The following is a 55,433-nucleotide window of genomic DNA, read 5'->3' as shown; positions in this document are numbered from 1 at the left end:
TTCACCGAATAGCGCGGCCGAGCGGCCGATCAGTGACAGTAGCTTTTTGCGACCGCCGTGTTGATTGTCCGACATGCAGCTCCCCTCCATCGCCCTCCCGAGGTGGAAGCTCGTCGCGACCATCGTGATTCTGTCGACGGGCATCGCCATGCTCGGAGGCGCGGCCGGCCTCGGCAACGTGCTCACACCGGTTTCGATAATCCTCGGTTGGTTCATCCTGGCCCCGCTGGTCGCCCTGCTGGGTTCGGAACTGCCGATGGTTGAGTCCCCGGAAGACGAATCGGAGACGGATGGAACTGATGCAACCGTCCCATCAGAACAGGGGGTTGACCCCGTCGACCAGCTCAGGGAACGCTACGCCCGCGGCGAACTGACCGACAGCGAGTTCGAGCGGCGGCTGGACCGACTGCTGGAGACCGAATCGCTCTCGGCAAACGACGGGAGCGAGGACCGGACCCGCGAAACCGACAGAGAAGTCAGCCTCGAAACAGAGTGAATCGTCTGTCCTCGCCGGCTAGCAGGACTACTCTTTCGCACTGACGACCTCGATATCGTCGTCAGTTACGCGGACGTACAGCAGTGTATCGTCCGGTCCGGCGTCGACCACGTCGCTGAGGTCGGGCGCACAGCCGGTCATCCCGATGTCGTTGAAGCCACAGGTATCACAGACCGCCGCGTCGACCAGCGGGTGGTACGTCCCCTCCCGTTCGGTCGCCGGTAGATAGCCCGCGTCCTCGATCTCTGTGCCACACTCCGCACAGGTCAGCGTACCGGGGTGTGAAGCGAGGTCCATACGCCGATTTCGCGTGGGCGCTACTTAGCCCTGTTCGGGGTAGCAGTTGTTCGTCGCTGCGCCCCTCAGAGCGCCCGTTCCATCTCCATCTCCACGCGCTCCTTGGCAACCGTCTCGAAGCCGACCGACTCGTACAGCGCTCGCGCGACGTGATTGGTGTTCGAGACTGAGAGCCAGACCTGTTCGAGCCCGTTTTCCTGTCCGTAGCCGAGTAGCACGCGGATGAGCCGTGAGCCGATGCCGGCGTACTGGTAGTCCGGGTGAACAAAAATCGCCAGTTCGGAGGTATCCTGATACGGGACGAGGACAGCGTGGCCGACGGCGTCCCCTTCGTGCCAGACGACGACGTTCAGGCCGTCTTCAACGAGATTCGGCAGCCAGTCGCGGATGTCCGCTTCGGTTCGGGGCGGCACGCCCTGTGACCGGGAGTCGTTCCCGAAGTCGGCGTACATATCCACAAGCGGGTCGATATCGCCGTCGTAGGCCTCGAGTGTCACCGTCCGCCCGTCGTGGTCGGTGAACGTTTCGGGCGGGCGGGGGAATACGTGATCCGCCGCGGCGGCGTTGGACATGTTCCCTACTTTGCACTCAGGCTCCCTAAGTTCGTCTATCCTTCTCGGAAACTGGGATTCGGATGAGACAAGTGACTCGCCGGCGAGGAACCGGCATGCGCGCCTATCGCGTGGCCTACGACGGGCGGCCGTATCACGGGTTCCAGCGCCAGCCCGATGTCGACACTGTCGAGGGGCGACTGCGTTCGGCGCTGGTCCGACTGGGCGTCTGTGAGCGCGGCGACGGCCTGCCCGAGGGCTATGCAGCCGCCGGCCGGACCGACGCTGGCGTGTCCGCGCGGGCACAGACCATCGCCTTCGACGCGCCAGCGTGGCTCTCACCGACGGCGTTCAACGGTGAACTCCCGGACGACATCCGCGTGTGGGCCAGCGCCGACGTTCCCGCCGAGTTTCACGCGACCCACGACGCCACCGAACGGGCCTACACGTACTATCTGTACGCACCGGTGGGAGACGACGCCCGCGCCGACCGCTCCGGACACAGCCCCGTCGACGACGAGCGGTGGGCCGATGCCGTCGATGCACTCGCCGGTCACCACGACTTCCACAACCTCACGTCCGACGAGACAGGCACCGAGCGGACCGTCGACATCGACTGGGAGCGTGACGGCCAGTTCCTTGTCGCTCGGTTCAGTGCCGGCGGGTTCTGCCGCCAGCTCGTCCGCCGGCTCGTCGCCCTTGCAGTGGCCGTTGCGGATGGGTCGGACTCCCTGTCGAAGATCGACCGTATCCTCTCGCCGGAGCCCATCACCGGCCCTGACGGTGTCCGACCGGCCCCGCCTGAACCGCTAGTACTGACCGACGTATCCTACCCGGACGTGACCTTCACCAGGGACGAGGACGCCGCTGCGGACGCGCGGACGGTTTTCGACCATCGACGCGCGAAGGCCCGCACGACCGCGCGGGTCGCTGGGCACATCACTGACGGACTGTAGTCTGCCACAGTCGTTTTCCCAGGCCCGGTGTATCGGTCCCGTATGCGAGTTGTCCGCGTCACGGAGCACGGCGACCGGTCCGTCCTCACCACCACGACACAGCCCCGCCCCGAGCCGAAATCCGGAGAGGTCCGACTTCGTGTGACTGCGGCCGGCGTCAACTTCGCCGACATCGCCAAGCGCCGCGGCACGTATCCCGGCGGCCCGTCACCGCCGTACACGCCCGGTATCGAGGTCGCCGGCCGCGTCGACGCCACCGGCGACGGGGTCGCTTTCGAACGGGGAGAGCGAGTGATGGCGTACGTCCCGCAGGGCAGCTATGCGGAGTCAGTCGTCGCCAGCGGGGAACATGTTTGGCGCGTCCCCGACGCACTCTCGCTTCGGGACGCTGCCGGCGTCCCGATACAGTGGCTGACCGCCCACAACACGCTGTTCGAGTGGGGCGGCCTCGCCGACGGCGAAACGGTCCTGGTGCTCGCGGCGGCCGGCGGCGTCGGCTCCGCGGCGATCCAGTTGGCCGTGGCACGAACGGACGCGACAGTTCTCGGCGCGGCGAGCACCGCCGAGAAGCGGTCGTTCGTCCACGAACTGGGCGCTGATGAGACGATTGACTACGCTGGCCGGGACCTGACGGCCGCCGTGGACGCCGCCACGGACGGTGCGGGCATCGACCTCGTTCTGGACGGCGTCGGCGGCGACGTGTTCGAGGCGAGCCTCGATGCGCTCGCACCGGGCGGCCGCGTCGTCACCTACGGCCTCGCAAGCGGTGAAGTCCCGCAGGTCTCGACGCCGCGGCTCATCTTCGGGAACCACAGCGTCGTCGGCTACCACCTCGGGGAGGCCGCCGACCGCGATCCGGACCGGGTGTTCGGCGCGTTCGAACCGGTTCTGGAAGCGCTGTCGGCCGGCGAAGCGTCCGTGCAGGTCGACCGAGTTTTCGACCTGAGGGATGCAGCCGCCGCACACGAACACGTCGAGGACCGCCGGACACAGGGGAAGGTCCTGCTGGAACCGTAACACAGCGCTACGCGAATCCGGATCTCGTCAACCGATAGAAAGAGATAGGTTGACAGAATGGTACCACCCAGGTATGACTGTCGCCGTCGTGGGCGCGTCGATGACGCAGTTCGGCGTCCGCGAGCCCCGCCTTCGGGAGTTGCTCGCGGCAGCGGGCACGCGCTGCCTCGACGACGCAGGTGTCGAACCGCGGGCCGTCGACCACCTCTACCTCTCGGAGTCCGGCGGGGCCTACGAGTCGAAGGGCGGCCTGGTGAACGCGCTGAAAGACGACCTCGGCCTCGGGAGCGCCTACGCCACCGGCATCGAGCAGACCTCCGCTGCCGGCGGGGCCGGCATCGCCGCGGCGTGGCGCTCGGTCGCGTCGGGCGAGAGCGACCTGTCGCTGCTCGTCGGTGGCGAGAAGATGACCCATCTCTCGACGCCGGTGACCTCGGACGTGGTGTCGGCGATCACCCACCCTGTGGAGTACAAACACGGCGTCACTATCCCCTCGTTCGCAGGCCTGACAGCCAGACACTACATGGAGCGGTTCGGCGCTCCTCGAGAAGCGCTTGCCCGCGTGGCCGTCAAGAACCACCGGAACGGCGTCGATAATCCGAACGCGCACTTCCGAAGCGAGATTACGGTCGAGACGGCGCTGGACTCGCCGGTCGTTGCCGACCCGCTGCGGCTGTACGACTTCTGTCCCATCTCCGATGGGAGCGCGGCCCTGCTGTTTACGACTGAGGAGCGCGCCCGCGACCTGACCGACGACTACGCGCTCGTCGCCGGCGTCGCGGGCGCGACGGGCAGTCAGGTCGTCCACGAGCGGTCGGACCTGACGGCAATGGACGCCGTCTCGACGGCAGCTGAGCGTGCCTATGACTCCGCTGACTTCGGTCCCGCGGACCTCGACGTGGTCGAACTCCACGACATGTTCACCATACTGGAGTTCCTGCAACTGGAGGGTATCGGCGTCGCCGACCGGGGCACGGCCTGGGAACTGGCGATGGACGGCGTCACTGCCCGCGACGGCCGCCTCCCGGTCAACACCTCGGGCGGGTTGAAGTCGAAGGGCCATCCCATCGGGGCTTCGGGTGTCGCGCAGGCCGTCGAACTGTACGAGCAGTTGACGGACGCGACCGGTCCGCGACAGGTCGACGCCGATATCGGCTTGGCCTGCAACGTCGGCGGGTTCGGGAACGCCGCCGTGGCGACGATACTCGAACGACGCTGAAACGAAGGCTTACTTCGCCCCCGCCCCAAGAGCGCGCTATGAGTTCGGTACCCGCACGGAGCGACATCGACGAGGCGTACAAGTGGGACCTCGAATCCCTCTACGCCAGCGACGAGGACTGGGAAGCCGCCTACGAGGAGGCGGAGGAACTGATCGAGGACCTGGCCGCCTACGAGGGGCGGGCCACCGAGGACGCCGCCACCCTGCTAGCGACGCTAGAGACCTACGAAGAGTTGATGCGGACGGTGTCGAACGTCGCCGCTTATGCCCGGATGCGCCGGGACGAGGACACGACCGACGACACCTATCAGGCGCTGACTGCCCGCTCACAGTCGCTGTCCTCGGAGGCCAGTTCGGCCGCGTCGTTCCTCGACCCCGAACTGCAGGAACTCGACTACGACGACATCGAGGCGATGATCGACGAGGAACCGGCGCTGGAGCCGTACGAGCACTACTTCGACGACGTGCTCCGGATGAAAGACCACACCCGCTCGGCCGAAGTCGAGAACCTGCTCGCCGAACTCGGCGAGGTCACCGGTGCACCCGGCGAAGTTTACAACATGCTGGCCAACGCCGACATGGAGTTCCCGGCCGTCGAGGACCCGGACGGCGACCAGCAGCCCATCACGCTCAACAACTTCACGACGCTGCAGAAACACCCGGACCGGGAGTTCCGACAGCGCGTCTACGAGGCGTTCTACGACGAGTGGGGGACTGTCAGGAATGCGGTCGGCACGGCCTACAAGAACGCCGTCAAGACGGACGTAAAGATGGCCAACGCCCGCAACTACGACACCGCCCGCGAGGCCGCCCTTGACGGGCCGAACGTCCCCGTCGAGGTGTACGACACGCTCGTCGACACCGTTCATGACAACCTCGATACGTTGCACCGCCACGCCGACCTCAAGCGCCAGTCCATCGGGGCCGATGAACTGCGGATGTGGGACCTCTACATCCCGCTCGTGCAGGAGGAATCACCCGAAATCGAGTACGAGCAGGCCTGCGAGTACGTCACCGAAGCCGTCGCGCCGCTGGGCGAGGACTACCAGTCTCGACTCGCCGAGGGCCTGGAGTCGCGGTGGGTCGATGTCTACGAGACCGAGCACAAGCAATCGGGTGCGTACTCCGGGGGAACCTACGACTCCCAGCCGTTCATCCTGATGAACTACCAGGACGACGTGGAGTCGATGTACACGCTGGCCCACGAACTCGGCCACTCGATGCACTCGGAGTACACCAGCGAGGAACAGCCCTACGTCTACTCCGGCTACGAGATATTCGTCGCCGAGGTCGCCTCGACGGTCAACGAGACGCTGCTGACCCACCACCTGCTGGACACCGTTGAGGACGAGCGCCTACGCCGGCACATCCTCAACGAATACCTCGAACGGTTCCGGTCGACCCTCTATCGCCAGACGATGTTCGCCGAGTTCGAGCACCGCACCCACGAGATGTCCGAGGCCGGCGAGCCGCTGACCCCTGACCGCCTGGACGACCTCTACCGGGACATCAAGGGCGACTACTACGAGCCGGCGGTGCTAGACGACCGCATCGCCCGCGAGTGGATGCGCATCCCGCATTTCTACCGGGCCTTTTACGTCTACCAGTATGCGACTGGCATCTCGGCGGCCGTCGCGCTCGTCGACGGGATTCTGGAAGAGGGCGAGCCCGCCGCCCAGCGATATATCGACTTCCTCCGGAGCGGGTCCCGGCAGTACCCGCTGGAACTGCTCCGGGACGCCGGCGTCGACATGGCGAGTCCGGACCCGGTCGAATCCGCGCTCTCGACGTACGGCGAGTACCTCGACGAGTTCGCCGGACTGCTGTAGACGAGGTCCGGCCAAGCTGTCAATACGGCCTGCGTTGGCAGTGCGTAGAGAGCCCCGTCCCGACACGGATAACCCTTTCACCCCCGTGTGACCCGAAGGCACTTTGTGTCTCAACCGTATAGTACCGACCATCCAAATGTCGCGCAGTCCCTCGCTTCCGGAACGACCACGGTTGGAACTCGACCCCGATATGACGCCTGACGAGCGTCTGGAGGCACTCCGGGAACACTTCAAAGAGATCGTACAGGTCAACGAACAGCTCACCGAGCAACTCGACGCCGCCCGTGACCGGCAGCACGACCTCACCGACGAGGTCGATCAGCTCGAACGGGAAAACGAGACGCTCAAGACCTCCTCGCTGTATATCGCGACGGCCGAGGAGCTGACCGACGACGGCGTCGTCGTCAAGCAACACGGCAACAACCAGGAGGTGCTGACGGAGGTCTCGCCGTCCATCCGCGACGGACTGGAGGCCGGCGACCGCGTTGCCATTAACGACTCCTTCGGCGTCAAGCAGATTCTGGACCCCGAGACCGACGCCCGCGCACAGGCGATGCAGGTCGATGGCTCGCCGGACGTGAGCTACGAGGACATCGGCGGCCTCGAAGAGCAGATCCGCGAGGTCCGGGAAGCCGTTGAGGAGCCGCTCGTCAACGCCGACCAGTTCCGCGAAGTCGGTATCGAGCCGCCCAGCGGCGTGCTGCTACACGGCCCGCCCGGTACCGGGAAGACGATGCTGGCGAAGGCCGTCGCCAACGAGACCGACGCGACGTTCATCAAGATGGCCGGCTCCGAACTGGTCCGGAAGTTCATCGGCGAGGGGGCGCGACTCGTCCGTGACCTGTTCGAACTCGCGGCCGAGCGCGAACCGGCTATCATCTTCATCGACGAGATCGACGCCATCGCGGCCAAGCGAACGGAGTCGAAGACCTCCGGGGACGCCGAGGTCCAACGGACGATGATGCAGCTACTCTCGGAGATGGACGGCTTCGACGAACGCGGCGAAATTCGCATCATCGCCGCGACGAACCGCTTCGACATGCTCGACCGCGCCATTCTTCGCCCCGGCCGCTTCGACCGCCTCATCGAAGTGCCCAATCCCGACAAGGCGGGCCGCGAGCGCATCCTCGAAATCCACACCACGGAGATGAACCTCGACGACGACGTGGATCTGGGTGCCTTCGCCGCCGAGACCGACGGCCTCTCCGGCGCGGAGCTGGCGTCGCTGGCGACTGAGGCCGGGATGTTCGCCATCCGCGACGGCCGAACCACGGTGAAGCAGTCCGACCTCCACGACGCCTACGAGAAGATCGAGGCCGACGACGACGCCAGCAGCGTGCCGGTCGCGTTTGCCTAACCACCCACCTTTTTCAGCGTCGGGTAGCCTCGCCCACGCTGGTCGTGTCGGCTACCACTCCTTGAAAAACGTGGTCCTGCTGAGCGGAGCGAAGCAAGGCTCGAAAGACGAGCGAAGCGAGTCTTTCGGTGGCGAAAAAGGCCGCACTCTCACGGTGTTCGAGCGCGGTGAACCGCTCGCTTCGCTCACGGATATTACGACTGGTTTCAGTTTTCGGTTTTGAGTACCGCACAGCGTTGTCAGTGTGACATTCGACACATACCGCGAACATCGCTACTGCCCCCACCGCAGCAGGCCTTGACCCCGCCTGATTTAAGCCACCCCGCCCGGTATCGGCGTCCGTGACAGAGCGCGGACGGACGCGGCGGGCGTTTCTGGGAACGCTGGCGGCGACAACAGCCGGATCACTCGCGGGGTGCCAGTCGTCGTTTGACCCACTCGCATCGCCGTCGCTGGACGAACACGCCACCACGCAGTTCCGACAGGGGCTCCTGAACCAGGGGTATCAGGACGCCTCGATTCCCGAGGCCGTCGAGCGGGCGTGGGAACTGCCGGCTAACCGCGGAGATCACACCGCTGCGAAGGGGAGTCCGGCGCTCGCCCCGACTGGTGACCTGATTCTGGCTGACGACACCGGCCGCGTCCGGGCCATCGCACCGGACGGCGAGGTCCAGTGGTCCACGGTGATTACGCAGGCGACACGCGGGAGCCACGGGACGCCGGCCATCGCGAACGACACCGTCTACATCGGAGCCTACGACGGCGCGCTGTCGGCGCTGGACCTCAAAACCGGCCAGTATCGCTGGCGGACGGAACTGGGCGATGCCATCGGCGCGAGTCCGACCTACTACAACGGGTCGCTGTACGTCGCTGTCGAACACGCCGCGCCGAGCGGGAGCGTGGTCGCCGTCGACGCTGCGACCGGCGACGTGCAGTGGCGCGATAGCCGTCCGACCGACCATCCACACTCCACGGTGGCGCTGGACCGCGAACACGGTCGCCTGCTGTTTGGCTCGAACGACGGGTACTGCTACGCCTGGTCGTTCCCTGACCTGGAGCGGGCCTGGCGCTACGACACTGGCGGCGACGTGAAAGCGCCCATCGCCGTCGCTGACGGGACCGCCATCGTGCCGTCGTGGGCCGAGACGGTCACCGCCGTCGACGTAACCGACGGCGCGGAACAGTGGACGTTCGAGGCCGATGCCGATGTAATGTGTGCCCCAGCGGTCCATGACGGGACCGTCTACGTCGGGAGCCACGATGACCGGGTGTACGCAATCGACCTCGACAGCGGCGAGGAACAGTGGCGCTATGACACCGGCGGCTGGATTATCGGGAGCGTCGTTGCCACCCGGGACCACGTGCTCGTCGGGTCTTACGACGCGCAACTGTACGCCCTGAACCGGGCCTCTGGTGAGGTGGCCTGGACCACCGAAAACCGCGGCCACGTGACGAGTGCGCCGCTGGTGGCCGCTGACGGCATCTACTATGCGGAACGCGCGGTCGATGGCGATCCGGACCGCCCGGGGATGCTGTACAAACTTGCTCCGACGTAGCGAAGCGAAACCCCTTACCCCGCGGACCGTCGACTGTCGCCTATGAGTACCATCCGGGTCGTGTGGGGGACCGCGACCGGCCCGACCGCGCTGGCCGCCTACGACGCGGCACTCGCCGAGGCCGGGGTCCACAACTACAACCTCATCACCCTCTCGTCGGTCATCCCCGACGGACCGGCTATCGAGGTGACGGGAACTGCGCCGGACCTGGGGCCGCCCGGCGAAGCGCTAGAGGTCGTCCAGTCCTCGGCGACGGCCGAACCCGGTGAGAGTGTGGCCGCTGGGATCGGCTGGGCACGGAGCGATGACGGCCCGGGCATCTTCTATGAGGTCGACGGCACGAGCGAGGACGCGGTCCGGATGGAGATCCGCGAGGGCCTGGCCGCCGGCCGGGACCTCCGGGACTGGGAGTTCGTCGAGGAGAACGTGTATGTCGAGTCGGCGGCGTCGGACTCCGAGTACGTCAGCGCCGTCGTGCTCGCCACCTACGGCGAGAGCCACCCTGTCGTGTGAGTCCCGGTGTGCTGACGGTTCCGGAGAGAACTGTGCTCGACCCTGGGTTTTTAGTCCTCCACCCCTTAGAGATAGAGAACGTTCATGTACGGTAATACGTCGTTCGGTGGGGAGACAGAGGAAGTGACGCTGACCACGGAACAGCGTGAGAAGCTCCGTCGTGACCTCTCAAGCGTCGCCGCCCGGACCCGCGAACTCCTGCCCGGTGAGTTCGTCGTCGGCTCCGAAATCAGCAACAGTACGACAGGCCCGCGGGCCACAATCGCGGTCCAGCCACCTGTCGGGTCGGTCGTCAGCGCCGACTACACACCCGAGGACCCGGAAAGCGCGAGCATCTCCGACGCCGAGCGCGACGACCTCGCCCAGGGGATCGCCGCCTCCGCTGCGCTGCAGGTCAAGCAAGTGATGGGCGACGACACGTCGCCGACAGCGCAGTAACGGTCGCCGGTTTCCGTCTCAGTTTTCGCTAGCAGAACGGCCGCCAGTTGGCCGTCGGTTCGGAGAGTGAGCGCTACGAGCGGCCACCACTAGCGACTGGCGGATTGTAAAACAGCGCGTAGCCGATGGAGCCACCGGCGGGGAGACTGCCGGCACTCAGCGCAGTAACGAGGCTGATAGAGGTGGCGATTGCGCCGAGCGACGCCAGCAGCATCGAGAGGGCGATGCTGGCGAGCACGAGGTCGGGCATCGACGGGCGGCCGGACATTCGTGTTTCTGCAGAGACACGCCTGCTAATTAAATATTATTACTCGCTCTCTGGCCCGCTTCAGACGGCCCCGGACGAATCAAGGTAATTGGTCACAATCATCGGCATGATGACACCGACAATCAGGAAGATTGCCAGTGGTACCACTGACGGAACGTCGGCCAGCGCTGTGCTGCCGAACCCGAGGACGAGGGCGGCGATGACGAAGCCACCGATGATTCTGTTTTCGCGGGAGACCATACACGCTGTTCCGTCCGGCGGGTAAAAATCCTATTGGAAAAACAACCGTTACTTCCCCCAGAAGGGGTCCCGGTTCCGGTGTTTCTCCAGATACATCGACAGCGCCTCGCGTTCGTCCACGGAGATGTCTTCTTTGAGTTCCTGCTCCAGAATCTTCGCGTGTTTCTCCGGGATCTCGACCCAGAGGTCGTCGCCCTCCTCGATCTGGCGGCCGACGGTCGGCCCCTGGATCGAGACGGCCATGCGCTCGCCAGCGCGGGCCGAATCAACGTCTTCGCCCTCGTCTTGAATCGTCTTGAGGCTCCCGACGCGGGTTGCCTCGCCGTCCTCCCACTTGATGACGTTGACGTTCCGGCGGAGTTCACCGGAGAGGATTTCCACGCCGACGACAGCGGGGTCAGATTGGCGGAACGTGTGGTCCTGCAGGACCCGAAACTTCGCGGGCCGAGTGATGTTTTCGAGGATCTGCTCCTGCTGGGCCTCCTCGATGGCGGTGACGTGATCGTCGTAGGACTCGACGAGTTGGTAGATAACGTCGTCCTCGAACAGTTCTACCCCCTCCTGTTCGGCGAGGTCCCGGGCGTCGTCGAGCACCTCGACGCTGAAGGCCAGAATCGCCTGATTTGTCGGCTCGCCGGCGGTTTCGGCGACCCGCACGTCCCGCGGTGCGACCGCGCCGACCTCGGCGCGCATGACCGGGATCTCCTCTTCTTCGAGCGTGCTGGAAAGCGCCTCCAGCGAGCCCAGCGTGTCGGCCTTGATGACGACACCCTCCTCCTGGGTCGTCACCTCGATTTCGGCGAGTTCCGCCTCGACCTCGGCGATGACCTCGCTGCGGTCGCGGTCGCGGATGACGCGGATCGGCGCGCCAGCCATCGCGTCGTCGAGGTCCGGCGCAGCGATCTTGACGCCATCGGCGGCCGCGACTTGCTCGACCTGTTCGAACTCCTGTTCGGTCCGGATCTCTTCGAGCGGGCGCGGCCGGAGCAGGGCGCGCACGTCGGTGATGATTGGGCCTTGCAGGCCGCCGACGACGATCGTGTCGTCGTTGCGGATGGTCCCGTCGTAGATGATGGCGTCGAGGGTCGTTCCAAAGCCTTGGGTGTCTTTCACTTCGAGGACGGTCCCGACGCCGGGGCCGCTGGTGTCGATCTCCATTTCCTCTTTCATGTACCGCTGGGACAGCCCCATCATCACCGTCAGCAGGTCCGGGATGCCCTCGCTCGTTTCGGCCGAGACCGGCACGACACCAATGTTGGCCTGGAAGTTCTGGACGCGCCAGTACATGTCCGCGGAGAAGCCGTTATCGGAGAGTTCGCCGATGATCTCGTACAGTTTCTCGTTGAGGTCGGACTGGACGCGGTCGGACTGTGCGTCCATCGTCTGTTGGACCGGCTGGCCCTCGTTGGGGTTCCAACCGGGGACGGTGTCGATCTTGTTCGCGGCGACGATAAACGGCGTCTGGGTCCGCTTGAGAATGTCGATGGCCTCCAGCGTCTGGGGCTGGAAGCCGTCGTTGACATCGACGACGAGGATGGCGATGTCGGCGAGCGCGCCGCCCCGCGAACGCAGCGTCGAGAAGGAGTGGTGGCCCGGCGTGTCGATGAACAGCAGGCCGGGCAAGTCGAAGTCCGTCGGGTCGACGAGGTCGCCGGCGATCTCCGAAATCACTTCAAGCGGCACGGCGGTCGCGCCGATGTGTTGGGTAATCGCGCCCGACTCGCCGGCGGTGACGGCAGAGCCGCGGATCTTGTCGAGCAGGCTCGTCTTCCCGTGGTCGACGTGGCCGAGGACGGCGACGATGGGCGTCCGCAGGGTGTCGTCGGTGGCTGTGGTGGGGTCCGTGTCAGACATAAATGGCTCCAGAAGTTGTCAGAACCGAGTCGTCGGTGGCAGTTAAGTTCGTCGTCATCAGACGCGCGCGACCGAACGCGGGGCTAAGCGGGCGTTACTCGGTGACAGTGAACGATCCCGTCATGCCAAAGCCCTTGTGGGGAATACAGTGGTACTCGTACTCGCCGGGGACCTCGAACGTATAGGTGTACTGGTGGCCGCTGGGATACGTCTCGTCGCCGGGCGTCCCTGACCAGTCGCTGTCGGCCGGCGTCGCGGTCGGCTTGACGTTGTGGCCGCCGGCCTCCCAGACCCACAGGACGGTGCTTCCGACCGGCACCTCGAAGGTTTCGGGATCGAACCTGAAGCTGCCCGGTGCGACAGCGACTTCCTGGTCGGCGCCGCCCGGCGTTCCGGTCGGCGTGGGTGTCTCAGTGGCTGTGGCAGTCGGTGTCGGCGTCTCGGTCGGCGTGGCCGTCTCAGTCGGCGTCGCTGTGTCAGTTGCCGTCGGTGTCGCTGTGTCAGTCGCTACGGTGGTAGTCTCCGTCGGGGACGACGCGTCACCGCCGTCGCCACTGCAGCCTGCAACAGTTCCCGCGACGGCGGCTGTGAGGACTCCGAGAAATCGACGCCTGTTTCGGTCCATGCATCCGAGTCGGGGGCCTCCCGCTTAGGGCTGCTGCCCACTGCGTTGGGTTGTTCTGTTTCCCGAGACAGATCAGCGGATACCCGTGCTGACCGACGTTTCCGATGGTAGCGTGGCTGTCGCCCTGCCGTGGCAGCCACCGGAAAGTGGCGGCGAGTCGCTCGTCAGTCATCCCCGTGGCGTTTATGTAACCTCGTTCGGAACAAGGGGGTATGGCTGCAATACTCGCAGAAAACCTGTCGGGGAAAGACGTGATGGGGACTGATGGTGCGGAGATCGGCAGTCTCTACAACATCACGATGGACTTCTCCTCGGGTGCGTTGCACAACCTCGTCATTGACCCCGCGGAGTCGCTCCGCAACACGGACTTCGAGTACAGTGACCAGGGCCGCCTGCTTGTTCCCGTCGAACGGGTCAAGGCGGTGAAAGACCACATGATCGTCAAACGCTAGATGTACGTTCTGGACTCCTCGGCGTTTATCAACGAGTATCACACCGACGAGCAGATAGCGACGATTCCGCTCGTCAGGGAGGAACTGGAGGACGAGGCCGCCTATCGCTTCGACGCCCTCGAAGGCTCGGGTATGCATCTCCATATCCCCGAGGACAACACCGTCGAGCGCATCGAGCGCGCCGCCAGCGAAACCGGCGACCTGGCGGAACTATCTGAAACTGACATCCGCCTGATCGCGGCGGCGTTCGAACTCGATAGCCGACTCGTCACGGACGACTACGCGATGCAAAACGTCGCCGAGAAACTCGACGTGGCGGTGGAAGTTATCGCCCGTGATGGCATTTCCGAACAACGGGACTGGCTGTTCCAGTGTGCCGGCTGCGGCCGCGAGTTCGACGAGAACCGCGACCGCTGTCCCATCTGTGGCAGTTCGCTCTCGCGGAAGAACCCGGCCTAAACAGTCTGTTCGTCCCGGGCTTCCAGCCCGAGATCGATCAGCTGTGTGAGTACTTCCTCCTCTGTGATGCCGTAGCGCCGCGCGAGCGTCTCGATGATCCGCGCTTGGTCGTCATCACAGACGATGGTGAACCGCCGAGCCATGCCATCGCCTACAACGGTAGTTCGCATAAACACCCGTCAGACAGCAGTCAGACGGCTCAGATTACCGGATTTCCTGTAATCTGAATGTACAATGTGAGGAACTGGATGGCATTGAACGCCCCGTGGATGAAGATGGGGACGAGCAGGTTTTCAGTTTTGAGATAGCTCAGACCCAGCAGCGTCGAGAGCACGAACACCAAGAGCAGCGAGAGCACGGTCTGTGTCGGCGTCCCAGCGGCGTACTGGCCGAAGTGGACGATGCCGAAGACAGCGCTGGTGAGCACGATTGCCTGAATTTCGCTGAAATCGTCGTAGAGGTACTTCTGAATGATGTTTCGGTAAATAAACTCCTCGCTGGGCGCGATAGTGAGAAACGCCAGTGGCATCATCACGAGCAGGAAGGATGGGTCCTCGCGGGCCAGTTCTTCGACGCTGCTCCGGGCGGCTTCGAGGCCGAGGGCCTGAATGATGTAACTGAAGCCAAAGAGCGCGACCATGAGGACGACGACGCCGCCGACGCCGTAGCCGATGTCGCGGAGTCCTGGCCGACGGAGGTCGAGGTCGTCCCAGGTCCGGTCTAACTGGCTGGCGACGGCCGCCCCGAAGCCGACGAAGCCGACGCCGATACCGACGGTGAGGGTGATGTACGCCGGTCCGGTGACGGTCCCGCCGTCGAGCGCCCCGGAGCTGATCAGTCCTACAAGCGCGGCCCCGAGCACGACGAACTGAGCGAACAGCGTGCCGACGAGGAAGCCGGCCAGCCCGATGCCCGTCGCGACTGAGAGCGCTCGGGCGACCGTGTACAGCCGATTGTTCGCCACGCCGGTCGAAAGCGCCCAGCCCAGCGCGACCGTGATACCGCCGGCCAGCATCGTGAGATAGACCGCGAGACCGACCGTTGCCTCGACGCCGGGCCGAAACTCGGGCCCGAAGAATGCGACGAGCGTTGCGAGCGTCGCGATGGCGCTTGCCCCCACTGCGGCGAGGCCGGCTTGCCGTCGGTCGAGCGCGCCGTGGCGGACAAACGAGAACGCGAGCGCGGCCACGACAAAGCCGGCGACAGCGACCTGGCGGGCGGTGACCGGGCCGACCCCCGTCGTCGGCGTCACCCAGCCCACGAGGCCGGTTTCCGTGGCGACGAGTACGACGAGACCGATGCCAGCGGCGAGGACACCCCAGTTCGCGGCAGTGTCGTCCATTATCGGCAGTCGGTCACGCCGGCCTAAAGGGACTCCGTTTCGCCGATCCGTAGCCGCTCGCGGTCGTCGATAACCGCCGTCTCCTCGGTCTCTTCGCCGCGGATGAGCGCTCGTGTGGCGTTTTTGCCCCACTCGACGGCCGGCTGGGTGAACGTCTCCACCTCCGCGAGTTCGCCGACGAGGACGCAGGCGGCCTCCATCGCGTACAGCAGTTCACCGACACTCTCCGCGTCGAGGCGGTCGATCTCGACTTCCAGCGCCGGCCGGTCAGCCGCCGGCAGGCTCGCCACCGTCGCCTCGTACTCGGCGTCGATGAGGCCGCCGAGGTCGGTGCCGGCGAGATACGACAGGTCTTCGTGGTCCGGGTCGGGAATCGCCACGTCGGCCCGCTCCCGTGGTCGGACGAACGTGACGACCTTGTCCCGGTGGCCGGCGCGGTACAGCTGGAGCTGGGAGTGCTGGTCGGTCGCGCCCAGTGCCCGCGCTGGCGTCTGGCCCCGGCCGTCCTTTCCAAGACTCTCGGCCCAGAGCTGGGCGAACCACTCGCCGAAGGACTCCAACCGCTCGGCGTAGGGCATGACGGCGTTGACTTGCGCGCCCTCCTCTTCGAGTGCGTAGGCCATCGCGCCGTAGGCGTAGGCCGGCGAGTCATACAGCGACGGGGCGAGGTCGTTGGCCGCTTTCTGGCCGCCGGCAAGCAGCCCCTCGATGTCGATACCGAGGATGGCCGGCGGGACGAGGCCGACCGCCGAGAGCGCGCTGAAGCGACCGGGGACACCCTCGGGCACCGGCAGCGTCGGCAGGTCGTGTTGGTCGGCGAGCGCCCGGAGCGGGCCGGACTCGCCAGTGGTCACGACGATGCGCTCGGTCCAGTCCACCCCGCGGTCCTCGTAGGCCTCCCGAACGACGAGGAAGTTCGCCAGCGTCTCCGCCGTTGTCCCCGAGCGCGAAACGACGTTGATGGCCGTCTCTTCGAGCGAGAGGCCGTCGAGCGTCCGCCGGACGTGCTCCGGGTCGACGTTGTCAAGCACGACGTGGCTGTCGGGGTCTTCGGCCAGGGCTTCAGTGATGGTTTTCGCCCCCAGCGCGGAGCCCCCGATACCGACGGTGATGACTGATTCGGCGTCGGCGACCGGCGCGACGGCGTCCCGGATAGCGTCGGCGTCAGTCGCTTCAGGGAGGTTCAGCGACGCGTAGCCGAACTCGTCGTCGTCTCGCCCCCGCTCGATTCGGTCGTGGGCCGCGGCCACCCGTTCGTCCAGGTCATCAAGCGTCGCTCGTTCGACGCCCGGGTCGGCAACACTGGCAAGCGCGGCTCCGATATCGACGTGCATACTGGGGGTGTCGGCGGGGTGGTACAAACAACTCCCGGAGGGGACGGCGGGCGAGGGAGCCGAGCCTGTTGTCACCGCTGGCCGGACAACACCGCGCTTAACCACGCGCTCGCCTAACCGACAGGTATGACAGACGCGACGGCAGAGCAGTCCGTCACAGCTGACGAGTCCGCCGCCGGCGACGCTGACGACGACCGGCCGGAACCGTACAACGGGCTCCCCGGCGCGTTCCCGTACGCATTCCGGGCCAGCGACTCGCTCCTGTTCAAAGCCTACGTCCCGGTCGCGCTGTTTCTGTCTGGGGCTATCACGCTCGTGTTTGTCTTCGGCCTGATTACCCAGCTCGCCGCGACCGGGAGCGTCCGCGGCGGGACGTTCACCTTCTCGCGGAGCTTCTTCCTGTTCATCGGCCTCCTGCTCGTCGCACCGCTGCTGGCTCCGGTCCTCTCTGTCGCGCGTCGGCACCGCCGGACCGAGTCGTCGGTCGCCTACGACCGCGCCCTCGGACTCTCGGCGTTCCTGTTCATCGGGTCGCTGTACCTCGCACTCCTGGCTTCAGCGCCCGCGGAACTGCGCGAACCGACACAGAGTGCTGTCGTCGGATTTTTCTACTCGCTGCCGCCGCTTGCCGGCATTGGTCCACCGCTGCTGGCTATCTTGGTGATGTATCTGACGCACCGATTCCTGAAATAGAGCGTTGCGACTGGAGCCACGGACACCGGTGAGCCATGTTCGAGCCGAACCCGTTCCCGGGTCGAAACGGGCAAGAACGCCCAACACGAATTCCCCGCTATGACAGCCATCGAAGGGACATTTCTGGTCACCAATGCTGACGATTCGTCGGCGACGCTTCGGAACGTCGCGGACTCGCAGGTGTTGACACTGTCGGACAACCCCGGCGTCGAGGCCGGCGAGGTAGTAGAGGGGACCGTCGAACCGGAGCCGCCAATGGAGGTCACCTACACCGTCACCGAGGTCGCCGAGCGGCGACGAATTCCCGTCGAGACGGTCGACCTCGCACCGACGGCACAGACGACTGAAATCGCGGCCGAGCAGGCCCCCGGCGAGCTAACGACGGTCGAGCGCGCCGGCGAGGGCGAGGTACACGTCCTGACGGTCCCGGAAGGTGAGACGGACGAGGCCGCAGCGGATGTCGTCGACGACCAGGCCACCCTCTCGCGGGCCGCCAGGCTCGGCGTCGACCGCGTCGAGGTTCGGACGGCCGACGGCGTCGTCAGCGTGCGGTACCTGCCGGACTGACCGTCTCGAAGACCGCTATTCTGCTTACTCGGTCGGTCCAGCGGCACTCTGGACCCGCCAGCCGCCGGCGACCCCACAGGCCTCGCGCTCGGTGTAGACGAACGCGGTGTCTTCGGTTACCCAATCCCCACCGTCGACGGACTCGACCCGGAGCGAGAAATCAAGCGTGTCGCCACAGCAGCCGACGCCGACAAACTCCGTCCACACGTCGCCTTTCTCGGCGGTCTCGTGTGTCTTCCGGAGGTACGCCCGGAACGGCGAGCCGTCGATTTTGTCGCGGCCCCAGCCGCTGAGGTCCGCCGGATAGGAGAGTTCGACTGTGCTAGCCTTGTCGGCCATGATCGAATATACGTGATAGTCTGCCATAGATGTACGGCACGGCGGATGTCAGCGGCAGTGATTGAGAAGGCTTATTCGCGCCCGTCTCACATCGTTCGGTCATGTTCGAGTTCGAGGTCCCGGAAGTCGATTACACCCAGTACTCGAACCGCCAGTTGGTGGCGGTTCCGCTGGTGGTGCTCGGCTTGGCGCTCGCGGTCATCTTCGGGTGGTGGGTTGTCACCGGAGCACCAGTCGACCGGGGCATCGACTTTACCGGTGGAACAGAGTTAACAATCGGAACAGACTCCGAGTATACGAACGAAGAGATCAACTCGTTGTTCGACGAACCAACCGTCTCCGTGCAGGGGATTAACACTGGGACGGATGCAGAGTACGAGAATCAGTATGTGGTCACGTTCGATAACTCTGTGAACACAGAGTCGGTTCGGACCACAGTCCAGTCTAACGAAGACTTGACACTCTTGGGAAGCGGAAACACATCACCGTTGTTTGGCGCACAGAACCAACGCCTTGCGGTCATCGGTGTCGGTGTGGCCTTCCTTGGGATGAGTCTCCTCGCTTTTGCCTTCTTTCGGACGTTTGTTCCGAGTATCGCCATCGTCGTGTCGGCCTTCTCTGACATTATGATCCCCATTGCGATAATGAACCTTCTGGGAATCAAGCTTTCACTGGGTATCGTCGCTGCGTTGCTCATGCTGATCGGGTACTCCGTTGACTCAGATATCTTGCTGAACAATCACGTCCTTCGGCGCTCGGGTGGGTTCTATGAATCTACTCATCGGGCAATGCAGACCGGTGTGACGATGACCGTTACTTCCATCGCTGCGATGGCAGTGATGGCGGTTTCGGCCACATTATTTGGTATTGACCTGATGGCGGATATTGGGCTGATCTTGGTTCTTGGACTCACTGCAGACCTGATGAACACCTATATGCTCAACGTGACGCTGCTTCGATGGTATAAATATGAGGGGGTCAAGCGATGAGTCAGCTCAGAGAGAACTGGCGGGTCGTTATGCTCGTTACCTTACTGATTCTCAGTGCCGTTGCGCTGTTTGTTCCTGGTGTCCCGCCTGGGACAACGGGTTCTGAGGGAGCGGCAACCGACCGGTCGACGAATCTCAATTACGGCATTCAGCTTAGCGGTGGAACCCGCCTCAGAGCGCCGATTGTCGGCATTACAGCGGAGGGCATCAATGTCACAGAGGCAGATCGTGTGCAATTAGAGAGCACATTAGCTGAAGAGCTTGACATCGATAGTATCGATGTCCGGGTCCGGCCACGGGGTCCTGACCGCCAGATGGGCGCCGTCGAGGTTGTCACGGAAAACGTTACACAGTCGGAACTGCGCACTGCACTGGGGAACAACGGATATCAGCCGGAGACGGTGCGCGATGGTGTGACCGCGGAGACACGCCAAGAAATGGTCAGGAGTATCGACGAGAAGCTACGGACATCGGCACTCAGCGGCGCATCGGTCCAGATTGTCAACGTTCCCGGTGGGGAGAACTTCGTCAGCATCACCGCTCCCGACCGGGACCGTGAGGAACTGGTCGATATCCTGAACGAGCGAGGTGTGGTCAAAATATATGCCGTGTATCCGGGTGGAGAGGGCGGGAGCTACGTCCGCGAAGAGGTCCTCCAGCGGGATCAGATGGATGATATCTCGGCCAGTACACAGTCAGAACAGGGTAACAACTGGGCGGTCTTCATTACAGTCCGTCCCGAAGCCGCCGATGAGTTCTCACAGCGGATGGTTGATGCCGGATTCGGTGACGGGGCAAACTGTGGTAATTATAACCACTCTGACATCCAGCAAACAGAGGGTGACGGGTGCTTGGTCCACACACTGAACGGGGAAGTCGTCACCGCTCGCGGTGTTCGAGCAGACCTCGGAGAGAGCTTCGCAAACGGTGAGTTCTCTAACGATCCGGTGTATATCGTCCCGACTAACGGCTCTGAACAGGCCAACGAGATCGCGCTGAACCTTGAGGCCGGGCAGCTTCCTGCACCGCTTGACCTCTCTCAGGACTCTGGTGCCTCTCTTGATCCAGCGCTGGCCGAACGATTCAAGCAGAACTCCCTGGTAACGGGGTTGATCGCAGTTCTAATGGTCAGTCTCGTTGTGTATGCCCGGTACAAACGGGCGGAAGTCGTCATCCCGATGATCGTCACCGCGCTGTCGGAGGTGTTCATCCTGCTGGGATTCGTCGCTTTCGTCCAGTATCCGCTGAACCTCTCGCACCTGGCCGGGTTCATCGCGGTCATCGGAACGGGGGTGGACGACCTCATCATCATCGCCGACGAGATCCTTCAGGAGGGGAAAGTCGAGACCGGACGCGTGTTCCAGAGTCGCTTCCGCAAGGCGTTCTGGGTCATCGGCGCGGCCGCGGCGACGACGATCATGGCCATGAGTCCGCTGATGGTCCTGCCACTCGGTGACCTCTCCGGGTTTGCCATCATCACCATCGTGGGCGTCCTTATCGGCGTGCTCGTGACGCGGCCGGCCTACGGTGACATCCTCCGGAGCCTCGTACTGGACGAGGACTGAGCGGCTCCCGCTTTCTGCCCGTTTATAGTACTGAATTGCTTCGATACCCCAATGTCGCCGTTGAGCTGTCCCCGTTCAAAACTCTCCCAGCGACGCCTGTTGTGCCGCCGCCAGCACGTCGTCGCACGTCGACCACGACCGGCGAGCACATGCCGGAAGCTTCCCATGGCGGTCGACGTAGTCCGCGAGAAACGTTCGCGTCGTCGGATCGCTGGGATACCCCGATCCCACGTCCCCGTACTCCGCAGCCAGTTCCGAGACGTGTGCGTCGCGGGCAACCTTCGCGATGATCGAGGCCGCACCGACCAGCGGGTCCGTCTCGTCGGCCCCGTGTTCAGCCGTTATCGTCACGTCGGCATCGACCGCATCCGCGACCCGGCGACCGAACCGCGCCGCGTCGGTGTCGCCGGCGTCGACCATACCCGACAGGCCGTCTCGGGCCACTGCCGACAGTGCCTTGGCCTGCCCGTCGACGGTCAGCGTGTTCATATCCGTCCCGTCGGCGTCGATACGTTCGACCGGAATCTCGGCGACACCGACCGCATCGGCCGACTCGCGGATGTCGGCGGCCAGTCGCTCGCGTCGCTCCGGCCTGATGTCTTTCGAGTCGCCAACACCATCGGGTAAGGCCGCCGGATCGGCCCGGACAGCGGCGGCGAACATCGATCCCAGGACCGGTCCTTTTCCCGCTTCATCGACGCCGAATCGCATGGCTGTCCCCTGGATGGCACCGCAAAAACAGCTTCCGGTTGGACGGCGGCCCGGCGCGCTACTCTTTGAGGAACTCGTCTTTCGCGAACGGTTCGTCCTCGCCCTGCACGTCGATAACGTCGAGGGCTGTCACCACAGCGTCGGTCTCAAGCAGGCCGGCCAGGCTCGGCTCCGTGCGGCCCTCGTCGCTGGAGACGAGTTCCTTCACGTACAGGCCGCCTTCGCCGTGGATTCGGAGTTCGGCGTGGCGGTCATCGGTCAGTTCCCCGTCGGCGTCGTACACCGTCCGCGTCCGGGTGATGTCGGCCCGTCGGTGGGTGACCCGCTGGGGAGTCTCCTGCTCGATGGTCGCTTCGTCTAGTTCCGCCAGCGCGTCCTGCAGGGCGTCAGCGTCGACTGGGTCCCCGAATTCAACGTCCATGCGGTAGGTCTTGGAGGCGTCCAGTTCCTTGACGCGCTCGACCATCTCGTGGGTCGCCAGGTGGAGGTCCGTCACCTCGACTTTCCCGTCGGCGAAGGCGTTGATGTCGGCTTCGACCGTGTCGGTGTCAACGTCGCGCTTGCGGGGTTCCATCACCTCGATGACGAACGGACGGCCCGAATCGAGCATCCGGGCGTCTACGTCCTCGCGGCCCGCGCCGTGGAACACCGCTTCCTCGCCGTCCATCGCTTCCCGTACGACTGGTGCGGACAACTGCTCGACGCTCTCGTCGTAGCGGTAGCCGCTGCCGCCACAGCCCTCGCAGGGTTCGCCCTGCCACAGGCCGGTCCCGTTGCAGTCGTTGCAGGGCCACTTCGTCTGGGGGATGTCGCGTTCGAGCTTGCGGTAGCGGCCGTAGACGAACGCGGAGTTGACGTGTGTCTCTACTTCGTCCGTGGCGAGGTCGAGGGTGAACTGAATCGCCGGCCGGCCGAACTCCACCTCTGCGCCGGTCAAGTCGCCGATTCGCTTCCCGACCTCGCGGTTCAGCTCCGTCTTCAGCGCCTCGCCGGCGTCGGGCGCTAAGCCCACGTCCTCCCGGAGCAGTTCGTCGTTCTCTTCGAGCAGCGGCGGCACTTTCGTCCCGACCTGGTAGGTGTCGAAGTCGTAGCCGCGGACCGCGGTCGCGGCCTGTTCGGCCCACCAGTCGAAGCGGTCGCACTCGCTCTCACAGACCCAACAGTCCTCGCTCTCCTCGAAGGGGTCGTCGTCTTCAAGCGCGAGCGTCACCCGCAGGGCGTGGCCTCGCTCGGCGTTGGCCAGCCCGAAACTCCGGTCGGCGAAGAGCCGACCGAGACAGGAATCACACAGCGGCCCGGTCGCAAGCGCCGCGCGGGCGTCCTCAAGTATGCTCATTGCCTGAGCCGACGCGTCGCCCCCGTAACTGCGTTTCGACCTCTCGGTCGCGCGGACCTGCGGACCTTGCCTGTCTTCACTCTCCGGTTACACCGCTATCGGTCGCCCCGTTCGACGGTGACTGGCCGAACAGTTCACCCGGAATTTCCTCGGCCGAGATAGAGACGGACCGCTGTGGGAACGGGATTTCGATCTCTTCGGTCTGGAAGCGCTTGTAGATCGCGCTGTTGAGTTCGTGTGTCGCGCGGGCTGTCAGGGCCGGATTGCCGACCCAGCACAGCAGTTCGAAGTTCAGCGCCGAGTCGCCGAACTCACGGAAGCGGACCCGCGGGCTCGGGCGGTCCTGGACGAGGTCTTCGGCCTCGGCCAGTTCCAGCAGGACCGCCTCGACCTGGTCGATATCCGTCCCGTAGGCGACGCCGACCGGGACGCGGATTCGGCGCTTGCGTCTCGGCGTCGACTCGTTGACGATGGCTGCGTTGTTTAGCTTCGAGTTCGGGACGGTGACGAGGATGTCATCGCGGGTGCGGATGACCGTCGAGCGCACGGAGATGTCCTCGACGCGGCCGCGTTCCCCGGTCTCCAGCACGACGAAATCGCCGACCGCGTATGTGCCGTCGAGATACAGCGACAGCGAGCCGAAGAAGTTCGCTAGCGTGTCCCGGGCTGCCAGCCCGACGATGATGCCCATAATCCCCGCGGAGGCCAGCAGCGGCGTCACGTCGATGTCCCAGAGTATCAGCAGGAGCAGGATGCCGCCGCCGGAGATGAGCGCGCTCCAGACGTTCTGGAGGATAGGGACCATCTGGCGGTCGATGTACGCTGAATCCGTTGCGACGGCGGACGCCCGGCGACCGATGCGCAGCAGCGTCACCATCCAGACGACGACCACGAGCGAGAGCGTCCCGGCTTCCAGCGAGACCGCGACCGCCGGCCGGATGTCGTATATCTGTGCGCCGGCGTACGCGCCGCCGAGACCGACCGAGACGTACACGGCGGTGTGAATCCCGCGAAAGACGATATCGTCGATGTCGCCCTCGATGTGTGGTGTGACCCGTCTGAGCAGTCGGTCGCCGAGGATACGGATAACCAGCGCGAGCGCGATCCCGCTGCCGACGAGCACGAGGAATCCTTGCCAGGCCGGCAGCCCCGATAGCAGGTCGACCATCCCGCTTCCCAGTTGCATACCCCGGATTGGATACCGGCGATATATATACTGCCGCGTCGACGGCTCGAACCGAACGGCCTTTGTCCCGTGGCGTCCGCTCCGTGGATATGAACCCGATTCTCGTCGCTATTCTGCTGGGCCTGCTGCAAGGGGTGCTGGAGTGGATTCCGGTCTCCAGCGAGGGCGGCGTCGCACTCGCCTCAACGGTGGTCACAGGCGTTTCGCCCGCTGCTGCGACCCGCCTCGCGCTGTTTCTCCACGCCGGGACCGCTGTCGCGGCGACGGCGTACTACCGCGCTGAGGTCCGGACGATTCTGCAGTCGATTCGGCAACTCTCCCGTCGTCCCTTCGCCGACGAGACGGCTGACCTCTCATTTATCGTCATCGCGACGGCGGCGACCGCCGTCACCGGCCTCCCCGCATATATGGCGCTCGACGCGGCTGTCTCAAATCTCGAGGGTGGGCTCTTTCTGGCGCTGGTCGGTGGCCTGCTCGTCATCACCGGCCTGCTCCAGCGCTTCGCTGCGGCGCTGTCGCTGGGCGAGCGCGAGATTCCGGACTGGATCGACGCCGTGCTGGTGGGTGTGTTGCAGGGACTGGCTATCCTCCCCGGGGTCTCCCGGTCCGGGACGACCGTGAGCGCGCTGTTGCTTCGGGGCCACGAGGGCGAGTCGTCGCTTCGGCTCTCGTTTCTGCTGTCGATCCCGGCCGCGCTCGCCGCGAACGCGCTGGTCCTCGTTGACGACGGCGTGCCGGCAATCGACCCGCTGCCGGCCGTCGTCGCACTCGTCGTAAGCGCCGTCGTCGGCTATCTCACTGTCGACGCGCTGGTCCGTCTCGTGCGACAGGTCCCGTTCTGGGCGGTCTGTACGGTGTTTGGCGGGCTGGGTGTCGTCGGTGGATTGCTCGTCGCGCTGTGAGCGCCGTGCTGGAACTTATTTATCCTTCGGCGTCAAATCTGTCATACCAGCGGCTATGAGTGGTGACGAACGCAAGCTAGTCGACACGTCGGGGGACTTCCAGTACGTCGTCCGCGACGGCGACCCCGTGGCCGACCCGAAATGGCAGTCCTGTCGGCTCATCGTCACCAACAAGCGGCTCATTCTGGCGACCAACGGCTCGAAACAGCCGATTCCCCATTCTAACATCTCGCTACCCTCTGATCCGGACGACCTCGTTCCGGACGGTGGGACCGGCGGTGCGACCGCACTGGAGGTGGGCAACAACGTCCTCCTTGTCGACACGCCGAACATGGACGACTTTGAGACGGAGTACGTCCGTGCGACCCTCCAGGGCGAGGTCATCCTCGCGCGACAGCAGGCGGTCGTCGGCGGCGTCGTCCAGGAGGACGCCGAGTGGAGCAAGGCACGGTTTCAACTGGATGACGATGTTATCCGCCTCCAGTTCCCCGGCGGCACGAGCATGTCCTTCGAGATTGAGGATGTCGGGACTATCGAAACCGGCACCAGTACCGTGATGGGCCAGGAGCGGGAGGTCATCGAGGTTGAACACACCGACGACGAAGACCGAAGCGTCGAAACCCACATCTCGGGGATGGACCACCACACGCGGGCGCTGAAGACGCTGTTTACCCGCGTTATCGAGAACCGCGAAGACGATTACGAGCTTTCGGAGATGGAGAGCCAAGTGTTGATGGCGCTGTACTCCGGTGTTTCACCGTTTGAGATGTCCGATTTCGTCGGAACGACCCCCGACGAAGTCGAGGAGATATATCAGAAACTGCTTGAAATCGGTGCGGTTGATGAGGTGCGTGTCCGCACCGAGGTTGCGCTGAACGCGCAGGGGCGGAATATGGCGAGTGAAGCGATGAGTGAGAAGTAGCGAGAGCCTGAGCGAAGCGAAGGGTCTCGATACACGAGCGGCGCTCCGCGCCTCTAACGAACAGCGAAGCCGTGAGTAGCGAGGGGCGCGAACGTAGTGAGCGGCTCTCGGATAGGAACGAGGAACGTAGTGACTCGTGAGCAGCGTGGCGCTACGCGGTGCTGAATCAACTTCGCTTCGCTCCGAAAAAACAATCGGGGACCGATTGTGGCCCGCGAGCGTCGAACGGCACATTCAGTGTGGCCCACGGTTTCCCCACCGGTCTGTGCAACATGGTCCGGGTAGCCCGGACGGACTCGTGGGCCGCTTTCGCTTCACTATCGGTCACTCACGCAGGTAGTCGACGTCCTCGGCCTCCGTCACCGACAGCTCATCGGGAAGCTCGGACTCCGGAATCGGCGTCAGCGTGAGGACCTCACCCGTCTCAGTCTGGACCCACTCCTGTCCCGTTTCCTGACTCCAGTCGTGAGGTTCCCAGAGCCCCGATTCGAAGCGCATCCAGATGTCGAGACCACTGTAGTACTCTCCCGTCGAACTTTCGTATATCATTGCTGGCTCTACAGCGTCCGCTGCCGTCGAACAAGTCAATGGATCTACATTGTCTTATTACTACCGGTGGGGCAGAAATTCGCCGGGCTTGCAAACAGCGGCAAGCCTGTATTGCACGGGTACGGTGGCATTCTGCGACTGTATGTGTGTGGTTCACAGGGGATACCGTACCCCGGCTGTGAGTCAGAATTCTCTGGGAAAGCCGAGCCCGGCCTATTGCTGGTCCATCGCTATCTCCAGCGACCAGAAGAAGCCGTAGTACGCGACGACGCCGCTGGCCAGCGTCAAGTAATAGACCCACTGGGGGGCCGCAAGCAGGTCGAAGATGACGCTCACGGCGGTCACCCAGGCGATGGCGAACACGAGGTCGACGAACATGCCTCGCTTGTGATCGCGCACGTGGTCGCGGATGGTGTCGACGACGCTCATCGTCGGCCCCGGACCGTCCGTGATCGTTGTGGCCGGTTCAATCGCATGGTCGTGTCACTCCTCAATGTCCGTCTCACCGTGGATGTCGACGACGAGCACCGGCAGCCGGGTCCGTCGCAGTACTTTCTCCGTGACGCTGCCGAGGATAACGCGCTTGAGGCCCGAGCGACCGTGAGAGCCCATTACGACGAGGTCGATGTCGTTGTCCTCGACAAATTTCCGGATCGCGCGGGCCGGCTCACCGGCGGTAATGTGCTCTTTTACTTCGACGCCGTGTTCGGCGGCACGGTCGCGGACGTAGCCGGTGGCTTCGTCGGCGTCTTCCTTGATGTCGGTCATCTCCTCCAGGTTTCCCTGGCGGATGCGGTCGACTTGCTCTGTCCCCAGCGAGTAGCTAGTGGCATCGACATCGACGACGTACAGCGCGTGGACCGTCGCGCCGTACTTTGAGGCGATGTCGACCGCCTGGTCGACCGCGTTCTCCGCGGTTTCGCTGCCGTCGGTCGGAACGAGGATGTTGTCGTACATGGGTTTAGTCGTCTGCAGGGGTGCCGCCGCTGGTGCTGTCGCCGACAACGTCTGCGGCAGTCTCCTGTTGCCCCATCGGCTCGGGGCTGTGACACTGTCGAACCATCTTTTTGGTCTCCAGTGGCGGTTCGGGTGTCGCTAGCGAGACGGCGATGGTGACGATGAACACGACCGGCGTCCCGACCAGCGCAGCGCCGATCGGCGGGACGTACTGGGCGTATATCGGGACGAGCGCACCGCTTTCTCCAGTGGCTGCTCCGAGCGCGCCGATGTAGTTCGGCAGGACGCTGTTGATAATCGAGGTGATCCAGATGAGCAGCCCGAGCACCATCCCGGCCAGCGCTCCCTGGCGGTTGGTGTTCTCCCACCAGAGACCGAGGAAGAACATCGGGAACAGCACGACGCCGGCCAGCGAGAACGCGTAGGCGACCAGTTCGCCGATGAGCGCTGGTGGGTTGAACGCGGTCACCGTCACCAGTGCGCCCATCCCAATGATGGTCGCACGGCCGATGAGCACCTGCTGGCGCTGGGTCGCGTCGGGGTTGATCAGTTCCGTGTAGATGTCGTGTGCGACCGCGGAGGAGGCCGTAATGAACAGCCCGGCAGTCGTTGCGATGGCGGCGGCCATCGCACCGGCCGCAACGAGGCCGACGAACCACGTCGGGAGGTTGGCGAACTGTGCGGCGAGGACGACGATCACGTCACCCTCAGCGCCGGACATGCCGCCTTCCGCGGCGTAGGCGCTCGCGCCGGTCGTTGCTTCGAAGAGGTCGACGCCGAAGGCTGCCATCGCGGGCGACGCCCAGTACAGCAGGAGGATGAAAAACAGCCCCCAGACGCAGGACCAGCGGGCGACGCGCTCGCTTCTGACTGTGTAGAACCGCACGAGGACGTGCGGGAGACCGCAGGTCCCGACGATGAGCGAGAACGCCGTCGCGATCCAGAGGTAGAACGGCTGGTTCACGAACGGCGCGGAGAACTCGCGGCCGAGGTCGGCGATCAACGCGCCGTACTCGATCTGTGGGAGTACCGTCGAGTACCCCTGCGAGAAGCCGACGACGTAGACGCCCGCGAGGAACGCGACGATGAGGATCGTGTACTGGACGGCCATGTTCTTGGTCGCGCCCAGCATGCCCGAGAGCGCGAGGTAGCCGACGGTGATGGTCATCATCACGATAATCATCGGAATGATTTCGAGGCCGAAGACGTACTGGCCGACCAGCCCCATGCCGCGGGCCTGGCCGACGGAGTAGACGTACGCGATGAGCAGCGTCGTGAACGCGGCCAGCGCGCGGGCGGTCGGCGAATTGAACCGGTCGCCGACGAAGTCCGGCGCGGTGTACTTCCCGAAGCGGCGCATCTGCGCGGCCAGGAAGATGAGCAGGATGAAGTAGCCGGTCGTCCAGCCGACGATGAACGCCAGGCCGTAAAAGCCCGAGAGCGCGACCAGGCCGGCCAGCCCCAGGTACGAGGCGGCGGACATCCAGTTCGCACCGATGGCCATTCCGTTCTCGATGTTGCCGATGCCGCGGCCGGCGACCCACATCCCCTCGGTGTCGGCCACCTTGAACACGTAGCCGATGACGAGGAACGAGGCCATCATCAGGAAGACGATGATCGCCGGGACGAGTTTGAACGAGATATCGAGCGCCTCGGCCTGTAGCGGGACCGTCACTGCTCGACACCTCCGTCAGCGGCCGTCGCTTCGCTGGTCTCTGGGGCCGTGCTCTCGACGGAATCGGGGTCGATACCGTACTTCTGGTCGAGCGCGTCTCGGTAGCGCGTGTAGACGACCGCCAGGATGAGCGCACCCGTTGGCGCGCCAAGCGAGACGAGGAAGTAGTGCAGCGGGAAGCCGAATAAGGGCGTCTGTACGGTCATCATCTCCGGTGCAATAGCGGTCATCGTCACCGGCCCGAACACGACTAGTGCCCAGAGCACGAAACTGCTCCAGATGATCTTCAGGTGGTCGCGCATGAACGGTGTGCTCGGCCGTAACAGGTTCACCTCCCTGTCGAGGTAATCGATGTCTTCGTGGGCGGCGGCTTCCGTGCCACCGTCTGGTTGGATATTTGACTTATCTCGATCCGCGGGCGTGTCTCTTGACATGGGTTTGAAAGCTTGAAAATTCGTGGTGCTGTTCGCTGCTACGGCTCAGTCACCCTGGACTTTGGTCGCGATATCACTGACAACGTCAGGGTTTCGCAGGGTGCTCGTATCACCCAGTTCCTCGCCGTTGGCGATGTCTTCCAGCAGGCGGCGCATGATCTTCCCGGAGCGGGTCTTCGGGAGTTCGGGTGTGAAGATAACCGCCTCCGGTCGGGCGATTGGCCCGATGGCGTCCTCGACACCGTCGATGATCGCGCTGCGGAGTTCCTCGGTCTCGTCGTAGCCGTCCTCGGTGATGACGTATGCGTACACCGCCTCGCCCTTGATGTCGTGGTCGCCACCGACGACGGCGGCTTCGGCGACGCCCTCGACGCCGACGATAGCGCTCTCGATTTCCATCGTCCCGAGTCGATGGCCGGAGACGTTGATCACGTCGTCGACCCGGCCGAGGACGGTGATGTAGCCGTCCTCGTCGATCTTCGCCCCGTCCTCGGGGAAGTACACCCAGTCGTCGGGATCGTCGCTGTCGGTGTCGGAGTACTCGGCCCAGTACTCGTCGATGAACCGCTCGTCGTTCTTGTACAGCGTCCGGAGCATGCCGGGCCACGGCTTGTTGACCGTCAGGTAGCCCGCGCGGCCGGGCTCGACTTCATCGCCCTCGGTGTCGACGATGCGTACGTCGAGTCCGGGCAGCGGTGGGCCGGCGGACCCCGGTTTCATGTCCTTGATGCCCGGTAGCGTCGTTATCATCATCCCGCCGGTCTCAGTCTGCCACCAGGTGTCGACGACGGGACACTCCTCGCCCCCGATGTGCTTGTAGTACCACTTCCAGGCGCGGGGATTGATCGGTTCACCGACCGTCCCCAGCAGCCGCAGGCTGGAGAGGTCGTGCTGCTCGGGGTACTGCTTGCCCCACTTCATGAACGCGCGGATGGCCGTCGGCGCGGTGTACAGCTGGGTCGCCTCGTAGTCCTCGACGATTTCCCAGAGGCGGTCCTTGTCGGGGTAGTCCGGCGTCCCCTCGTACATCATCGTCGTGGTGCCGAGCGCGAGCGGGCCGTAGACGATGTAGGAGTGGCCGGTGATCCAGCCGATGTCGGCCGAGCAGAAGTACGTGTCCTCGGGTTTGATGTCCAGTACTGCCTGGGAGGTCCAGGCTGCCCAGGCGAGGTAGCCGCCGGTAGAGTGTTTGACGCCTTTCGGCTTGCCGGTGGTCCCCGAGGTGTACATCAGGAACAGCATGTCCTCGGCGTCGCGGTCGACCGGCTCGACCTCTGCGCCCTCGTTGTCGGCGATGACATCGTCGAAGGCGACCTGATTGTCGGCGTAGTCGTGGTCGAAGCCGTCGCCGTCCATCAGCCGCTCGGCGACGATGGTCCGCTCGACCTCGTGGTCGACGCCGCTCAGGCCCTCGTTGGCCTTGTCGAGGTGGTCGAGCGGGTCGCCGCGCCGGTAGTAGCCGTCACAGGTGACCAGATACTCCGAGTCAGCGGAGTTCATTCGCGTCGCGAGCGCGTCCGCGGAGAAGCCGGCGAACACGACGGAGTGGGGCGCACCGATGCGGGCACAGGCCAGCATGGCGATGGGCAACTGCGGAATCATCGGCATGTACATCGTCACGACATCGCCTTCGCCGACGCCCATCTCCCGCAGGCCGGCCGCGAACTCGTTGACCTTCTGATGGAGTTCTTCGTAGGTGTAGGTGACGTTGTCCTCGTCTACCGGCTCACCTACCCACTCGATAGCGGCTTCGTCGCCGCGCTCCTCCAGGTGCCGGTCAAGGCAGTTCGCCGACGCGTTCAGCGTGCCGTCGGTGAACCACTCGTAGAACGGCGGGTTCGAATCGTCGAGGACCTGGTCGTAGTCCTCCTCCCAGTCGAGGAGGTCGGCGGCTCCTTCCCAACACTCCGGCCAGTTCTCCTCGAACTCCTCGTAGATCCCCTCGTCGGTGACGTTCGCCTGCTCGGCGAACGACGCCGAGGGCTCGAAGACCTCCTGCTCTTCGAGCCGCGCTTCGAGTTGAACATCTTCATCTGACATAGTCTATCATCGATATTTCACAGCGGCCATATAAACGGGGGGTCTAACTACGATAACACGAAACACGGGTCAGTTTCCGGCCGGCCGCCGTGGCTCTGTCGGTCTGTCGTCGAAAAACGCGGTCAGCACCTTCTGCTGGGCCTTCCGGAGGTGGTTGTGCAGCGTCGGTGATGACACGTCAAGCGAGTCCGCTAGCTCCTCGGCGGTCGATCCGCGGGGCCACTCGAAGTAGCCGCTGTGGTAGGCCGCCCGGAGAACGGTCTCTTGCCGATCTGAGAGGCGGTCGCTCAAGCGGTCGCGGAACCCGGCATCCGTCTCGGCCGCTCGTTCTGTTTGCCGCTTCGCTGCCAACGATGTTTCCGGATAGGCGTCGGTGACGGCGTCGACCGTCGGTCTGATGTCGGCCTCACCGGGGAGTTCGACGGCGATTGTCGCTACGCCGTCGGCGGCCGTCACCGAGCGGATGCGACCGCCGCGCTCGACCAGTTGGAGCGCCGGCGTGTCGGTGACGACGACTTCCAGTAACACACCATCACTGTGCTCTTCGAGGAGTCTGGCGTCGGTCACGCCCTCGTCGGTGTCCGCATAGGACAGTATCGCGTCGGCCGAAGCCCCCTTGACCATCAGGTAGTACAGCAGTGACTGACCTGCCACAGGTACGACGCCGGTCAGCTCGACCGTACACTGCAACGCCGCGGAGATGCCGGCAGTGAATGTCCGCTTATCCGCACAGTGTAACTCGATCTCGGTCACCGTATCGGCAAGTAAGAGGCGCTTGCGCTCGGCGGCAATCTGTGCGTGACCCACCTGGACACCGAGCGCAGAGAGGACGGTGCGTTCCGCATCGGTGAGCCCCTCGCTCGTCCCGACCCCGATTATCCCGGACACGGCGTTTTCCCTCACAAGCGGGACCAGTGCGACCGGTCCGGTGCTGTCGTCGACGACGCGGACCTCGCCCACGTCGAGCGGCGCGGTGACTGACTCGATGTGGGTATCAATCTGCTCCTTGACAGCCGTCTCGCCGATCGCTGCCGTCGCACGCGGTGTCAGTCCGTCGCCGGTACGCTCCGCGAGCCAGGCGAACTCGAAGCCCGCCGTCTCTGTCAGGTGGTCACAGAGGGTCGCCGCGATCGCCTCACCGGTCGCGGCGGCCGCAAGCCCCTCGCTGACTGCCCCAATCCAGTCGACGTTTCGCTGGGGCGCGCCTTGGGTTGTCCGCCCGCCGGAGCCCTCAACCGCTGCAACGATAGTTCCCCGGTCCGGTTCGTCAAGCAGCGGGTCGAGCCGGTCGAGGCGGTCCCAGCCGCCGAGCGCGCAGACGATGTCCGGCGGGACGCCGTTGTCCAGCAGGCTCGCCGCGAACCGCCACCGGAGGTCACGCGAGGAAATTCCCTGCAGGTGTGGTGCGGTGTCTGTGGCGCGGTCGGCGACCTCGCTGACGAGCATCTGGAGCCGCCGCGGGGAGACGGCAAACAGCGGTTCGTCGTCGGCTTTCCCGGCCGCATTCGTGTACTTCCGCATGTCGTGTTCGACCGATTCCGGGAGGTACGCCTCGCGCACGACTTCGCCGTCGTCCCGAACGGAAAGCAGGAGATGCCCCTCGAACTCGGTGATATCGGCCAACCGCACTGCCGTCATCTCCGCCGGGCGGAGTCCGACCTCCGCGCCGAGCCGGAGCACGAGATCGGCCCGGTGTGTCTCGGCCGCGCGGCGGAGCTGTTCGTACCCCCGATCACCGATGCGGTCCGCTGCCTCGTCCATCTTGTTTCGGAAATTTAGGAAATACCGAAATAAGTATTCCGGTTAAATCGGGGTCACAGAATAGAGGCTGACGATAAAACAGTCCCTAAGGATGGTATTGCAGCGAACTTATTTCGGAAGTATAGAAAAATTCGAAAAAGTCTACTCGCGGCTCGTCGTCGACTGGATCTCGCCGAGAATTTCGGGGTTGCGCAGCGCGCTGGTGTCGCCCAGGTCCTCGTCGTTCGCCACCGCCGTCAGCAGACGGCGCATAACTTTGCCAGACCGCGTCTTCGGGAGGTCGGGCGTGAACACGATCTCCTTGGGGCGGGCGATGCCGCCGATGGCATCGACGACGGCTTCTTCGATTGCGTCCCGGAGTTCGCTTTCGCCGTAGCCGTCTTCCGGGGACGCGAAAGTATACACTGCTGTGCCGGTCCGCTCGTCGTTGGCACCGACGACGGCGGCTTCGGCGACGCCATCGACCCCGGAGACTGTCGACTCCAGTTCCTTGGTGCTGAACCGCCGACCGGCGACGTTGATCGCGTCGTCGATCCGCCCGAGGAAGGTGATGTAGCCGTCCTCGTCGGCCGAGACGCTGTCTTCGGGGTAGTACCGCCATTCCTCGGCACTGTCAGGGACGCTGCCCCAGTCCGTTCCGTCGAGCAGCGCGTGCGGCATCCCCGGCCAGGGACGGGTCACGACGAGTTCGCCGGCCGTGTTCGCTTCGACCGCCGTCCCCGACCGGTCCACGACGGACGCTTCGATCCCCGGTAGCGGCGTTCCCGCGGCCCCGGGTTTCATCTCGTCGACGCCGGGCAGCGTCGAGACGAGGATCGCGCCGGTTTCGGTCTGCCACCAGGTGTCGACGACCGGGCACTCGCCGCCGCCGATGTGTTCGCGGTACCACTCCCAGGCGCGGGCGTCCATCGGCTCGCCGACCGTGCCAAGCAGGCGCAAACTGGAGAGGTCGTGCTGCTGGGGGTACTGTTTGCCCCACTTCATAAACGCCCGAACGGCCGTTGGCGCGGTGTAGAACACGTCGACAGCGTATTTTTCGATGAGTTCCCACAGCCGGTCTTTCTCGGGGTGGTCCGCCGTGCCGTTGTACAGCACCGTCGTGGTGCCGAGCGCGAGCGGGCCGTAGACGATGTAGGAGTGGCCGGTGATCCAGCCGATGTCGGCCGAACACCAGTAGGTGTCTTCGGGCTTGATGTCCAGCACCGACCGGGCGGTCCAGGCGACGTGTGCGAGATACCCGCCGGTCGTGTGGGTGACCGCCTTGGGTTGGCCGGTCGTTCCCGACGTGTAGATGCGAAAGAGCGGATCGTCAGCCGCACGTGGGGCCGGCTCGATTTCGGCCCCTTTGTGGGCGGCCAACAGGTCGTGATAGTCGTCGTAGTCGTCGCCTAAATGCACGTCACGGCCCAGTCGGTCGAGTACCACGACAGACACATCGTGGTCGACGGCGATGCGCGCGTTATCGGCCTTGTTCTTTTGTGCAACGGCGCTGCCCCGTCGGTAGTAGCCATCGCAGGTGATGAGATACGCCGACTCGGCCCGCTCCATCCGCGTCGCCAGCGCGTCCGCGGAGAACCCGGCGAAGACGACGTTGTGTTGCACGCCCAGCCGCGCACAGGCCAGCATGGCGACCGGGAGTTCGGGTACCATCGGCAGGTACAGCGTCACCACGTCGTCCGGCCCGACGCCGCGTTCGCGCAGCGCCGCGGCGAAGGCGTTGACCTCCCGGTACAGTTCGAGGTACGTGTAGGTCCGGGACTCGCCGAGGTGTCCCTCCCAGACCAGCGCCAATTGGTTCTTCCGCTCGGGGAGATGCCGGTCGATACAGTTGTAGGCGGCGTTTAACCGACCACCGGGGAACCACTCGAAGGGCGGGCCGTCCGTTCCCCGGAATACTGTTTCGAAGGGCGTCTCCCAGTCGAGCAACTCGGCGGCGTCGCGCCAGCAATCGGGCCACTCCCGTTCGAAGCGGTCGTAGACAGTCGGGTCCGATACGTTCGCCTGTTCGACGAACCAGTCTGGCGGTTCGACCGTCTCTCGCTCCGTGTAGGGCTGGTCCCGACCCGGTCCGTCACCCCGTGCCATCAATTGACAATACATCGGCGCACTCAAAAATATCCTCTCTAATTATGTATGATTCTGTCCGGGATGGATCGGCCACGATACCGATGGCCGTTCTCACTTTCGACACTGGCGACGGAACTTATATTGAGTTCTGTGGCCAACAGGTATACGAGAGGCCGGTACGGGGCATGAGCGACACCGAAAAGAAGATCGCCGATACGAAAGGACAGTACCTACAGGCGGTCTCACAGGGCCAGCGCCTCACCGACGCCGAGTGGCGAAACTGTCGTATCGTTCTCACCACTGAACGGGTCGCTCTACTGGGTGACGACAAGCGACAGATTTCACTGACTGATATCGACCGCATCGCCGACCGGTTCGACGTGAACCAACAGAGCGCCGGCGTCTCGGACTACGTCGCGCTCTACATCGGCGAGGACGTTGTCCTGGTATCGGCGTCGGACCACGAGACGTTCGAGATCGATTTCTACCGAGCGAGTCTTGACGGCGCGATAGTGCTGGTCCAGCACCCTGCACTGAAAGGCGGTGTCGTCCAGTCCGCTGAGTGGACGAAAGGACGGCTGAAAGTGACCGATGAGGCGCTGAAACTCGCAATGGCCGACGGACAGGCCGTCGTCGTTGAGCGAGCCGACATCGGCGACCTCGCCGTCGAGGAGAAGCAAGTCTCTGGCGAGGAACGGACGGTCATTCAGGTCGAACACAGCGAGGACGACATCAGCGTCGAAACCCACCTCGCGGGCGAGGAGTTCCACGCCACTGTCCTTCAGACGATGCTCGAAGACAGCGCCGAACAGAACCGCGCTGATCTAGACCTGAGTTCGACCGAAAAGCGGGTCATCATGGCGTTACACTCCGGCGTGTCGCCCTTCGACATCCCGAACTTCGTCGGTATCGATGTCGAAAAGACTGAGGAGATCTTCGACCGGCTCATCGAACTCGACGTGATCAGCGTCCTCCGGGAGCGGACCGAAGTGAACCTGACGACGAAGGGCCGTCGGGTCGCTGGCGAGCGGATGGGCGAGCAGTGAGGCTGACCCGGCAAGTCTCTCTGCGGATCGGTCACTTCGATTGTCCCGTCCTGTTTGGTTTCATCATCACAATCTAGATGTGGTCGTGAGTAGAGACCGTCCAATCTCATTAAGGCCGCCATATTGAAACCCCTCCTCCACCTCCTACAGGTATGCACATCGACACGGCTGTGGTCCTCGCCGCTGGGGAAGGCACTCGCCTGCGGCCGTTAACTCGCAATCGGCCAAAACCAATGCTGCCGGCTGCGAACCGCCCGATTCTCGAACACGTCTTCGACGCGCTGGTCGAAGCCGGCATCGAGAAACTGGTCGTCGTCGTCGGCTACAAGCGTGACCGGGTCCAGGGCCACTTCGGTCCGACGTATCGTGGCGTCCCGATCTCCTACGTGAACCAGACGAAACAACTGGGCAGCGGGCACGCGCTCCTCCAGGCCCGAAGCGCTGTCGACGGCCCGCTTTTGGTGATGAACGGTGATCGGCTCGTCGACGCGGCGACTATCGAGGCGGTAGACCGCTCCTACGCGGAGTCCGGTCATACGAGCATCGCCGTTCTCGAACGGCAGGACACCAGCCGCTACGGCGCGGTCGAGGTGCAGGACGGCGACATCGTCGACATCGTCGAGAAGCCCCAACACGACGATTTCAGGCTCATCAACGGCGGCGTCTACGCCTTCAACGGTGATATCTTCGAGACTATCGACGAGACGACGCGCCACGCCGGGGAGTTGGCGCTGACTGATACTATCGGACTCCTGTTGGAGTCCGACCGCGTTCGCGCCGTCGAGGTCGACGGGATGTGGGTCGACGCGACCTATCCGTGGGATCTGCTGACCGTCGCCCGCGAGGTGCTGGCCCGGGGTCGGGTCGTCGAATCGGCCCGGGACGAACAGGTCTGGGTCGACAGCTCCGCGCGCGTCCACGACCAGGCCGTCCTCCAGTCCCCGGTCGTCATCGGCCCGGACTGTGAAGTCGGGCCGGACGCCGTCATCGGCCCGGACGTGGCGCTCGGGCGCAACGTCACTGTCGGGGCTAACAGCGTCGTCCAACACTCCGTGCTTGACGCGGACACGCGAGTCGACCCGAGTTCGACCCTCGTCGACACCGTTACGGGTCAGGACGCGAACCTCGGCGTCAACACGGTCGTCCCCGGCGGCCCGGCTGACGTACAGGTCGGGACAGCGGTGTTCGAGAACCAGCGGCTCGGGGCCGTTATCGCAGACCGTGCCACGGCGTTGGGTGACGTGAGCTTCGTCCCTGGATCGCTCGTTGGTCCGAACGCTCGACTCGCGACCGGCGTGACGGTCGATGGCACCGTCCGCGAAGGCGCGGAGGTGGTCCGCTGATGTGCGGTATCATCGGTTGTGTTGGCCGCGGCGACGAGACCCTCGACACGCTCGTTCATGGCCTCTCGAAACTGGAGTACCGCGGGTACGACTCCGCCGGCGTCGCGCTGGCCAACAGCCATATCGACATGTGCAAACACTCCGGCAAAATCGCGGACCTGCGTGCAGCCCTCTCTGACCGGACGCTCTCGGGTTCGGTCGGCATCGGTCACACCCGCTGGAGTACGCATGGCCCGCCGACCGACGAGAACGCCCACCCACACCAGGACTGCACCGGCGACGTTGCGGTTGTCCACAACGGCATCATCGAGAACTACCAGGCCCTGCGAGACGAACTCGTCGGGGCCGGCCACACCTTCACCTCCGACACCGACACGGAGGTCGTACCCCACCTCATCGAGGACGCACTGCAGGGCGGAGCCGACCCCGAAGACGCCGTCCGCGAGGCGATCAGCCGCCTCGAAGGCAGCTACGCCGTCGCCGTCGTCATCGCCGGCTGTGACTCGGTGTTTGCCGCCCGGAACGACTCGCCGCTCGTGCTAGGTATCGGTGAGGATGCGACCTACCTGGCGAGTGACGTGCCCGCCTTCAGAGATTTCACCGACAAAGTCGTCTATCTCGCCGACGGCGAGTTCGCCCGTCTTAACGGAGACGGTTGGACCGTAACCGATACCGACGGCACGGTCATCGAGAAGGATATCGACACCGTTCAGTGGGACCCCGAGGAGACCGGCAAGAGCGGCTACGAGCACTTCATGCTCAAGGAGATCCACGAGCAACCGCGCGCGCTCCGGCAGTGTTTGCGGGGCCGCGTCGACGAACTCGCTGGCTCGGTCAACATCGGCGACCTCGGTGATCTCTCCCCGACGGGCGTCCAGTTCGTCGCCTGCGGGACCTCGTATCACGCCGCCTTGCATGGCGCACAACTGTTCCGCGAAGCGGGTATCCCCGCCCAGGCGTTCCTCGCCAGCGAATACGCGACCGCGACGCCGCCAATCGGTGACGCACTCGTCGTCGGGGTGACCCAGAGTGGTGAGACCGCTGACACGCTCTCGGCGCTTCGAGCGGCCCGTCGCCGTGGCGCGCGAACGCTCGCTGTGACCAACGTCGTCGGCTCCACTGCGGCCCGCGAGTGCGACCACGCGCTGTACATCCGTGCCGGACCGGAGATCGGCGTCGCTGCCACGAAGACGTTCGCCTCACAGCTAACCGCACTGAACCTGCTCGCGCTCGGGATATCCACGACCGGCGATGCCCGGCAGGTAATCAGCGCGCTCCGTGACCTCCCGGGTCACGTCCAGGAAATCTTGGACGAATCTGCTGCCCAAGAGGTCGCTGAACTGTATCAGAACGCCAGCGCCTACTTCTTCATCGGCCGCGGCTACCAGCAGCCCGTGGCCCTCGAAGGCGCACTGAAGATGAAAGAGATCACTTACAAGCACGCCGAGGGCTTCGCTGCGGGTGAGTTGAAACACGGCCCACTGGCGCTGGTAACCGAGAACACGCCCGTGTTCGCTATCGTGACCGGCGACGACGAGCGCGCCCGCAAGACCATCGGGAACGTCAAAGAGGTCGAGGCGCGAGATGCGCCGGTGGTGGCTATTACCGATGGACAGAGTGATGTCGAGCGTTACGCCGACCATGTTCTGGAGATTCCGGAAACGCATCCACGGGCCGCCGCCGTGCTGGCGAACACGCATTTACAGTTAGTGTCGTATCACACGGCCGCGTTGCTGGGCCGGAACATCGACAAGCCGCGCAACCTGGCGAAAAGTGTGACGGTGGAGTGAACACCGCGTAGACCGCTACTCCCGCTGCTCGTTGTTTTCTGGTGGCTCTGGTGGTTCGAGGAGTTTAGCCGCCAGTTGGATTGTTGTCGACTCCGAGAGGACTCGTTCCAGTCGCCCTGCGACGGATGCGAGGCCGGAATTCCGCCAGAACCGTGCGATCCGTGGCACGATTGCATCGAGCACTGAGATGAATGGGCCGACGGTGTACGTCTCGCGTAGATCAATGACGATGACATCCGGTTCCGGTTCCGCCGTAAGCCACCGGTAGATCCAGGATGCTTTGGTTACAGCTACTATCCAAGCGCACACCCTGTGGAGTGTCGACATCTCGAAACCCAGTGTGAACGTATCAGCGATGGACTTGAGTGTCGAGTTCTCGACTCCTCTTGAAAACCCATCTGAGATCGACATCAGTACCGAGTTCTCGATAGCCGCCTTGAGTCGCTGTTTCACCATCGTAACTGATGTTGCGTTCTCATTGGTAGCCCGAGACGACAGTCGCTCTGATCGTTACCGTTCCCAGGTCCAGCGTTATGACGCGCCCCTGCTGGAGCGTCTGTCCTTTGAACGTGACACCGGCCTCCGTTTCCCGGACAGAGAGGTTTGCAGTGAACGTGACATCCTGCTGTACCGGATGGTCGCGTTCGTAGATGTCCCCCTCCTGTCCTCGGATGACGACCGTTGCGTTCTCGCGCTGGACCTCGGTGATCCGTGCGGTTGTTTCACCGCCGAACGATTCCGTCATCCCCGGGGTGATGCTCTCGGCGAGTAGTGGTGACACGCCCGATACCTGTAGTTGGACGTTGCGAGTCGCGGGTTGGCCACGCTGGGATGTCGTACCGACTCGTATGATTTCGCCCTCAATGAGGCCTGCGTCTGTCGGCAATGAAAGGCCCGCTCCTGCCCGGACCGTTGTCTCACCGAACTCCTGTTTATCGTTGTGGGATAGGGTCTGCAGCGTCAGCCCGAGGAAAACCGTCTTCTTGTCCGGATTTTCGGTTCCGTATGTCGTCACTGACTCGATTGTGGCTGCCTCCCGTCCATCAACTAGAATTGACTGTCCAGCACTGAGCTGTCTGGCCTCGGTTTCTGACAGATTTGCTCTGGCTAACACCTCTGTCTCGGTTGTGGTGACTTCGGAACTGCCACCGACTTCACGAATCGTCCCCGTCGCGGAGTACGTGTCTGTCTGAATCTCGATCTGTCGGCCGTACCGTGGCGGTGCACCGTTGTACTGGAGTGTGTCCTCTGAACGTGGGGCAGACAATTCAGCACGCACCACCGCCCGAGTAGACTCTCCTTGCGGAGTCACATAGATATCCGTGATTCTGAGGGTTGAATCTCCAGCCGGACTGTAGCTGTCCCCGATCGATATCTGGGAAATAACGTATTCCGGTTGCGAACCGAGATCGAGCGTCACATTGGTCGTCCCCTCAGTCGCCGATGAATCAGAATCGCTACCAGCCGTTAGTACGAGGCTGACTCCGGCGACAATGACAGCGAGAACGAGTACAACGACGAGGGCATCGACGATGTTGACGACGCCAAACAGGTTCCCCTCGTCGTCGATGATTCCGGACGACTCTTCGATCGACTCCATACCGGGCCATTTCGCGGCCGGTGTATGGCCTTTTCGTTTGATTCCCAGACTACCTCTCTGACGGACGGGGTAATCTCATAGGATGTTTTGAAATTTCACCGATCCCAGACTCTGAATTTCTCCCTCAGCGAAGGATTGCTACCCGAATTGTAGCAATCAGGTCGCCAAGTGTTGTCCAGATCTGACGGGTAACTAATTTCACGTCGAACCAGAAGGACTGCTTGCGGATGTACTTCAAATCAAGGCGGAGTTTTTCGGAAGGATTTGTACTCTCGATATTATTTACCTGTGCCAGACCAGTTAGCCCAGGCTTGACGAACCACCGCTGGCGCCAAGACTGTGTATCCGCTTCTAATAGGGATTCTTCTTCCGTCCAGACCGCTCGTGGTCCGACCACACTCATATCGCCGACGAGAATTGACCAGAGTTGTGGAATTTCGTCGAGATGCGTTCGGCGGAGGATTTTCCCGACATCGGTTATGCGACTGTTTTTTTCATCTTCTACCGGTGTTGCCGACTCCCCTCCGGGGGTCATACTCCTGAATTTGTAGATGTTGAAAGCTTCACCGAACACTGCAGTTCGTTCTTGCGTGTAAAGAACCGGTCCGCCATCATCTATTTTGATAGCAATCGCAATCCCCACAATCACGGGCGACAGCACGATCAGTCCGACCGACGCAAACACGATGTCGAACGCCCGCTTGAGGATGTAATCCTGTATATCCCAGGGTTCGATCTCCACGTCAACCAGTGTCCCGACCCCACTGCTTGCCGTCAACACGGAATCCGTATGGTCTCGGTGCACCTTCGCGTTGACACCGTACTCGTAACAGGCATCGAGCGCACCGAAGAACTCCGCTCGGTCGGCATGTTCAAATACCAACACAACCGTATCGACATCGTACTCCACGAGTACGTCCTCGATCCGTGAGAGGCCGCCGAGTCGTTCCAGTCCAACAGCGCTGCCACCGTCAGCAACGGCTTCAGATCTGGCGGGCGTCGTAAGCACGCTCGTTGGACAGAGATAGCCCAAGAGCGTGCCCTCGACCTCACTAGAGACCTCTTCGATCACCTTGAGGTCATCACCGACGACGATGGTTCGCTCACCGTTCGCCGACGGCCGCTTCCGAATCCATACGAACCACGCGGGCAATACGACCAGCAACAGCGGTGTCACTAATACGACGGTCAAGCGTGGTAATCGGTACGTATAGTCGAAGTAGCCGATCGTCGCCAAGACGAGAACCGCGACGAGTACCCGCTTTTGGGCTAGTGCAACGGCATCGAGAATCCGACGTGGGCGGGGCTTGTACAGCGGGAGGAACACGCTGGCAACGACGACGACCGTGACGAGGAGTTCGAACGTAAACTCCGGTCCCGACGGTGGGTCGGTGGGGAGTCGTCTAAACAGGGGGACCGTGGTTGCGACTGACTGAACGGTCGCGTTGTTGACGAGTGCGACGGCAATCGCTGTCAGCGCGACAACGCCGGCCACACTCGCAACCCGATACCGCCAGCCACTATCCATTATCAGTGTGATTACCGAGTTCCGGGATAAGTCCTGCGTCCCCGTAGTCAAACATTAAAACCATTGGAAGTGATTGCTCGGGCGCCTCGCGCGAATGTACAATCGTGACTCTTGAGGAAAGTGCCATTAGAGAGTCGGTCTTGCTTTAGAACACTCATCATAAGTGTGTCTGTACAGTTATCGCGGCTGTCACAACGCGGGTTCCGCGCGCCTGTTCGTTCAGAGCATCTGCGAGAGTATCGCTTTTCCGGACCGCTCTCGTGATCCGGCCTTGTCTCGGTTCACTGCCCGCGTTTCTTCGAGAGACGCTGACCGCGAACCATGGCTCACTCGCTTGCGGCGAGGTTCTCGGCCGCCATCTCCTGGTCGACTTCGCCTTGCAGCCGTTTCTCGGCCTGATCGCGGTCCTCGGGGTAGCCGATGTCGTTTCGCCAGCCGTCCATGCGGATGGCGTCGATCGTTCGCCCGGATTGCAACAGGAGGTCAATCGCATCGCTGATCTCGTACTCCCCGCGGTTCGAGGGCTGAACCAGATGGCAGGCGTGGAAGATAGCCGGGGTAAAGGTGTAGAAGCCGGTCATCACCAGATTCGACGGCGGGTCATCGGGCTTTTCCACGACTTCGGTTATCTCGCCGTATTTGTTGGTGTCACAGACGCCGTACCGACTGGCTTCGTCCCACGGGACTTCCTCGACGAGGAAGGCGGCATCGGCGCGGTCCTCCTGCTGACGGTTGACGACATCCTGGAGGTTCGCCTCGAAGATGTTGTCGCCGAGCATCAGCATGAAGTCGTCGTCGACGTGTTCCTCGACGGTCAGGAGCGCGTGAGCGAGGCCGTTCTGCTCGCGCTGGTGGGTGTACGTAATCGGGACGCCCTCGAACTCGTCCTCGTAGTGATTAATGATGACTTGCTTCTTGTAGCCGACGACTACCAGGAGTTCGTCGGCACCCAGTTCGATCAACTGCTCGAAGCAGTGTGTCAGAATCGGTTTGCCCGCGACTTCTACCATCCCCTTTGGCTTGTCTTCGGTCAGCGGACGGAGTCGGGTTCCCTCACCAGCGGCGAGTACGACAGCTTTCATATATCCTCATTGGTTGGTCGTCCGATAAAACTCTTGTCGAATTATAGGATCCGAATTATAATACCCGCCGCTCGACTACCGTTGCCTGATGAACGTCAGTATTGTCGGCAGCGGGTACGTCGGGACCACGGTCGCGGCGTGTCTCGCTGACCTCGGGCACGAAGTCGTAACGATAGACATTGACGAGGACATCGTCGACGCAGTCAACGACGGCGAATCTCCGATACACGAACCCGGGCTCGACGAACTCGTCGCCGAGCACGGCGGCGGTCGGCTCCGGGCAAGCACCGACTACGACGAGATCCTCAACACCGAGTTGACGATGCTGGCGCTTCCGACGCCCTCGAACGACGACGGGAGCATCGACCTGCAGTTCATGGAGGCCGGCGCGGCGTCCATCGGTGAAGCCTTGGCCGGCGCTCAGAACACGGGCGAGGACCCACATCTCGTCGTCACGAAGTCGACCGTCGTTCCGAACACGACAGAGGACCGCCTTGCACCCCGTATCGCCGACGCCGGTCTCGAACGCGGGACGGACTTCCTCGTCGCGTCGAACCCCGAGTTCCAGCGCGAAGGGACGGCCGTCGCGGACTTCCTGAACCCCGATAAGCTCGTTTTCGGGACGGACGACGACCGCGCGACTGCCACGCTTCACGATCTCTACGCCCCGCTTCGCGAGGCTGCCGACGGCGATGTGCCGGTCGTCGAGACCGGCATCGCCGAGGCCGAGATGATCAAGTACGCCAACAACACGTTCCTTGCGACGAAGATCAGCCTCATCAACGACATCGGGAACATCTGTAAGGAGTTTGGCGTCGACGCCTACGAGGTGGCCGACGCGATCGGACTCGACGACCGCATCGGCGAGCAGTTCCTCCGGAGTGGCGTCGGCTGGGGCGGCAGTTGCTTCCCGAAGGATACCGACGCTATCATCGCCGCGGCACGGGATGAGGGCTACGACCCGGCGGTCCTTTCAGCGGCCGTCGAACTGAACGACGACCAGCCCAAGCGCCTTCTCTCCTTACTCGACGACCACACCGATGTGTCCGGGAAACGCATCGCCGTCCTGGGACTGGCCTTCAAGCCCGGGACGGACGACATCCGGAACACGCGGGCGGTCCCGGTCATCGAGGGACTCCAAGAACGTGGAGCCGATATCGTCGCTTACGACCCCGTTGCCACCGAGAACATGCGCGAGCGGTACCCCGATATCGAGTATGCAGATTCCGCTGCAGCCGCACTGGTGGACGCGTCCGGAGCCGTCATCGTCACCGACTGGGACGAGTTCGCGGCGCTCGACGCCGAGTTCGATGAAATGGACGACCCTGTCGTCGTCGACGGCCGACGTATCATCGACCGACGTGACGGTATTACCTACGAAGGCCTGACCTGGTAGCGCGTTAGTCACGTGCCCGAATTCGTCTATCGAGGACGGCTACCGCGCCGGCAACGAGTAACGCCACGACGAGTACGGTGGGATCTGAAGAGACGTACAGGCTCGGCGTCGGCGGCCGCCAGTTCGTGAACGGATACAGCCACGCACTCGCTCGCCCGTCGGCGTACACACGCAGTCCATCGAGTAGCAGTGAAGTGAGGCCACCAAACGTTACAAGACCGTACACTCGCCGCCAGTGGCGTCTTTCAAACACGACGGTGATAAGCCCGGCAAACAGCAGGACTCCACCGAGCGTCGAGAGGGGTGCATAGGTGAACGGGAGACCGAGAAGCGCTTCGACCGTGCTGTCGTCCAGCACGATACCGATTTTAACCAAATCGGGAATCGCCGCCCCGCCCATCCCGACGACGACCCAGCGCTGGTCAAGCCAGTCGACGCGCCAACTCGCAACCGTCAGGAGGATATACGGAACGAGGAGGTGGGTCAGCAGGTCAGCCATCGCGTGCCTCCAGTGTCCAAGTGTCGCGGTTGAGACGCCAGTACCGGAAGAACAGCAGTAGAAAGCCGAGTGCCCCGACTACAGAGGCGCCGTACTTGTAGAGTTCCGCCCACCGGCTACTGTTGACGACTTCGATACGTTCGGCCGTTATCCTTTGGCCCGGTTCGAGGGTTCCGTACACCTGGACGACTCCGCCGGGTTCGACGGCCGTCTCTGTTCCGGTCACCTGAAGCGTGATTGACGTGCCGTCGCTCTCGGCCATGATTTCCATCCCGCCTTCACTGTGCTCTGTTACTGTCCCGAAAATCATCACGTCTTGTCCCACGTACGAGTCGTATTCCGCTGCAAGCTCCTCAGCATCCGGGTACGGGTGCCACTGGTCTTCTGTCACCTCTGCATGGACAAACAACCCACCCAATGCCAGACAGACGCTGAGGGCGATGACGACACGAACCCAGACGTACACACGCTGTCTTCTCTCGGTGGGTACAATGGTCGTTTCGCTTCAGTGGCTCAAAGAATCGAGGACGGTCCAATTCCCTGAAAATCACTCGACCGTCACGTTGCCACCGTCGTACACCGTCTGCTCCGGGACTTCGACGGTTGTTTCGCCTTCGCCCTCGGTCGTCACAGTGTACGTTCCGGGGTTTGCGACGGTCACGGTAAACGCACCGTTCTGGTTGGCCGTCGTTTGGCGTTCGTAGTCGACTTCTCTGTCCGAGACGGCGACTGTGGTCGCTACAGAGACGCTCGAATTTGGCGCTGCAGTCCCCTGTATCGTCGCACCGGGGACCACTGCGAACGCTTTGTGGCTCCCGTCTTCGCTCACGAAAACCGGGCGATAGTGAGCCAGTCCGGATACATCTCCGTTCTGACTCCCGAAGTGCTGGTGTAGCCGAACGTACATCGTGGTCGGCTCCTCAAGCGACGTTTCCGTGGTAACTACGTATCCGACACGTCCGGAAATCCGATTGTGGGCCTGCTCGGAGCCCGTTACCGAGACGAATGGTTCGTACGTCTGCTGGGCGTAGCCGTAACTCTCTGACTCGCCGTTGACGAAGTAATTGTACATCCGGCTCTGTCCCCACTGGCTGAGGACGTAGTTTTCGGGGTATTCGAGGCCGCGCTCAGCGGCGTCGGCTTCAATTGCCGTCGCTGCATCGTACGCCCCATCATCGGTAATCACCTGGCTCGTCTTTACCGGGACCTGAACCATTCCCAGGGCACCGAACAGGAGAAACAGTACGAACAGTGACCCGAGTGCGCGGGTATCCGGAACGAGCGCGTCCCGGAGGTCGCCGTCACTGGTTGTCAGTACTGGTCTGGCGATGTCGACCCATGAGGCGGCCCAGACGAAGGCGAGGCCGGCAAACAGCGCGAGGAACGGGGCCAGTTCGCCGACGAAGCGGACCTGGATGACGGCCAGTGCGAACAGCACCCAGGCGTAGCTACTGGCGACGAGCCACCCGCTTCGGTCGCTGCGAGCGAGGTCGATACCCCACGCCATCGCGGGGAGTGCTAGGAGCAGCGCCAGACCGAGCAGGAGCAGGAAGCCAAAGCTGTCGGTATTGAACAGACCGTACGTCTCGGCGATAGCGTCGGAGCGAAACAGCGTGTCGAGCCGGCTACTGAATGTTCCCCACTGCTCCGTGAAACCAAAGCGGAAGACGAGAAGGCCAACGACGCCAAGCCCGACATCGACTGTAGCCAGTTGCCTGACTGTCCCACCGACGCGCCTGGCCGCTTCCGCTGTTGCGATAACGACGATTGTGCCGACGGTTAGTATCGCCGGCGTGCCAGCGACGAGTGCGGTCTGCCAGCCGACGACAGCGTGGACACTCCCGGCGAGTATCGCGCCGAGACTGACACCGGCAAGCACTGGCGCGTTCGTGACCACCGACGACCGGTCGGAAGCGACATCGAGGAGTGTCTGTCCCAGGACGACCAGTCCGACCGGAAGGACGAGCAGCGGCCCGGCCTCCCACGCGAGGACCTGCCCGGCAATGCCGGCGGCGATGCCGACCGCGCCGAACCAGGGCAGCGGTCGTCGGAGCGATGTCCTGTCTGAAACTGCTGTCAGCGCGACCACGAGTGCCAGTGCGGTAAGTACCAGCCAGGGATAGTCGAAGGCGTGGTGGTCCGCAAAGCCCAGGCTCGTCCGGAAGGCGTGGCCGGGAATGATCGCCAGAAAGAGGACCGACGCGAGGCCGATCCGGCGGTCGTTGGACACTCGAACCGCAAGCAGATAGAGCAAGACGGCTGTAACCAGCGCCGACACGACCGGATACCACGCGAGCACGTGGCCGATCATCTCCTTGCTCCCGCCGAGAAGACTGGCGACCCACCAGAGCGTAGCGACCATCAGCGGCTCGCCGTTGATCACACCACTTGGAAGTACGGATAGCGCCCCGAGGTCGGCAGCGTTGCCGGCACTCGCCGCGATCTGTTCGACGTGGTACCGGTAGTAGTAGGGGTCGTTGCTCGAGAGGACGATGTCGCCGCCGCGGTAGACCGATCCGATGGCGTACGTTCGGGCGAGGAACACGACGGCCAGTGCGGCGGCGAGCATGCCCGTAGCGCGTCCATCGAGATCGAAGTCCAGAGCGCTCGCGAGGGACACACTGCGCCCGCCCTCTGTGGTGTCAACTGTTTCGCCGTCGAGAGCGGCCCGCACAGCGTCGGGATCGGCGACGCGATACTCGTCACCGTCTTTCTCGACGATACCCGCTGAGACGAGTTCGCCGAACTGGCCCGAATCGAGGGGGATATCGTCGAACGTCCAGCCGTCCTGCGCGTCGTCGACGGCTAACACCGCCTCTGTTGCGGATCGCAGCTCGGGCCGGTCATCGAGCACCGCTCCCGCCCCGGGCGTATCGCTCATGTGTTCTCTCTTTCCGGTCTGGCGAATAAATCCATCGGGACTCGATGTCCTACGCGTTCGCCGACTCTAGTGCCGATCGGATCGCGGATTCCACGTCGTGCTCCGGATGCCAGCCGAGTACGTCGTTCGTTCGGCCGGTATCGACTGGGAACGAATCGACGAGCGTCTCGTCGTCGCCGCGTGGGTTCTCGACCAGTTCCACGTCGACGTTGATATCGGCGATATCGGCCGCGATGTCCCTGACGAGTTCGGCGACGGTGTGGACGCTCGGGTCCTCGTCGCTGGCGATCTCGTATTTTTCGACGCCGGTCTCGCCGCGGTCTAGCTGTTCCAGTAGTCGCTCACTACTATTGACGTAGGCCCGGGCCACGTCTTTGACGTGGATGAAGTTCCGGGACTGCGTGCCTGGTTCGTAAACGGTCAGCGTCTCGCCGGCGAGCGCCCGGTTCACGAAGAAGTTGATGACGGTCCCTTTCGAGACGGTCTGGCCGTTGAGTTCGTGGCTGCCGTAGAGGTTCGAGATCATGAACTGGTGGGCCGGGAACGCACCTTCCGCGTACGTTTCGATGGCGCGCTCGTTGAGCAGTTTCGTCCGGCCGTACCAGTTCAGCGGGTCCCGCGGGTGGTCGACGGTGATTGGGAACTCCGTCGGGTCGCCGATGACAGCCATCGAGAACGGGAATATCAGCGCTGCACCGGTTTTGCGACAGAACCAGGCGACGTTGTCAGTTCCCTGGACGTTGACCTCGTAGGCCAGATCCTGGTTTTCCTCACAGTCGTCGACACCCGAGACCGCGGCGAGGTGCATCACGAGGTCGGCCCCGTCCAGTGCTGTTTCAAGTCGGTCTCGATTCCGGATATCGACGTGTTCGATGTCGACATCGCCGACGGACTGCACGGTACCGAGATAGAAGTTGTCGATGGCGGTGATCTCCCAGTCGGGGTGGGCCTGCTGTAGCTCGTAGATGACGCGACTGCCGATGTAGCCCGCAGCGCCGGTGACGGCGACGTGGGGCGGTTCGCTCGTGGGTTCTGAATCAGACATTGGTGGTGAATTTCTCCGCGAGGTCGCGGACGCCCTCCCGAAGCGTCCACGATGGTTCGAAGCCGGTCCCACTCAGTCGGTCGAAGTTGACGTGATACGACGGGCCGGGATGTTCGTCTTCGAGATAGGTCACGTCGACCGGGGCAACCTCGTCGGCGACAATATCGGCGATTTCGGAAATCTGGTAGTTCGACTCCATCGATCCGACGTTGTACACAGGTTCGTCCCAGGATTCGGGGTCGCACGCGGCTTCGGCGTAGGCACGGGCGGCGTCCCGGACGTGGATGAACGGCCGCCAGTTCGAGCCGTCGCCGTAGACGGTGAGCGGGCGGTCGGTGAGCGCGCGGAACACGAAGTAGTTCACGACGAGGTTGAACCGGATGCCCGGCGAATGGCCGAAGTTGGTGGCCATCCGCAGGGCGGTGCCGGTCATGTCGAACTCCTCGCAGTACTCCCGGAGCAGTGTCTCGGACTCCAGTTTCGTCTCCGCGTAGGGGTTGATAGGGTCCGGGTCGACCGTCTCGTCGATGTCAGTGCTGGTCGCGCGACCGTAGACGTTACACGAGGAGGCGAAGACGACGTGATCGACGCCGAGTTTACCGGCCGCGGTCAGGACGTTCTCGGTGCCGTCGTAGTTGATGGCGAACGTCTCCTCCCGGCGCTCGTGGGTGCTCGACGCACCGGTGATAGCCGCGAGGTGGATGACGCGGTCGACACCGCGCATGGCACTCTCCACGTCGCCGTACTCGCGGACATCGCCCCGGCGGAATTTGAAGCCGTCGCCAAGCGTCCCCAGCAGCGCCCGCGGCGATCCCGAGGAGAGATCGTCGAAGACAACAACGCTGTCCACCCGGTCGTCGTCCCGCAGCAGCGGGACCAAGGCGCTGCCGATGTAGCCACAGGCCCCGGTGACCAGCACGTCCATCGTCAGTCCTCGCTCAGGACGCCCGGCAGGAACCGGTCCTCGTGGGCCTCGATAGTGTCGGCGTAGCGGGTCAGCGTCTCGAAGATGTCATCGACACCGTCCTCGAAGGACTGGGACTGGGCGCCGATGAGGTCCGCGTAGCGGTCGTTCTCGATCTCCATCTTGTGGGTCTCGTCCTCGTCCCGCGGGTTCTCGAAGTGTTCGACGGCTACGTCGAGATCGTACTCGCTGCCCACATCTGCAATCGTTTCGGCGATTTCGACGATGCTGATGGCACGCGTGACCTGATTGTACACGGTCAGCCCCTCGGAGCGCTCGTCGGGGTCGGTCAGCGCCACTTCGGCCAGCCCCTCGACGGCGTCCTCAAGAGAAATGAACGGCTTGCGCTGCTCGCCCTTGCCGTAGACGGTGACGGGGTAGCCCGCGACGGCCTGCGCACAGAAGCGGTGGGTCACCGTTCCAAAGTAGTAATCGAAGTCGAAGCGGGTCTTGAGCCGGTCGTCAGCCCGGGTTTCCTCTGTCTCGGTCCCGTAGACGATGGCTGTTCGCACGTCCGAAATCGGGATGTCGAACTGCGTGTGGGCCAGTCGCATGTTCTGTGCGTCGAAGCCCTTCGTCGCGTGATACCAGCTCCCGCCCATGTTGGGGAACGGTACGTCGTCGCGCTCGCCCTGGTTCTCCATCGTCGCACCGCCCTCCGGAATCGGGAACTCCGGCGCGCCGTAGATGCCCGTCGTCGTCGTCTCGACGAAATGGGTGTCGGTGAGGTCGTGTTCCTCAAGCCCCCACAGCAGATTCCGCGTCGCCTGGAGGTTGTTGTGCTGTGTGTAGTTCGCCCGTTCGCCGTTGATCTGTGAGTACGGCGCGGACGGCTGTGCGGCCGTGTGGACGACGACTTCGGGTTCGTGGACCGCCAGCAGTTCGTCGACGAAGGACTTCTCGGCCAGATCTCCCTCGACAAAGGAGAGGTTCGTCAGCCCGTGGACTTCGCGGGCCGCGTCGAGGCGCTCGTCGATGCTGGCAACCGGTGTCGCGCTCGTCGCGCCGACATCCTCGACCCACTCTCGTCGGCCGAAGTTATCGACAAGCAGCACTCGGTCGTCCGTCCGGTCCGCGATTCGCAGTGCGGCCGGCCACCCGACGTAGCCGTCGCCACCAGTGATGAGGATCGTCATAGTTACTCAGATAGTGAGTAACCACGGCGTGTAATCAATCTTCTGTTCAGTTACGTGTTGTTCTTGTGCCGTGTCGGCTCTCATGGATCCAGTGTGGTTCCCAACACAGGCACGACCCACAGTGAAACCACTCCACTTCTCGCCGTTTCGCAACCGTTAAAACCGACCCTGTCTTCTATCCGGTTGCTATCGCACGGGCCGGTGGGGTAGCCTGGTATCCTTCGGCCTTCGGGTGGCCGTAACCGCGATTCGAATTCGCGCCGGCCCACTACCTATAAACCCTTTTTCCGGGTTTCTCTGACACTTAGCCGCCGGTTTAGGAGGCGGTCTGCGTGAGTCTCTCGTCTCCCAACGAGCGGCTCATCTGCGATATCTGCGGGGAGTTCATCGAGGACCGCGACCAGCGCTGTCCAGCCACCGACGATGGCAGGAGGTGTCGGCCATGACGCCGGAGGCGACGCGGGAAACACCGTGTCTGACCAAAGGTCGCTGGCAGCTGATGGGCGTCGACTCCTCACGCGTCGACGGCTTCGCCCTCTGTCAGCAGTGTTTCCCCAACGGCTGGGACTCGGTCGACGCAAAAGACATCGAGACGTTCCTCTACACCACGAAGAACGGCACGAAGCTCCACCGGAGCATCGATACCGGCGACGACGCCGACACCGAGATTTTCGGCGACCACGACTACCCTGACGAGAATCTCGCCGCCAAGCTCGCCGATCCCGACGCGTCGCTCGACCACGAGTTCGAATGGGACCGTCAGCAGGGAGGTGACGCGTAGATGGTCTCACACGACGACGTGTGTGACTCTTGTGGCGCTGTCGGCCGGACCTGCCGGATGCGCTGGCCCGACGGCCAGACGCGGGAAATGTGTGGCCCCTGTGAGCGGCAGTGGCAACTCATCTGGCGGCACTTCTGTGAGTTCCAGCCGCGACAGGCCAACCGCGTCCGGGCGCAAGCGAACGAAAACAGTCGCGCCCGCCCCGACGGCGGCGAGCCGATGACTGATGGTGGGCAGTCCTCAGATGGAACTTATCATAGTTCGAGGTTGGGGGGATGTGTGTTTGGAGTGCGAGTATTGCGCTCTTTCACCTTCACGGCGCAGCACTCGCACTCCGGTACCGGTGGGAACGCTGCTCTCAGTGTTGTGAGTTCTGAATCTTCCCCGTTCGAGGGGTCTCCGTTCCCATATCAGACTACATCTGGAACCTGTGAAAATGTCGCCCTTGCGATAGCAGGGAGTCTAAATCCACAGTTTCCAGCGGCCACGCCCACTGATCAGGAGGGGTCGCAGTGAGTGACACCTTCACCTGCGACGGCTGTGGTGAGGAGACGCCGACGGGCGACCGCTATCACTACCTCCGCCCGAACCAGCCCGCCGACGAGGGCGAGCCCGTCACCGACGAACTCTGTCCGCGCTGTTCCACGCGAAAGGACTCGTCACGGGTGTTCCGTGCTGATGGTGACCTCTCGGGAGGTGATGGCGGTGCGTAGCATCGCCCGCGAACACCTGCTGGGCGCGACCGTCTGGGCCTACGGCGGCGGGAGCGCGGTCGTAAAGCCCTGGACCAGTCGTGAGCACTTCTCGCGGTTCTGGAGGGTCGCCTCGTGAGTACCGAACCGTTCGCTCAGCCGAAGGCGATTGGGATGGATGTCGAGACGCTGGTCGTTGACGCCATCGACGTGATCGAGGCGGCCGCCGACGCGGACGATCACTTCGACGCGGTCACGACCGGTCTGTTCGAGCCCTCGACCGCGGCCGCTGGCGTGCCCGTGCGCTGGTCGACGCCACTCGTCGAGGCCGGGTCGCCTTTGGAGATCAAGGCTTGCATTCGCAAGCGCTCGAAGGGATCGACGACAGCCCACGGGTCGTGGTGTTTCAAAGGTCGGGAGACCGGGCAGCACGGCTGGCTCCTCGACCACGCAGAGACCTACCTGCTGGTCGTCTATGAGTCTGACGCCACGAAGGAGGTAGCCGCTATCGCCGTCGTGCCGGCGAGCATCGTTGACGAACACCTCCGCGGTCGGTGGTACGACGTTGACCGGAGCGAGGAGACGTGCGCCCAGCTTCGCTGGTCGGAGGTACTCGATCCGGAAGTTGTCGGAGGTGAGCGGTGAGATGTCGAACGGTACTGAACGAATCGCATTTGTCGACATCTACAGCGGACCAGGTGGTGTCGGCTACGCCCTCAACGCGATTATTGACGAGTACGATCTGCCGGTTGACCATATCGGTATCGACATCACCGACTACAGTGATACGTATCCGGGGGATTTTGTCCAGTGCGACGCCAGCAGCGTCGGCCAAGTCATCAACGCGACGTGGTACTACCTGACCGAGTACGACATCGTTATCCTCTGGATGAGTCCGCCATGTCTGGCGTACTCGACGGTCTCTTGGTCGAACTGTAACCAAATCGGCTTCGATGACCCGCGCGACTACTACCCCACGTTTGCCGACTTGAACGTCCGCACGGTCCTCGAAGCAATCGATCCCGATGAGTATATCATCGAGAACGTAGCGAACTGTGAGGATATCCGCGAGCCAACGCGTATCAACGGATTTGGTGTCGGTCTCCCCTTCGATCTTGAACGCCACTTCGAAACGAGTTATCCGTGTCCTGACCGCCTCGACGACGGTGAAGCCGAGGCTGGTCATTTCACGCGGACCGGAGACTGGCAGTCGAAGAAACCTCTGGCCCGGACGAAGAGCGTACCAGAACACTGGGACCGCCAGGAGATTCGGAGCGCCATGCCGCGCGAACTGGTGCAGTATCTCCTGCACTACTGCCCCTCATTTCCCGAGATTCCCCTCCCGGACGACGTTGACCGTCAGCAGTTCCTGACTGAATCGTTTGTTGCGGTCGCAAACGGCGGAAACAACTGTTCAAGCCAGGCAACCACTGACGGCTCTGGAGGTGACGGTGCGTAATGCCGTCGACGAATCAGTCCAGCGACCGCCGCGAGCGGCTGCACTGCGACCGGCTCCGCGACCAGCTCGATGAGGACCCGGCGCGGTGGCTCGACTGGGATCTGCTCTCGCATGCCGCCCGTCGGAAGATGGTGTTCGCGCTCATCGACGGGATGGACTCGCTCCAGCGAGTTCGTGCCTGGCGCGCGGTCGAGCGCCGGCTGGCCGCTCGCGATGATCGGGAGCCGCGGGCGAAGCTCATGCAGCGCCTCGACCAGCGCGAGGAGTGGCTTGAACTCCACGGCGAGCGGCCTGACCGCTTGCCCTGTGGCCCACGTCGCCCGTGTGAGTGTTGCGACGGCGAGGAAGGTGTGACTGCCGAGGAACTCCGCGAGCGCGACAAGGCAGCGGCCCAGCGACTCGTCGAGAGCTACCAATCCGGTGGCGTCGACACCAGCGAGACGAGTCCGACGACTGAGGCTTCGACGATTGGCGCGTTCGCGACCGACGGGGGTGAAGATCAGTGAATCGAGCCTCGACCAGCATCGAGGAGGTCATCGACCTTCAGCCCCACCGCATCGGTGCGAACCTCATCTTCGACAACGACAAGCTATCACCGTACTGGGCGATGGTCAGTCAGTTCGAGCCCGACCTGGACGAGCACGACGAGACGTTCCCCTGTCTGGGTAAACAGATGGAGATCACGAAATCTTCGT

The 55,433-nt window shown here is 63.5% G+C and carries 60 protein-coding genes and 1 tRNA gene (2 of these 61 only partly in view); 30 read left to right on the top strand and 31 right to left on the bottom strand.

The window, feature by feature from the left end; genetic code table 11:
* Positions 1–12, top strand: partial view of a histidine--tRNA ligase gene (hisS, locus tag Harman_RS06275; protein ID WP_137682938.1) — the 3' end only. It extends 1,296 nt beyond the left edge of the window; the window shows 12 of its 1,308 coding nt (coding positions 1,297–1,308); the start codon falls outside the window, past its left edge; its stop codon occupies positions 10–12.
* 61 nt (positions 13–73) lie between these two features.
* The gene (locus Harman_RS06270) at positions 74–496 is read left to right on the top strand and encodes an SHOCT domain-containing protein (protein WP_137682937.1); all 423 of its coding nucleotides are present in this window, start codon (positions 74–76) and stop codon (positions 494–496) included.
* A 27-nt stretch (positions 497–523) separates the two neighbouring features.
* Here Harman_RS06270 and Harman_RS06265 read toward each other — a convergent pair whose 3' ends face one another.
* Together Harman_RS06265 and Harman_RS06260 are read right to left on the bottom strand one after the other, a co-directional pair.
* On the bottom strand, positions 524–793 hold the full coding sequence (locus Harman_RS06265) for a hypothetical protein (protein ID WP_137682936.1): 270 nt from the start codon (positions 791–793) through the stop codon (positions 524–526).
* A gap of 65 nt (positions 794–858) precedes the next feature.
* A complete protein-coding gene (locus tag Harman_RS06260; RefSeq protein ID WP_137682935.1) occupies positions 859–1,365 on the bottom strand; it encodes a GNAT family N-acetyltransferase in 507 nt (168 codons plus the stop codon).
* Between the two features lie 95 nt (positions 1,366–1,460).
* On the opposite strand from Harman_RS06260, the gene truA reads away from it, so the two are divergent.
* From truA to Harman_RS06220, 8 genes are all read left to right on the top strand, one after another.
* Entirely contained in the window at positions 1,461–2,300 is an 840-nt protein-coding gene (truA, locus tag Harman_RS06255) for a tRNA pseudouridine(38-40) synthase TruA (RefSeq protein ID WP_137682934.1), read from the top strand.
* Positions 2,301–2,342: 42 nt separating this feature from the next.
* Entirely contained in the window at positions 2,343–3,317 is a 975-nt protein-coding gene (locus tag Harman_RS06250) for a quinone oxidoreductase family protein (RefSeq protein ID WP_137682933.1), read from the top strand.
* 73 nt (positions 3,318–3,390) lie between these two features.
* Positions 3,391–4,536, top strand: coding sequence for a thiolase family protein (locus Harman_RS06245; protein ID WP_137682932.1), 1,146 nt, complete (start codon positions 3,391–3,393; stop codon positions 4,534–4,536).
* A 38-nt stretch (positions 4,537–4,574) separates the two neighbouring features.
* On the top strand, positions 4,575–6,365 hold the full coding sequence (gene pepF, locus Harman_RS06240; RefSeq protein WP_137682931.1) for an oligoendopeptidase F: 1,791 nt from the start codon (positions 4,575–4,577) through the stop codon (positions 6,363–6,365).
* Positions 6,366–6,501: 136 nt separating this feature from the next.
* Positions 6,502–7,722, top strand: coding sequence for a proteasome-activating nucleotidase Pan2 (pan2, locus tag Harman_RS06235; RefSeq protein ID WP_137682930.1), 1,221 nt, complete (start codon positions 6,502–6,504; stop codon positions 7,720–7,722).
* A gap of 341 nt (positions 7,723–8,063) precedes the next feature.
* On the top strand, positions 8,064–9,278 hold the full coding sequence (locus tag Harman_RS06230; RefSeq protein ID WP_137682929.1) for an outer membrane protein assembly factor BamB family protein: 1,215 nt from the start codon (positions 8,064–8,066) through the stop codon (positions 9,276–9,278).
* Positions 9,279–9,320: 42 nt separating this feature from the next.
* Positions 9,321–9,791 (top strand): pyruvoyl-dependent arginine decarboxylase, encoded by a 471-nt coding sequence (locus tag Harman_RS06225; protein ID WP_137682928.1) that lies wholly within the window; start codon positions 9,321–9,323, stop codon positions 9,789–9,791.
* An 84-nt stretch (positions 9,792–9,875) separates the two neighbouring features.
* Positions 9,876–10,229 (top strand): DUF5811 family protein, encoded by a 354-nt coding sequence (locus Harman_RS06220; RefSeq protein WP_137682927.1) that lies wholly within the window; start codon positions 9,876–9,878, stop codon positions 10,227–10,229.
* 73 nt (positions 10,230–10,302) lie between these two features.
* Here the strand turns inward: Harman_RS06220 and Harman_RS06215 are convergent, their stop codons facing one another.
* The 4 genes from Harman_RS06215 to Harman_RS06200 form a co-directional block, all read right to left on the bottom strand.
* Positions 10,303–10,497, bottom strand: a complete 195-nt coding sequence (locus tag Harman_RS06215; RefSeq protein WP_137682926.1) for a hypothetical protein — start codon at positions 10,495–10,497, stop codon at positions 10,303–10,305.
* Between the two features lie 60 nt (positions 10,498–10,557).
* Positions 10,558–10,737 carry a hypothetical protein gene (locus tag Harman_RS06210; RefSeq protein WP_137682925.1) on the bottom strand — a complete coding sequence of 60 codons (180 nt, stop codon included), beginning with the start codon at positions 10,735–10,737 and terminating at the stop codon, positions 10,558–10,560.
* Positions 10,738–10,785: 48 nt separating this feature from the next.
* Complete coding sequence (gene infB / locus Harman_RS06205; protein WP_137682924.1) at positions 10,786–12,591, bottom strand: translation initiation factor IF-2; 1,806 nt, start codon at positions 12,589–12,591, stop codon at positions 10,786–10,788.
* Positions 12,592–12,685: 94 nt separating this feature from the next.
* The gene (locus Harman_RS06200) at positions 12,686–13,216 is read right to left on the bottom strand and encodes a plastocyanin/azurin family copper-binding protein (RefSeq protein ID WP_137682923.1); all 531 of its coding nucleotides are present in this window, start codon (positions 13,214–13,216) and stop codon (positions 12,686–12,688) included.
* Between the two features lie 212 nt (positions 13,217–13,428).
* Here Harman_RS06200 and Harman_RS06195 point away from each other — a divergent pair, with 212 nt between their 5' ends.
* Both Harman_RS06195 and Harman_RS06190 read left to right on the top strand, forming a co-directional pair.
* On the top strand, positions 13,429–13,668 hold the full coding sequence (locus Harman_RS06195; RefSeq protein ID WP_137682922.1) for a PRC-barrel domain-containing protein: 240 nt from the start codon (positions 13,429–13,431) through the stop codon (positions 13,666–13,668).
* On the top strand, positions 13,669–14,127 hold the full coding sequence (locus Harman_RS06190) for an NOB1 family endonuclease (RefSeq protein WP_137682921.1): 459 nt from the start codon (positions 13,669–13,671) through the stop codon (positions 14,125–14,127). It begins immediately after the preceding gene.
* Here the strand turns inward: Harman_RS06190 and Harman_RS06185 are convergent.
* Genes Harman_RS06185 through Harman_RS06175 form a run of 3 tightly spaced genes read right to left on the bottom strand, consistent with a single transcriptional unit; the run spans position 14,124 to position 16,803 of the window.
* Positions 14,124–14,270: a CopG family transcriptional regulator gene (locus tag Harman_RS06185; RefSeq protein WP_137682920.1), complete on the bottom strand. Its 147-nt coding sequence runs from the start codon at positions 14,268–14,270 to the stop codon at positions 14,124–14,126. The two genes, Harman_RS06190 and Harman_RS06185, sit on opposite strands and share 4 nt — an antisense overlap.
* A 56-nt stretch (positions 14,271–14,326) precedes the next feature.
* Positions 14,327–15,469, bottom strand: a complete 1,143-nt coding sequence (locus tag Harman_RS06180) for a CPBP family intramembrane glutamic endopeptidase (protein WP_137682919.1) — start codon at positions 15,467–15,469, stop codon at positions 14,327–14,329.
* A 23-nt stretch (positions 15,470–15,492) separates the two neighbouring features.
* On the bottom strand, positions 15,493–16,803 hold the full coding sequence (locus tag Harman_RS06175; protein ID WP_137682918.1) for a glucose-6-phosphate isomerase: 1,311 nt from the start codon (positions 16,801–16,803) through the stop codon (positions 15,493–15,495).
* A gap of 126 nt (positions 16,804–16,929) precedes the next feature.
* On the opposite strand from Harman_RS06175, the gene Harman_RS06170 reads away from it, so the two are divergent.
* The gene (locus Harman_RS06170; RefSeq protein WP_137682917.1) at positions 16,930–17,496 is read left to right on the top strand and encodes a hypothetical protein; all 567 of its coding nucleotides are present in this window, start codon (positions 16,930–16,932) and stop codon (positions 17,494–17,496) included.
* A 99-nt stretch (positions 17,497–17,595) separates the two neighbouring features.
* Entirely contained in the window at positions 17,596–18,063 is a 468-nt protein-coding gene (locus tag Harman_RS06165) for a DUF5812 family protein (RefSeq protein WP_137682916.1), read from the top strand.
* 24 nt (positions 18,064–18,087) lie between these two features.
* Here the strand turns inward: Harman_RS06165 and Harman_RS06160 are convergent, their stop codons facing one another.
* Positions 18,088–18,402 carry a hypothetical protein gene (locus Harman_RS06160; protein ID WP_137682915.1) on the bottom strand — a complete coding sequence of 105 codons (315 nt, stop codon included), beginning with the start codon at positions 18,400–18,402 and terminating at the stop codon, positions 18,088–18,090.
* A 101-nt stretch (positions 18,403–18,503) separates the two neighbouring features.
* Here Harman_RS06160 and secF point away from each other — a divergent pair, with 101 nt between their 5' ends.
* The gene (secF, locus tag Harman_RS06155) at positions 18,504–19,391 is read left to right on the top strand and encodes a protein translocase subunit SecF (protein ID WP_137682914.1); all 888 of its coding nucleotides are present in this window, start codon (positions 18,504–18,506) and stop codon (positions 19,389–19,391) included.
* Positions 19,388–20,956, top strand: coding sequence for a preprotein translocase subunit SecD (locus Harman_RS06150; RefSeq protein ID WP_137682913.1), 1,569 nt, complete (start codon positions 19,388–19,390; stop codon positions 20,954–20,956). Before secF ends, Harman_RS06150 begins: the two co-directional genes overlap by 4 nt.
* A 75-nt stretch (positions 20,957–21,031) precedes the next feature.
* Here Harman_RS06150 and rnhB read toward each other — a convergent pair whose 3' ends face one another.
* The 3 genes from rnhB to Harman_RS06135 form a co-directional block, all read right to left on the bottom strand.
* On the bottom strand, positions 21,032–21,667 hold the full coding sequence (gene rnhB / locus Harman_RS06145) for a ribonuclease HII (protein ID WP_137682912.1): 636 nt from the start codon (positions 21,665–21,667) through the stop codon (positions 21,032–21,034).
* Between the two features lie 58 nt (positions 21,668–21,725).
* On the bottom strand, positions 21,726–23,003 hold the full coding sequence (locus Harman_RS06140) for a tRNA pseudouridine(54/55) synthase Pus10 (RefSeq protein ID WP_137682911.1): 1,278 nt from the start codon (positions 23,001–23,003) through the stop codon (positions 21,726–21,728).
* 76 nt (positions 23,004–23,079) lie between these two features.
* The gene (locus Harman_RS06135) at positions 23,080–24,189 is read right to left on the bottom strand and encodes a mechanosensitive ion channel family protein (RefSeq protein WP_137682910.1); all 1,110 of its coding nucleotides are present in this window, start codon (positions 24,187–24,189) and stop codon (positions 23,080–23,082) included.
* Between the two features lie 89 nt (positions 24,190–24,278).
* Between Harman_RS06135 and Harman_RS06130 the strand changes: the two genes are divergently transcribed.
* Positions 24,279–25,091 carry an undecaprenyl-diphosphate phosphatase gene (locus Harman_RS06130; RefSeq protein ID WP_137682909.1) on the top strand — a complete coding sequence of 271 codons (813 nt, stop codon included), beginning with the start codon at positions 24,279–24,281 and terminating at the stop codon, positions 25,089–25,091.
* Positions 25,092–25,146: 55 nt separating this feature from the next.
* The gene (locus Harman_RS06125; RefSeq protein WP_137682908.1) at positions 25,147–26,013 is read left to right on the top strand and encodes a CheF family chemotaxis protein; all 867 of its coding nucleotides are present in this window, start codon (positions 25,147–25,149) and stop codon (positions 26,011–26,013) included.
* Between the two features lie 324 nt (positions 26,014–26,337).
* Here the strand turns inward: Harman_RS06125 and Harman_RS06120 are convergent, their stop codons facing one another.
* From Harman_RS06120 to acs (Harman_RS06085), 8 genes are all read right to left on the bottom strand, one after another.
* Complete coding sequence (locus Harman_RS06120) at positions 26,338–26,562, bottom strand: hypothetical protein (RefSeq protein ID WP_137682907.1); 225 nt, start codon at positions 26,560–26,562, stop codon at positions 26,338–26,340.
* A gap of 213 nt (positions 26,563–26,775) precedes the next feature.
* Positions 26,776–26,991: a hypothetical protein gene (locus Harman_RS06115; RefSeq protein ID WP_137682906.1), complete on the bottom strand. Its 216-nt coding sequence runs from the start codon at positions 26,989–26,991 to the stop codon at positions 26,776–26,778.
* 54 nt (positions 26,992–27,045) lie between these two features.
* Complete coding sequence (locus Harman_RS06110; RefSeq protein WP_137682905.1) at positions 27,046–27,519, bottom strand: universal stress protein; 474 nt, start codon at positions 27,517–27,519, stop codon at positions 27,046–27,048.
* 4 nt (positions 27,520–27,523) lie between these two features.
* Entirely contained in the window at positions 27,524–29,194 is a 1,671-nt protein-coding gene (locus tag Harman_RS06105; protein WP_137682904.1) for a sodium:solute symporter family transporter, read from the bottom strand.
* Positions 29,191–29,628, bottom strand: coding sequence for a DUF4212 domain-containing protein (locus Harman_RS06100; protein ID WP_137682903.1), 438 nt, complete (start codon positions 29,626–29,628; stop codon positions 29,191–29,193). The genes Harman_RS06105 and Harman_RS06100 overlap by 4 nt, the downstream gene beginning before the upstream one ends.
* Positions 29,629–29,673: 45 nt before the next feature.
* Positions 29,674–31,668, bottom strand: a complete 1,995-nt coding sequence (gene acs, locus Harman_RS06095) for an acetate--CoA ligase (protein ID WP_137682902.1) — start codon at positions 31,666–31,668, stop codon at positions 29,674–29,676.
* Between the two features lie 69 nt (positions 31,669–31,737).
* On the bottom strand, positions 31,738–33,429 hold the full coding sequence (locus Harman_RS06090; protein WP_137682901.1) for a bacterio-opsin activator domain-containing protein: 1,692 nt from the start codon (positions 33,427–33,429) through the stop codon (positions 31,738–31,740).
* 141 nt (positions 33,430–33,570) lie between these two features.
* On the bottom strand, positions 33,571–35,514 hold the full coding sequence (gene acs, locus Harman_RS06085) for an acetate--CoA ligase (RefSeq protein ID WP_137682900.1): 1,944 nt from the start codon (positions 35,512–35,514) through the stop codon (positions 33,571–33,573).
* Positions 35,515–35,681: 167 nt separating this feature from the next.
* Between acs (Harman_RS06085) and Harman_RS06080 the strand changes: the two genes are divergently transcribed.
* The 3 genes from Harman_RS06080 to glmS all read left to right on the top strand — a co-directional run bounded on the left by Harman_RS06080 (position 35,682) and on the right by glmS (position 39,675).
* On the top strand, positions 35,682–36,542 hold the full coding sequence (locus tag Harman_RS06080) for a CheF family chemotaxis protein (protein ID WP_137682899.1): 861 nt from the start codon (positions 35,682–35,684) through the stop codon (positions 36,540–36,542).
* A 152-nt stretch (positions 36,543–36,694) separates the two neighbouring features.
* Complete coding sequence (glmU, locus tag Harman_RS06075; RefSeq protein ID WP_137682898.1) at positions 36,695–37,885, top strand: bifunctional sugar-1-phosphate nucleotidylyltransferase/acetyltransferase; 1,191 nt, start codon at positions 36,695–36,697, stop codon at positions 37,883–37,885.
* Positions 37,885–39,675 (top strand): glutamine--fructose-6-phosphate transaminase (isomerizing), encoded by a 1,791-nt coding sequence (gene glmS / locus Harman_RS06070; protein ID WP_137682897.1) that lies wholly within the window; start codon positions 37,885–37,887, stop codon positions 39,673–39,675. The genes glmU and glmS overlap by 1 nt, the downstream gene beginning before the upstream one ends.
* Positions 39,676–39,690: 15 nt before the next feature.
* Here glmS and Harman_RS06065 read toward each other — a convergent pair whose 3' ends face one another.
* The 4 genes from Harman_RS06065 to aglF form a co-directional block, all read right to left on the bottom strand.
* The gene (locus tag Harman_RS06065) at positions 39,691–40,086 is read right to left on the bottom strand and encodes a hypothetical protein (protein WP_137682896.1); all 396 of its coding nucleotides are present in this window, start codon (positions 40,084–40,086) and stop codon (positions 39,691–39,693) included.
* Positions 40,087–40,150: 64 nt separating this feature from the next.
* Positions 40,151–41,275, bottom strand: a complete 1,125-nt coding sequence (locus Harman_RS06060) for a DUF4330 family protein (protein WP_137682895.1) — start codon at positions 41,273–41,275, stop codon at positions 40,151–40,153.
* A 124-nt stretch (positions 41,276–41,399) separates the two neighbouring features.
* Positions 41,400–42,803 (bottom strand): sugar transferase, encoded by a 1,404-nt coding sequence (locus Harman_RS06055; protein ID WP_137682894.1) that lies wholly within the window; start codon positions 42,801–42,803, stop codon positions 41,400–41,402.
* A 326-nt stretch (positions 42,804–43,129) separates the two neighbouring features.
* Complete coding sequence (aglF, locus tag Harman_RS06050) at positions 43,130–43,885, bottom strand: UTP--glucose-1-phosphate uridylyltransferase AglF (protein WP_137682893.1); 756 nt, start codon at positions 43,883–43,885, stop codon at positions 43,130–43,132.
* Positions 43,886–43,973: 88 nt separating this feature from the next.
* Here aglF and aglM point away from each other — a divergent pair, with 88 nt between their 5' ends.
* The gene (gene aglM / locus Harman_RS06045; protein ID WP_137682892.1) at positions 43,974–45,281 is read left to right on the top strand and encodes a UDP-glucose 6-dehydrogenase AglM; all 1,308 of its coding nucleotides are present in this window, start codon (positions 43,974–43,976) and stop codon (positions 45,279–45,281) included.
* A gap of 4 nt (positions 45,282–45,285) precedes the next feature.
* Here aglM and Harman_RS06040 read toward each other — a convergent pair whose 3' ends face one another.
* From Harman_RS06040 to Harman_RS06015, 6 genes are all read right to left on the bottom strand, one after another.
* Positions 45,286–45,780: a hypothetical protein gene (locus Harman_RS06040; protein WP_137682891.1), complete on the bottom strand. Its 495-nt coding sequence runs from the start codon at positions 45,778–45,780 to the stop codon at positions 45,286–45,288.
* Positions 45,773–46,246 carry a hypothetical protein gene (locus Harman_RS06035; protein WP_137682890.1) on the bottom strand — a complete coding sequence of 158 codons (474 nt, stop codon included), beginning with the start codon at positions 46,244–46,246 and terminating at the stop codon, positions 45,773–45,775. Before Harman_RS06035 ends, Harman_RS06040 begins: the two co-directional genes overlap by 8 nt.
* An 81-nt stretch (positions 46,247–46,327) precedes the next feature.
* A complete protein-coding gene (locus tag Harman_RS06030; protein WP_137682889.1) occupies positions 46,328–48,661 on the bottom strand; it encodes an STT3 domain-containing protein in 2,334 nt (777 codons plus the stop codon).
* Positions 48,662–48,710: 49 nt separating this feature from the next.
* Positions 48,711–49,706, bottom strand: coding sequence for an NAD-dependent epimerase/dehydratase family protein (locus Harman_RS06025; RefSeq protein WP_137682888.1), 996 nt, complete (start codon positions 49,704–49,706; stop codon positions 48,711–48,713).
* Complete coding sequence (locus Harman_RS06020; RefSeq protein ID WP_137682887.1) at positions 49,699–50,631, bottom strand: NAD-dependent epimerase/dehydratase family protein; 933 nt, start codon at positions 50,629–50,631, stop codon at positions 49,699–49,701. The genes Harman_RS06025 and Harman_RS06020 overlap by 8 nt, the downstream gene beginning before the upstream one ends.
* A 2-nt stretch (positions 50,632–50,633) precedes the next feature.
* Positions 50,634–51,806 (bottom strand): NAD-dependent epimerase/dehydratase family protein, encoded by a 1,173-nt coding sequence (locus Harman_RS06015; protein ID WP_137682886.1) that lies wholly within the window; start codon positions 51,804–51,806, stop codon positions 50,634–50,636.
* Positions 51,807–52,001: 195 nt separating this feature from the next.
* On the opposite strand from Harman_RS06015, the gene Harman_RS06010 reads away from it, so the two are divergent.
* The 8 genes from Harman_RS06010 to Harman_RS05980 all read left to right on the top strand — a co-directional run.
* Positions 52,002–52,074, top strand: a tRNA-Pro gene (locus tag Harman_RS06010).
* Positions 52,075–52,248: 174 nt separating this feature from the next.
* Positions 52,249–52,587, top strand: a complete 339-nt coding sequence (locus tag Harman_RS06005; protein ID WP_137682885.1) for a hypothetical protein — start codon at positions 52,249–52,251, stop codon at positions 52,585–52,587.
* Positions 52,588–53,099: 512 nt separating this feature from the next.
* A complete protein-coding gene (locus Harman_RS06000; RefSeq protein ID WP_137682884.1) occupies positions 53,100–53,300 on the top strand; it encodes a hypothetical protein in 201 nt (66 codons plus the stop codon).
* On the top strand, positions 53,287–53,418 hold the full coding sequence (locus Harman_RS21940; protein WP_268812790.1) for a hypothetical protein: 132 nt from the start codon (positions 53,287–53,289) through the stop codon (positions 53,416–53,418). Before Harman_RS06000 ends, Harman_RS21940 begins: the two co-directional genes overlap by 14 nt.
* Positions 53,415–53,924 (top strand): hypothetical protein, encoded by a 510-nt coding sequence (locus Harman_RS05995; RefSeq protein ID WP_137682883.1) that lies wholly within the window; start codon positions 53,415–53,417, stop codon positions 53,922–53,924. Before Harman_RS21940 ends, Harman_RS05995 begins: the two co-directional genes overlap by 4 nt.
* A gap of 1 nt (position 53,925) precedes the next feature.
* Positions 53,926–54,738 (top strand): DNA cytosine methyltransferase, encoded by an 813-nt coding sequence (locus Harman_RS05990; protein WP_137682882.1) that lies wholly within the window; start codon positions 53,926–53,928, stop codon positions 54,736–54,738.
* A complete protein-coding gene (locus Harman_RS05985) occupies positions 54,738–55,244 on the top strand; it encodes a hypothetical protein (RefSeq protein WP_137682881.1) in 507 nt (168 codons plus the stop codon). The genes Harman_RS05990 and Harman_RS05985 overlap by 1 nt, the downstream gene beginning before the upstream one ends.
* Positions 55,241–55,433, top strand: the 5' end (the start) of a protein-coding gene (locus Harman_RS05980; protein WP_137682880.1) for a DUF7845 domain-containing protein. 1,469 nt of this gene lie beyond the right edge of the window; 193 of the gene's 1,662 nt are visible here — the first part of the coding sequence; its start codon is at positions 55,241–55,243; its stop codon lies beyond the right edge, outside the window. The genes Harman_RS05985 and Harman_RS05980 overlap by 4 nt, the downstream gene beginning before the upstream one ends.

It is taken from the genome of Haloarcula mannanilytica (genome assembly GCF_005406125.1).
Taxonomy (GTDB): Archaea; Halobacteriota; Halobacteria; order Halobacteriales; family Haloarculaceae; genus Haloarcula; species Haloarcula mannanilytica.
The sequence above is the reverse complement of the archived record's forward strand: the minus strand, read 5'-3'. Positions and strand labels throughout refer to the sequence as shown.

Excerpts from the sequence above, each read along its gene's own strand:
- Harman_RS06270 (WP_137682937.1), top strand. The coding sequence starts at position 74 with ATGCAGCTCCCCTCCATCGCCCTCCCGAGGTGGAAGCTCGTCGCGACC.
- Harman_RS06265 (WP_137682936.1), bottom strand. The coding sequence starts at position 793 with ATGGACCTCGCTTCACACCCCGGTACGCTGACCTGTGCGGAGTGTGGC.
- Harman_RS06260 (WP_137682935.1), bottom strand. The coding sequence starts at position 1,365 with ATGTCCAACGCCGCCGCGGCGGATCACGTATTCCCCCGCCCGCCCGAA.
- truA (WP_137682934.1), top strand. The coding sequence starts at position 1,461 with ATGCGCGCCTATCGCGTGGCCTACGACGGGCGGCCGTATCACGGGTTC.
- Harman_RS06250 (WP_137682933.1), top strand. The coding sequence starts at position 2,343 with ATGCGAGTTGTCCGCGTCACGGAGCACGGCGACCGGTCCGTCCTCACC.
- Harman_RS06245 (WP_137682932.1), top strand. The coding sequence starts at position 3,391 with ATGACTGTCGCCGTCGTGGGCGCGTCGATGACGCAGTTCGGCGTCCGC.
- pepF (WP_137682931.1), top strand. The coding sequence starts at position 4,575 with ATGAGTTCGGTACCCGCACGGAGCGACATCGACGAGGCGTACAAGTGG.
- pan2 (WP_137682930.1), top strand. The coding sequence starts at position 6,502 with ATGTCGCGCAGTCCCTCGCTTCCGGAACGACCACGGTTGGAACTCGAC.
- Harman_RS06225 (WP_137682928.1), top strand. The coding sequence starts at position 9,321 with ATGAGTACCATCCGGGTCGTGTGGGGGACCGCGACCGGCCCGACCGCG.
- Harman_RS06220 (WP_137682927.1), top strand. The coding sequence starts at position 9,876 with ATGTACGGTAATACGTCGTTCGGTGGGGAGACAGAGGAAGTGACGCTG.
- Harman_RS06215 (WP_137682926.1), bottom strand. The coding sequence starts at position 10,497 with ATGTCCGGCCGCCCGTCGATGCCCGACCTCGTGCTCGCCAGCATCGCC.
- Harman_RS06210 (WP_137682925.1), bottom strand. The coding sequence starts at position 10,737 with ATGGTCTCCCGCGAAAACAGAATCATCGGTGGCTTCGTCATCGCCGCC.
- infB (WP_137682924.1), bottom strand. The coding sequence starts at position 12,591 with ATGTCTGACACGGACCCCACCACAGCCACCGACGACACCCTGCGGACG.
- Harman_RS06200 (WP_137682923.1), bottom strand. The coding sequence starts at position 13,216 with ATGGACCGAAACAGGCGTCGATTTCTCGGAGTCCTCACAGCCGCCGTC.
- Harman_RS06195 (WP_137682922.1), top strand. The coding sequence starts at position 13,429 with ATGGCTGCAATACTCGCAGAAAACCTGTCGGGGAAAGACGTGATGGGG.
- Harman_RS06190 (WP_137682921.1), top strand. The coding sequence starts at position 13,669 with ATGTACGTTCTGGACTCCTCGGCGTTTATCAACGAGTATCACACCGAC.
- Harman_RS06185 (WP_137682920.1), bottom strand. The coding sequence starts at position 14,270 with ATGGCTCGGCGGTTCACCATCGTCTGTGATGACGACCAAGCGCGGATC.
- Harman_RS06180 (WP_137682919.1), bottom strand. The coding sequence starts at position 15,469 with ATGGACGACACTGCCGCGAACTGGGGTGTCCTCGCCGCTGGCATCGGT.
- Harman_RS06175 (WP_137682918.1), bottom strand. The coding sequence starts at position 16,803 with ATGCACGTCGATATCGGAGCCGCGCTTGCCAGTGTTGCCGACCCGGGC.
- Harman_RS06170 (WP_137682917.1), top strand. The coding sequence starts at position 16,930 with ATGACAGACGCGACGGCAGAGCAGTCCGTCACAGCTGACGAGTCCGCC.
- Harman_RS06165 (WP_137682916.1), top strand. The coding sequence starts at position 17,596 with ATGACAGCCATCGAAGGGACATTTCTGGTCACCAATGCTGACGATTCG.
- Harman_RS06160 (WP_137682915.1), bottom strand. The coding sequence starts at position 18,402 with ATGGCCGACAAGGCTAGCACAGTCGAACTCTCCTATCCGGCGGACCTC.
- secF (WP_137682914.1), top strand. The coding sequence starts at position 18,504 with ATGTTCGAGTTCGAGGTCCCGGAAGTCGATTACACCCAGTACTCGAAC.
- Harman_RS06150 (WP_137682913.1), top strand. The coding sequence starts at position 19,388 with ATGAGTCAGCTCAGAGAGAACTGGCGGGTCGTTATGCTCGTTACCTTA.
- rnhB (WP_137682912.1), bottom strand. The coding sequence starts at position 21,667 with ATGCGATTCGGCGTCGATGAAGCGGGAAAAGGACCGGTCCTGGGATCG.
- Harman_RS06140 (WP_137682911.1), bottom strand. The coding sequence starts at position 23,003 with ATGAGCATACTTGAGGACGCCCGCGCGGCGCTTGCGACCGGGCCGCTG.
- Harman_RS06135 (WP_137682910.1), bottom strand. The coding sequence starts at position 24,189 with ATGCAACTGGGAAGCGGGATGGTCGACCTGCTATCGGGGCTGCCGGCC.
- Harman_RS06130 (WP_137682909.1), top strand. The coding sequence starts at position 24,279 with ATGAACCCGATTCTCGTCGCTATTCTGCTGGGCCTGCTGCAAGGGGTG.
- Harman_RS06125 (WP_137682908.1), top strand. The coding sequence starts at position 25,147 with ATGAGTGGTGACGAACGCAAGCTAGTCGACACGTCGGGGGACTTCCAG.
- Harman_RS06120 (WP_137682907.1), bottom strand. The coding sequence starts at position 26,562 with ATGATATACGAAAGTTCGACGGGAGAGTACTACAGTGGTCTCGACATC.
- Harman_RS06115 (WP_137682906.1), bottom strand. The coding sequence starts at position 26,991 with ATGAGCGTCGTCGACACCATCCGCGACCACGTGCGCGATCACAAGCGA.
- Harman_RS06110 (WP_137682905.1), bottom strand. The coding sequence starts at position 27,519 with ATGTACGACAACATCCTCGTTCCGACCGACGGCAGCGAAACCGCGGAG.
- Harman_RS06100 (WP_137682903.1), bottom strand. The coding sequence starts at position 29,628 with ATGTCAAGAGACACGCCCGCGGATCGAGATAAGTCAAATATCCAACCA.
- acs (WP_137682902.1), bottom strand. The coding sequence starts at position 31,668 with ATGTCAGATGAAGATGTTCAACTCGAAGCGCGGCTCGAAGAGCAGGAG.
- Harman_RS06090 (WP_137682901.1), bottom strand. The coding sequence starts at position 33,429 with ATGGACGAGGCAGCGGACCGCATCGGTGATCGGGGGTACGAACAGCTC.
- acs (WP_137682900.1), bottom strand. The coding sequence starts at position 35,514 with ATGGCACGGGGTGACGGACCGGGTCGGGACCAGCCCTACACGGAGCGA.
- Harman_RS06080 (WP_137682899.1), top strand. The coding sequence starts at position 35,682 with ATGAGCGACACCGAAAAGAAGATCGCCGATACGAAAGGACAGTACCTA.
- glmU (WP_137682898.1), top strand. The coding sequence starts at position 36,695 with ATGCACATCGACACGGCTGTGGTCCTCGCCGCTGGGGAAGGCACTCGC.
- glmS (WP_137682897.1), top strand. The coding sequence starts at position 37,885 with ATGTGCGGTATCATCGGTTGTGTTGGCCGCGGCGACGAGACCCTCGAC.
- Harman_RS06065 (WP_137682896.1), bottom strand. The coding sequence starts at position 40,086 with ATGTCGATCTCAGATGGGTTTTCAAGAGGAGTCGAGAACTCGACACTC.
- Harman_RS06060 (WP_137682895.1), bottom strand. The coding sequence starts at position 41,275 with ATGGAGTCGATCGAAGAGTCGTCCGGAATCATCGACGACGAGGGGAAC.
- Harman_RS06055 (WP_137682894.1), bottom strand. The coding sequence starts at position 42,803 with ATGGATAGTGGCTGGCGGTATCGGGTTGCGAGTGTGGCCGGCGTTGTC.
- aglF (WP_137682893.1), bottom strand. The coding sequence starts at position 43,885 with ATGAAAGCTGTCGTACTCGCCGCTGGTGAGGGAACCCGACTCCGTCCG.
- aglM (WP_137682892.1), top strand. The coding sequence starts at position 43,974 with ATGAACGTCAGTATTGTCGGCAGCGGGTACGTCGGGACCACGGTCGCG.
- Harman_RS06040 (WP_137682891.1), bottom strand. The coding sequence starts at position 45,780 with ATGGCTGACCTGCTGACCCACCTCCTCGTTCCGTATATCCTCCTGACG.
- Harman_RS06030 (WP_137682889.1), bottom strand. The coding sequence starts at position 48,661 with ATGAGCGATACGCCCGGGGCGGGAGCGGTGCTCGATGACCGGCCCGAG.
- Harman_RS06025 (WP_137682888.1), bottom strand. The coding sequence starts at position 49,706 with ATGTCTGATTCAGAACCCACGAGCGAACCGCCCCACGTCGCCGTCACC.
- Harman_RS06020 (WP_137682887.1), bottom strand. The coding sequence starts at position 50,631 with ATGGACGTGCTGGTCACCGGGGCCTGTGGCTACATCGGCAGCGCCTTG.
- Harman_RS06015 (WP_137682886.1), bottom strand. The coding sequence starts at position 51,806 with ATGACGATCCTCATCACTGGTGGCGACGGCTACGTCGGGTGGCCGGCC.
- Harman_RS06005 (WP_137682885.1), top strand. The coding sequence starts at position 52,249 with ATGACGCCGGAGGCGACGCGGGAAACACCGTGTCTGACCAAAGGTCGC.
- Harman_RS21940 (WP_268812790.1), top strand. The coding sequence starts at position 53,287 with ATGGCGGTGCGTAGCATCGCCCGCGAACACCTGCTGGGCGCGACCGTC.
- Harman_RS05990 (WP_137682882.1), top strand. The coding sequence starts at position 53,926 with ATGTCGAACGGTACTGAACGAATCGCATTTGTCGACATCTACAGCGGA.
- Harman_RS05985 (WP_137682881.1), top strand. The coding sequence starts at position 54,738 with ATGCCGTCGACGAATCAGTCCAGCGACCGCCGCGAGCGGCTGCACTGC.